48 protein-coding genes and 3 pseudogenes (1 of these 51 running past the window's edge) are annotated in these 57,671 nt (G+C 64.2%); 31 read left to right on the top strand and 20 right to left on the bottom strand.

Translation table 11 applies throughout. From position 1 onward, the window contains the following. Positions 1 to 1,246, bottom strand: the 5' portion of a protein-coding gene (gene resB / locus ABLE92_RS16140; RefSeq protein ID WP_496560818.1) for a cytochrome c biogenesis protein ResB. It extends 401 nt beyond the left edge of the window; the window shows 1,246 of its 1,647 coding nt (coding positions 1–1,246); the start codon lies at positions 1,244 to 1,246; its stop codon lies off the left edge, out of view. 377 nt (positions 1,247 to 1,623) lie between these two features. Between resB and ABLE92_RS16135 the strand changes: the two genes are divergently transcribed. The 3 genes from ABLE92_RS16135 (at position 1,624) to ABLE92_RS16125 (ending at position 5,700) form a co-directional block, all read left to right on the top strand. Continuing rightward, positions 1,624 to 2,901, top strand: coding sequence for a L,D-transpeptidase (locus tag ABLE92_RS16135; protein WP_139104530.1), 1,278 nt, complete (start codon positions 1,624 to 1,626; stop codon positions 2,899 to 2,901). 197 nt (positions 2,902 to 3,098) lie between these two features. After that, positions 3,099 to 3,515 (top strand): ArsR/SmtB family transcription factor, encoded by a 417-nt coding sequence (locus ABLE92_RS16130; RefSeq protein ID WP_055476457.1) that lies wholly within the window; start codon positions 3,099 to 3,101, stop codon positions 3,513 to 3,515. Continuing rightward, positions 3,508 to 5,700: a heavy metal translocating P-type ATPase gene (locus tag ABLE92_RS16125; RefSeq protein ID WP_348805794.1), complete on the top strand. Its 2,193-nt coding sequence runs from the start codon at positions 3,508 to 3,510 to the stop codon at positions 5,698 to 5,700. The genes ABLE92_RS16130 and ABLE92_RS16125 overlap by 8 nt, the downstream gene beginning before the upstream one ends. Before the next feature lie 16 nt (positions 5,701 to 5,716). Here the strand turns inward: ABLE92_RS16125 and lnt are convergent, their stop codons facing one another. Beyond that, positions 5,717 to 7,219, bottom strand: a complete 1,503-nt coding sequence (gene lnt, locus ABLE92_RS16120) for an apolipoprotein N-acyltransferase (RefSeq protein WP_348805793.1) — start codon at positions 7,217 to 7,219, stop codon at positions 5,717 to 5,719. Between the two features lie 216 nt (positions 7,220 to 7,435). Between lnt and ABLE92_RS16115 the strand changes: the two genes are divergently transcribed. Together ABLE92_RS16115 and ABLE92_RS16110 are read left to right on the top strand one after the other, a co-directional pair. Next, positions 7,436 to 8,080, top strand: coding sequence for a DsbA family protein (locus ABLE92_RS16115; RefSeq protein ID WP_348805792.1), 645 nt, complete (start codon positions 7,436 to 7,438; stop codon positions 8,078 to 8,080). 65 nt (positions 8,081 to 8,145) lie between these two features. Then, a complete protein-coding gene (locus tag ABLE92_RS16110) occupies positions 8,146 to 8,718 on the top strand; it encodes a vitamin K epoxide reductase family protein (protein WP_348805838.1) in 573 nt (190 codons plus the stop codon). Between the two features lie 103 nt (positions 8,719 to 8,821). Here ABLE92_RS16110 and ABLE92_RS16105 read toward each other — a convergent pair whose 3' ends face one another. From ABLE92_RS16105 to ABLE92_RS16095, 3 genes are all read right to left on the bottom strand, one after another. Continuing rightward, complete coding sequence (locus ABLE92_RS16105) at positions 8,822 to 9,763, bottom strand: cation diffusion facilitator family transporter (protein WP_348805791.1); 942 nt, start codon at positions 9,761 to 9,763, stop codon at positions 8,822 to 8,824. Positions 9,764 to 10,010: 247 nt separating this feature from the next. Further along, positions 10,011 to 10,823, bottom strand: a complete 813-nt coding sequence (locus tag ABLE92_RS16100; protein WP_348805790.1) for a cytochrome c biogenesis CcdA family protein — start codon at positions 10,821 to 10,823, stop codon at positions 10,011 to 10,013. Beyond that, entirely contained in the window at positions 10,820 to 11,389 is a 570-nt protein-coding gene (locus ABLE92_RS16095) for a TlpA family protein disulfide reductase (protein WP_348805837.1), read from the bottom strand. Before ABLE92_RS16095 ends, ABLE92_RS16100 begins: the two co-directional genes overlap by 4 nt. A 443-nt stretch (positions 11,390 to 11,832) precedes the next feature. Here ABLE92_RS16095 and ABLE92_RS16090 point away from each other — a divergent pair, with 443 nt between their 5' ends. From ABLE92_RS16090 to ABLE92_RS16080, 3 genes are all read left to right on the top strand, one after another. After that, on the top strand, positions 11,833 to 12,765 hold the full coding sequence (locus ABLE92_RS16090; protein ID WP_348805789.1) for a M23 family metallopeptidase: 933 nt from the start codon (positions 11,833 to 11,835) through the stop codon (positions 12,763 to 12,765). Positions 12,766 to 12,994: 229 nt separating this feature from the next. Then, on the top strand, positions 12,995 to 14,785 hold the full coding sequence (gene ctaD, locus ABLE92_RS16085) for an aa3-type cytochrome oxidase subunit I (RefSeq protein ID WP_348805788.1): 1,791 nt from the start codon (positions 12,995 to 12,997) through the stop codon (positions 14,783 to 14,785). Further along, entirely contained in the window at positions 14,782 to 15,057 is a 276-nt protein-coding gene (locus ABLE92_RS16080) for a hypothetical protein (protein ID WP_055476898.1), read from the top strand. Before ctaD ends, ABLE92_RS16080 begins: the two co-directional genes overlap by 4 nt. A 368-nt stretch (positions 15,058 to 15,425) precedes the next feature. Here ABLE92_RS16080 and ABLE92_RS16075 read toward each other — a convergent pair whose 3' ends face one another. Next, positions 15,426 to 16,358, bottom strand: a complete 933-nt coding sequence (locus tag ABLE92_RS16075; RefSeq protein WP_348805787.1) for a M56 family metallopeptidase — start codon at positions 16,356 to 16,358, stop codon at positions 15,426 to 15,428. 4 nt (positions 16,359 to 16,362) lie between these two features. Next, complete coding sequence (locus tag ABLE92_RS16070; protein ID WP_055476900.1) at positions 16,363 to 16,734, bottom strand: BlaI/MecI/CopY family transcriptional regulator; 372 nt, start codon at positions 16,732 to 16,734, stop codon at positions 16,363 to 16,365. 162 nt (positions 16,735 to 16,896) lie between these two features. Here ABLE92_RS16070 and ABLE92_RS16065 point away from each other — a divergent pair, with 162 nt between their 5' ends. Next, a complete protein-coding gene (locus ABLE92_RS16065; protein WP_348805785.1) occupies positions 16,897 to 19,143 on the top strand; it encodes a heavy metal translocating P-type ATPase in 2,247 nt (748 codons plus the stop codon). On the opposite strand, the gene ABLE92_RS16060 is transcribed toward ABLE92_RS16065, so the two are convergent. Further along, positions 19,081 to 21,144, bottom strand: coding sequence for a cytochrome c oxidase assembly protein (locus tag ABLE92_RS16060; protein WP_348805784.1), 2,064 nt, complete (start codon positions 21,142 to 21,144; stop codon positions 19,081 to 19,083). The two genes, ABLE92_RS16065 and ABLE92_RS16060, sit on opposite strands and share 63 nt — an antisense overlap. 55 nt (positions 21,145 to 21,199) lie before the next feature. On the opposite strand from ABLE92_RS16060, the gene ABLE92_RS16055 reads away from it, so the two are divergent. Continuing rightward, entirely contained in the window at positions 21,200 to 21,859 is a 660-nt protein-coding gene (locus ABLE92_RS16055) for a DUF5134 domain-containing protein (RefSeq protein ID WP_055476902.1), read from the top strand. A 92-nt stretch (positions 21,860 to 21,951) separates the two neighbouring features. Here ABLE92_RS16055 and ABLE92_RS16050 read toward each other — a convergent pair whose 3' ends face one another. Further along, positions 21,952 to 22,293, bottom strand: a complete 342-nt coding sequence (locus ABLE92_RS16050) for a DUF3703 domain-containing protein (RefSeq protein ID WP_078111947.1) — start codon at positions 22,291 to 22,293, stop codon at positions 21,952 to 21,954. Continuing rightward, positions 22,280 to 22,630 (bottom strand): ArsR/SmtB family transcription factor, encoded by a 351-nt coding sequence (locus tag ABLE92_RS16045; protein WP_078111946.1) that lies wholly within the window; start codon positions 22,628 to 22,630, stop codon positions 22,280 to 22,282. Before ABLE92_RS16045 ends, ABLE92_RS16050 begins: the two co-directional genes overlap by 14 nt. 232 nt (positions 22,631 to 22,862) lie before the next feature. Between ABLE92_RS16045 and ABLE92_RS16040 the strand changes: the two genes are divergently transcribed. From ABLE92_RS16040 to ABLE92_RS16005, 8 genes are all read left to right on the top strand, one after another. Then, positions 22,863 to 23,939, top strand: coding sequence for a hypothetical protein (locus ABLE92_RS16040; RefSeq protein WP_348805783.1), 1,077 nt, complete (start codon positions 22,863 to 22,865; stop codon positions 23,937 to 23,939). A 950-nt stretch (positions 23,940 to 24,889) separates the two neighbouring features. Further along, positions 24,890 to 26,110, top strand: coding sequence for an SAVED domain-containing protein (locus ABLE92_RS16035; RefSeq protein WP_348805782.1), 1,221 nt, complete (start codon positions 24,890 to 24,892; stop codon positions 26,108 to 26,110). A gap of 52 nt (positions 26,111 to 26,162) precedes the next feature. After that, a complete protein-coding gene (locus ABLE92_RS16030) occupies positions 26,163 to 27,314 on the top strand; it encodes an SMODS domain-containing nucleotidyltransferase (RefSeq protein ID WP_348805781.1) in 1,152 nt (383 codons plus the stop codon). Further along, positions 27,202 to 27,717 (top strand): type II CBASS E2 protein, encoded by a 516-nt coding sequence (locus ABLE92_RS26185; RefSeq protein ID WP_496560817.1) that lies wholly within the window; start codon positions 27,202 to 27,204, stop codon positions 27,715 to 27,717. The genes ABLE92_RS16030 and ABLE92_RS26185 overlap by 113 nt, the downstream gene beginning before the upstream one ends. A gap of 301 nt (positions 27,718 to 28,018) precedes the next feature. Continuing rightward, on the top strand, positions 28,019 to 29,332 hold the full coding sequence (locus tag ABLE92_RS16020; protein WP_348805779.1) for an ISL3 family transposase: 1,314 nt from the start codon (positions 28,019 to 28,021) through the stop codon (positions 29,330 to 29,332). A 1,499-nt stretch (positions 29,333 to 30,831) separates the two neighbouring features. Next, positions 30,832 to 31,983 (top strand): tyrosine-type recombinase/integrase, encoded by a 1,152-nt coding sequence (locus ABLE92_RS16015; RefSeq protein ID WP_006368699.1) that lies wholly within the window; start codon positions 30,832 to 30,834, stop codon positions 31,981 to 31,983. Then, the gene (locus ABLE92_RS16010; protein ID WP_006368700.1) at positions 31,980 to 32,345 is read left to right on the top strand and encodes a helix-turn-helix domain-containing protein; all 366 of its coding nucleotides are present in this window, start codon (positions 31,980 to 31,982) and stop codon (positions 32,343 to 32,345) included. Before ABLE92_RS16015 ends, ABLE92_RS16010 begins: the two co-directional genes overlap by 4 nt. Before the next feature lie 406 nt (positions 32,346 to 32,751). Next, a complete protein-coding gene (locus ABLE92_RS16005) occupies positions 32,752 to 33,822 on the top strand; it encodes a hypothetical protein (RefSeq protein WP_348805778.1) in 1,071 nt (356 codons plus the stop codon). A gap of 114 nt (positions 33,823 to 33,936) precedes the next feature. On the opposite strand, the pseudogene ABLE92_RS16000 reads toward ABLE92_RS16005, so the two are convergent. The 3 genes and pseudogenes from ABLE92_RS16000 to ABLE92_RS15990 all read right to left on the bottom strand — a co-directional run. Beyond that, positions 33,937 to 34,260: pseudogene (locus ABLE92_RS16000) on the bottom strand (integrase core domain-containing protein); the annotation flags it as partial. A 28-nt stretch (positions 34,261 to 34,288) separates the two neighbouring features. Continuing rightward, positions 34,289 to 35,614, bottom strand: a complete 1,326-nt coding sequence (locus ABLE92_RS15995; protein WP_425476265.1) for an IS30 family transposase — start codon at positions 35,612 to 35,614, stop codon at positions 34,289 to 34,291. Between the two features lie 83 nt (positions 35,615 to 35,697). Then, a pseudogene (locus tag ABLE92_RS15990) lies at positions 35,698 to 36,698 on the bottom strand (IS3 family transposase); the annotation flags it as partial. A 624-nt stretch (positions 36,699 to 37,322) separates the two neighbouring features. Here ABLE92_RS15990 and ABLE92_RS15985 point away from each other — a divergent pair. The 3 genes from ABLE92_RS15985 to ABLE92_RS15975 are packed head-to-tail and all read left to right on the top strand — an operon-like array spanning position 37,323 to position 39,685. Continuing rightward, positions 37,323 to 37,835: a Chromate resistance protein ChrB gene (locus ABLE92_RS15985; protein ID WP_006372941.1), complete on the top strand. Its 513-nt coding sequence runs from the start codon at positions 37,323 to 37,325 to the stop codon at positions 37,833 to 37,835. Positions 37,836 to 37,865: 30 nt separating this feature from the next. Then, positions 37,866 to 38,477, top strand: coding sequence for a phosphatase PAP2 family protein (locus ABLE92_RS15980; RefSeq protein ID WP_006372942.1), 612 nt, complete (start codon positions 37,866 to 37,868; stop codon positions 38,475 to 38,477). Next, positions 38,477 to 39,685 carry an MFS transporter gene (locus ABLE92_RS15975; RefSeq protein WP_006372943.1) on the top strand — a complete coding sequence of 403 codons (1,209 nt, stop codon included), beginning with the start codon at positions 38,477 to 38,479 and terminating at the stop codon, positions 39,683 to 39,685. Before ABLE92_RS15980 ends, ABLE92_RS15975 begins: the two co-directional genes overlap by 1 nt. A gap of 305 nt (positions 39,686 to 39,990) precedes the next feature. On the opposite strand, the gene ABLE92_RS15970 is transcribed toward ABLE92_RS15975, so the two are convergent. Together ABLE92_RS15970 and ABLE92_RS15965 are read right to left on the bottom strand one after the other, a co-directional pair. Beyond that, on the bottom strand, positions 39,991 to 41,151 hold the full coding sequence (locus ABLE92_RS15970) for a sensor histidine kinase (RefSeq protein WP_006372944.1): 1,161 nt from the start codon (positions 41,149 to 41,151) through the stop codon (positions 39,991 to 39,993). Then, positions 41,148 to 41,837: a response regulator gene (locus ABLE92_RS15965; protein WP_006372945.1), complete on the bottom strand. Its 690-nt coding sequence runs from the start codon at positions 41,835 to 41,837 to the stop codon at positions 41,148 to 41,150. The genes ABLE92_RS15970 and ABLE92_RS15965 overlap by 4 nt, the downstream gene beginning before the upstream one ends. 202 nt (positions 41,838 to 42,039) lie before the next feature. Here ABLE92_RS15965 and ABLE92_RS15960 point away from each other — a divergent pair, with 202 nt between their 5' ends. The 3 genes from ABLE92_RS15960 (at position 42,040) to ABLE92_RS15950 (ending at position 46,541) form a co-directional block, all read left to right on the top strand. After that, complete coding sequence (locus ABLE92_RS15960) at positions 42,040 to 42,282, top strand: SHOCT domain-containing protein (protein ID WP_006372946.1); 243 nt, start codon at positions 42,040 to 42,042, stop codon at positions 42,280 to 42,282. A gap of 52 nt (positions 42,283 to 42,334) precedes the next feature. Then, positions 42,335 to 44,752, top strand: coding sequence for a heavy metal translocating P-type ATPase (locus ABLE92_RS15955; protein WP_006372947.1), 2,418 nt, complete (start codon positions 42,335 to 42,337; stop codon positions 44,750 to 44,752). 340 nt (positions 44,753 to 45,092) lie between these two features. After that, positions 45,093 to 46,541, top strand: a complete 1,449-nt coding sequence (locus tag ABLE92_RS15950) for a multicopper oxidase family protein (RefSeq protein WP_247609003.1) — start codon at positions 45,093 to 45,095, stop codon at positions 46,539 to 46,541. A 37-nt stretch (positions 46,542 to 46,578) separates the two neighbouring features. On the opposite strand, the gene ABLE92_RS15945 is transcribed toward ABLE92_RS15950, so the two are convergent. After that, a complete protein-coding gene (locus ABLE92_RS15945; protein ID WP_006372949.1) occupies positions 46,579 to 47,304 on the bottom strand; it encodes a sulfocyanin-like copper-binding protein in 726 nt (241 codons plus the stop codon). Between the two features lie 5 nt (positions 47,305 to 47,309). Continuing rightward, a complete protein-coding gene (locus ABLE92_RS15940; protein ID WP_006372950.1) occupies positions 47,310 to 47,594 on the bottom strand; it encodes an SHOCT domain-containing protein in 285 nt (94 codons plus the stop codon). A gap of 1,132 nt (positions 47,595 to 48,726) precedes the next feature. On the opposite strand from ABLE92_RS15940, the gene ABLE92_RS15935 reads away from it, so the two are divergent. Both ABLE92_RS15935 and ABLE92_RS15930 read left to right on the top strand, forming a co-directional pair. Then, positions 48,727 to 49,170 carry a hypothetical protein gene (locus ABLE92_RS15935; protein ID WP_311278338.1) on the top strand — a complete coding sequence of 148 codons (444 nt, stop codon included), beginning with the start codon at positions 48,727 to 48,729 and terminating at the stop codon, positions 49,168 to 49,170. Positions 49,171 to 49,197: 27 nt separating this feature from the next. Then, complete coding sequence (locus ABLE92_RS15930) at positions 49,198 to 49,527, top strand: hypothetical protein (RefSeq protein WP_006438351.1); 330 nt, start codon at positions 49,198 to 49,200, stop codon at positions 49,525 to 49,527. 38 nt (positions 49,528 to 49,565) lie between these two features. On the opposite strand, the gene ABLE92_RS15925 is transcribed toward ABLE92_RS15930, so the two are convergent. The 3 genes and pseudogenes from ABLE92_RS15925 to ABLE92_RS15915 all read right to left on the bottom strand — a co-directional run bounded on the left by ABLE92_RS15925 (position 49,566) and on the right by ABLE92_RS15915 (position 51,917). Continuing rightward, complete coding sequence (locus tag ABLE92_RS15925) at positions 49,566 to 49,946, bottom strand: BlaI/MecI/CopY family transcriptional regulator (RefSeq protein WP_006438350.1); 381 nt, start codon at positions 49,944 to 49,946, stop codon at positions 49,566 to 49,568. Between the two features lie 47 nt (positions 49,947 to 49,993). Further along, positions 49,994 to 51,226 (bottom strand): sensor histidine kinase, encoded by a 1,233-nt coding sequence (locus tag ABLE92_RS15920; RefSeq protein WP_006438349.1) that lies wholly within the window; start codon positions 51,224 to 51,226, stop codon positions 49,994 to 49,996. Further along, positions 51,216 to 51,917, bottom strand: a pseudogene (locus ABLE92_RS15915) (response regulator transcription factor). The gene ABLE92_RS15920 and the pseudogene ABLE92_RS15915 overlap by 11 nt, the downstream one beginning before the upstream one ends. A gap of 282 nt (positions 51,918 to 52,199) precedes the next feature. Between ABLE92_RS15915 and ABLE92_RS15910 the strand changes: the two are divergent. The 5 genes from ABLE92_RS15910 to ABLE92_RS15890 form a co-directional block, all read left to right on the top strand. Continuing rightward, complete coding sequence (locus ABLE92_RS15910; protein WP_035718250.1) at positions 52,200 to 53,333, top strand: PLP-dependent cysteine synthase family protein; 1,134 nt, start codon at positions 52,200 to 52,202, stop codon at positions 53,331 to 53,333. Between the two features lie 3 nt (positions 53,334 to 53,336). Beyond that, on the top strand, positions 53,337 to 54,605 hold the full coding sequence (locus ABLE92_RS15905; RefSeq protein WP_006357626.1) for an MFS transporter: 1,269 nt from the start codon (positions 53,337 to 53,339) through the stop codon (positions 54,603 to 54,605). A 103-nt stretch (positions 54,606 to 54,708) separates the two neighbouring features. Further along, positions 54,709 to 54,915, top strand: coding sequence for a heavy-metal-associated domain-containing protein (locus ABLE92_RS15900; RefSeq protein ID WP_006438347.1), 207 nt, complete (start codon positions 54,709 to 54,711; stop codon positions 54,913 to 54,915). A 92-nt stretch (positions 54,916 to 55,007) separates the two neighbouring features. After that, entirely contained in the window at positions 55,008 to 55,958 is a 951-nt protein-coding gene (locus ABLE92_RS15895) for a DUF8832 domain-containing protein (protein ID WP_006357624.1), read from the top strand. A gap of 77 nt (positions 55,959 to 56,035) precedes the next feature. Beyond that, the coding region (locus ABLE92_RS15890) for a heavy metal translocating P-type ATPase (RefSeq protein WP_348805776.1) at positions 56,036 to 57,671 on the top strand (1,636 nt) is incomplete at its 3' end.

Here is a 57,671-nt window from a genome sequence, read left to right as displayed (position 1 = left end):
GGTTCAAGGAGTATGCGTTCTGCGGACGACCGGTATCCAGTCCGGTGTCGCCCTGGTAGATCCTGATCGCTACATACGGATCATTCGGCACGGGAAACGACGAGGTGAGAAGCGTTCCTTGGAATGCCGCGGTCGGCGCGAACAGACCCTCAATCGCGATCTGTCGGCGGCGCCGTTCATCCGCGTCGGGGTAAAGCCCCGCGGGAGTATCAAAACGGGCCGCGCCTGAGGACAACATCGTCTGCAAGTTGTCGGGAATGAAAAGTACTGTCTGAGTGCGCTGCTCACCGTTCGGGAAGGTCACTGTGAATGTAGGTGCGAAGCCATTGCCTAGGACGTAGACGCGGGCACCGGCTACTCGCAGAGGCTCGTTCACTCGAATACGCGCAGCGTTCCAGGTAGTGGGGTCGGACTGTCGTACGTCGTCGGTGTAACTGACGTCGGCTTCGTACATGTCGGGCTGGCCGCTCGGCAGGAACCTCGCATCGAAGCCCTCGACACGAACACAGAATGGTGAGAGATCGGTGCCGTCGACAAGGCTGCCTGCTCGAAACGAGTCATAGACGGCCGTCGAGGTGTTACAGAGGCCTTGCGTGCCATCGGCGATGAGACTGCGGGTGCCCTCGTACCCGTAAAGTTTGTCGGCCGCGATCGCTATCAACAGGGCGAGCAGTGAGAAGTGGAACAGGAGGTTGCCCCACTCGCGGAGGTAGCCCTTCTCCGCGGAGATCTCCACGGCTTCGGTGGGTTGGGCACCCGTCGCCGGGCGCGTGGTGGTGACTCGGCGCCAGCCACGCAGATTGGTATTTATCAGGGCAGCAACCTCGTCAGGATCTCCGTGCACCGTGTCCTCGACGTGCCGCGGCAGACGAATGAGGTTGCGTGGCGCGGGGACCGGCTGAGCGCGCACTGCGCGCGCATGCTCGAGAATTCGGGGGGTGAGGCAGCCCACAAGCGATACGAACAGCAGGACGTAGATCGCGGTGAACCACGTGCTGGCGAAGACGTCGAACAGCTGCAGTCTGTCCATCCACACCCCGAGCGCGCCGCGGTCGGCAATGTACTGGGTTGTTTTCTGCTCGTTGAGCGGTCGTTGTGGCAGCATGGCGCCCGGGATCGCGGCTGCGGCCAACAGGAACAGCAGCATGAGTGCGGTTTTCATCGACGTGAGCGATCGCCACAGTCTGCGCAGGGAGCCAAGCGCCGGGTGCGCTCGGCGCGGCGTCGGCGCTTCGGTTCCCATCATCGTGGTGGGGGTAACGTCGTCGCACTCCGACAGTCCATGACTGCAGGAGCGACGTCGAAGTCGCCGGCCGAGTGCCGATCGACACCCGCCACCACGAGCGCGGTGGGTCGCCGGGACATACTCCCCCGCACCGCCACTATGGGTCTCACCTGCTCTCCCTCACCTACCCGGATTACTACGCACCGTAGTATTTATAGAACCCGGATGGCAACCACGTTGGGTCTTGCTTGCTCGATCGGAGCGGTGAGGCCTGGTGAGCCGTAAACTACTATCATTGTTAGTAAGACCTGTGGCGGCGCCTACATTCTGTGGTCGTCGGTGTGTGCTCCGGATGAAGGGCTTTGTAACTGATGGGCCGCTTTGGCACTCCGAGGACGATGCGTCGCGACCGCCGATCGACTGGCCATAGTCAGCTGCGGCAACGTCTGGGAACCCTTCGACGCCACCGTTCGGCGCAGGTCAAGGCTCGGCATGTACTGGTATTGGCGGCGCTGACGGCCGTCGTGGTGGTACTGACCTCGTGCAGCTCGGCTGGCGGTAGCTCTACCTACAGTGACCAGATTTCGGCCGTCGACAGTTTTGCGGCCATCGCACAACCCTCCATCGCTGTGGCCACCGAAGGAGGCGATCGGCTCGCTCCCGACGCGGTTGTCGAACCTGGGCTTCCTATCGTTGTGACGGCCAGTCGCGGCGCGTTGACCGACGTCGATATCCCAACATCTAGCGGGCGTGCGTTGGCGGGCTCGCTGAGCGAGGATGGCAGTACCTGGACAAGCACCCAGCCGTTGGGGTACTCGAAGCAGTACTCCGTTCGAGCTGAAGCCGTGGGTGTGGGTGGTCGAACGAGCGTCTCGCAAGGCTTCACCACAGCCTCGCCGGAGTCGCTGACCAGCGCGGCCATTCTGGGCGAGAAGACCGTCGGAATTGCGCACACGATTGGTGTTCGATTCTCGGATCCCATCCCTGACCGCCGGAAGGCGCAGGCTGCAATCACCGTGGCCTCTGATCCACAGATGCAAGGCGCGTTCTATTGGATCAGCGACTCCGAGGTCCGATGGAGGCCCGAGCGCTTCTGGATGCCGGGGACCAAGGTCAGTGTCGCCGTGAACATTTACGGAGTCGACCTCGGCGACGGGCTCTATGGCAACAGAAATCTGTCCTACGACTTCACCATTGGCCGAGCTCAGACAATCGAAGCCGACGACAACACCAAGACCATCGTCGTAAAGAGGGATGGCAAGGTCATCCGAACGATGCCGACGTCGTTCGGCAAAGACAGCACACCGACTCCACGCGGCATCTACATGATCGGTGATCGCGTCGAGCACATCGTCATGGACTCCTCCACCTACGGAGTTCCTGTCGAGTCATCGGCGGGATACCGCACACCCGTCGACTGGGCGGTGCAGATGTCTTACAGCGGCATCTACATGCACGGTGCCCCGTGGTCTCTGTCGGCGCAGGGCAACAGCAATGTCAGCAACGGCTGCCCGAATCTGAGTCCCGCGGACGCGGAATGGCTCGTGAAGAACACGATGCGCGGCGACCCCGTCACGGTGAAGAACACCAACGCCGAAACACTATCGGGAGTCGATGGACTCGGCGACTGGAACATCCCGTGGGCACAGTGGAAGAAGGGCAACGCAGACACCTAGGCATCGGGCTGGCTCGATCCAGACACTCCATCACGGTCCAGTCGACTGAGCTCGTCCGGCCTTGACCCTGGACGCCTACGGGCCGGCCCCGACCGGTCCGTGCCCGCGGGTATGCCATCCGCCATATCAACGGATATTGAGGTATTTGCCCGAAGGTGGTTACATGGCGACATATCAACGAACGTAAGGATGTCGATATGACCCGGGAGCCGGTGGATACATGCGACTTGCTGTGCCTCGATTTGCCTCACGCAGAAGGTATCCGGTCTGCGTTGCCGGATGCGACGGCGGTCGACCGTGCCGCCACCGGGGCCCGTGCGCTCGGCGATCCCACTCGTCTGCGCGTAGCGACAGCGTTGCTGTCGGGGGACGAACTGTGTGTCTGCGACCTCGCGTGGGTGGTCGGCATGGCGCAGAACCTTGTCTCACACCATCTGCGCCTGCTCAAGAGTGCCGGCCTCGTGACCGGGCGTCGCCACGGACGGTTGGTGATGTATGCGTTGACTCCGTCCGGTCATGCTCTCGTGACAGCGGTTCTGGCGGTCGCCGGGGTCTCCACGACAGCCGCGACGAAACCGGCGGCGGCCATAGTGCAGGGGCATACACATGAGTGACGCATGCTGCGGACCCTCAGATTCCGCCGCCCTCGAGGCTGAGGCCGATCAGGGACCGGTCCGGTTGTGGCAAGTACGCGAGTTGCGTTTCGCCGGCGCAGCAGCAGTTTTCCTCGCGTTCGGCTGGATCATCGGAAGCTCGCTATCGGACACCGCAGGCGTCGTCCTGGAACTGCTCGCGGCAGTTGTTGCCGCCTCCACGTTCGTGCCGTCGACACTGCGATCGCTGCGCCACGGGCGCATCGGTGTCGGAACGCTGATGACGATCGCCGCAATCGGCGCCGTGGCGCTAGGCCAAATACCCGAGGCCGCGCTGCTGGGAATCTTGTTCTCGGTCGCTGAAGGACTCGAGCATTACGCGGTCACCAAGACCCGGCGAGGCCTGCGGGCGCTGCTCGCGCTGGTTCCACCGACCGCATCGGTGATTCGTGGGGGTCTCGAGGTCACCGTGTCACCGGATGAGTTGATCTTCGGCGATGTGATGGTGGTGCGTCCCGGTGAGCGCGCGGCGACCGACGGGACTATCACCGCTGGCACTACCAGCGTAGATCTGTCGGCGATCACCGGCGAATCTGTGCCCGTGGAGGCGGGTCCGGGTGACTTGCTCTACGCCGGCGCGATCAACGGTGGCGGTGCGATCGAAGTCCGCGTAACCGCCCGCGCCGCCGACAGTTCCCTAGCCCGCATCGTGCACATCGTCGAGCAAGCGCAGGAACGCAAGGGCGCCGGCCAACGTCTCGCCGACCGCATCGCCCGCCCCCTGGTCCCGGCCATCATGGTGCTAGCCGCACTCGTGGCCGGTATCGGTGCGCTACTCGGTGATCCGCTGCTGTGGCTCGAACGCGGCCTGGTGGTGCTCGTTGCCGCGTCCCCGTGTGCGTTGGCGATCGCGGTGCCGCTGACGGTGGTCGCCGCGATCGGCGCCGCCAGCCGCCATGGCGCACTCGTCAAAGGCGGTGCTGCACTCGAAGAGCTGGGACAGGTCCGCGTCGTCGCGCTGGACAAGACCGGCACCTTGACCCGCGGCACTCCGGAGGTCATCGACGTGGTGAGCACACCCGAGGTCACCCGCGAGGACGCGTTGTCTTATGCCGCCGCGCTCGAGGCTCGCAGCGAGCACCCGTTGGCGAGCGCGATTCTCGCGGCCGCACCTGCTCTGGGCTCACCTGCCGATGACGTCACCGCGATCGCCGGTCACGGCCTCACCGGCCGGATACGCGGACAGCAACTGCGCCTGGGCAAACCCGGGTGGCTCGATCCCGGCGCGCTCGCCGGAGACGTCACCCGATTGCAGAGCGACGGCGCCACCGTCGTGCTGATCGAACGCGATGGCACCGTCGTCGCCGCGATCGCGGTCCGCGATGAGCTTCGCCCCGAGGCCGCTGAAACGATCGGGCACCTGACGGCGCTGGGTGTCGACTCGGTCATGCTGACCGGGGACAACGACCGCACCGCCCACGCCTTGGCCACGGCCGCCGGAATCGACACCGTGCATGCCGAACTCCTTCCCGAAGACAAAGCCGACTTGCTGGCCACGCTAGCGCGCGGGCGGGCGATCGCCATGGTCGGCGACGGCGTCAACGACGCCCCGGCGTTGGCCACCGCCGATGTCGGTATTGCGATGGGAGCGATGGGTACCGACGTCGCTATCGAAACCGCCGATGTGGCGTTGCTGGGCGAAGATCTTCGCCGTCTCCCGCAACTACTGTCCCATGCTCGGCGCGCACGCCGAATGATGGTGCAGAACATAGGATTCTCTCTGGCGATCATCGGTGTGCTGATTCCGCTGGCCGCCACGGGCGTCCTCGGCCTGGCCACAGTGGTCTTCGTCCACGAACTCGCAGAAGTGCTGGTGATCGCCAACGCGATTCGTGCCGCCCGGACGAAAGCGCTGCCGGGCACCGGTGCCGTGCCCCGGGTATCCCCCGGCACGCTCAACATCTCGGTGGCGGCCTACCACGACACAGGTGACGCCTGCTGCGCCCCGGTATCAGCCACCACCCCCGTTCAGCCACGGTCGGTGCCCGCGGTACCCCTGCTGCCGGCTCCACGATTCCGCGGCGCGGCGACCAGCACGAGTTGTGCTGCCACGGCCGAACCAGGGTGCAGTTGCTGTTCGAGCCCGTCGGATGATGCCGATGACGTACCGAGTAGCTCGCCAACGTTTCATCGCGAGCGTCACTGAGGGCACCACGGCCGCGTCAGGTGCGTTGGCGTGATCTCCACGTGCGTACAATCAGTGCCGCCAGGACGGCGGCAGCACAGATCCCTTCTCCTGCTGCTCCGATCCGCGTCGCCAGGGTCGTCGTTGTCCTCAGCGGCATCCGCGCGATGAGAACATCGGGGGTGAACAGCGCTGTGCGTTGTGCAACGGTCCCATCAGATTCGATGACCGCGCTCACCCCACTGGTTGCTGCGATGACCACCGCCTTATCGTGCTCGACTGCCCGCACCCGCGACATCGCGAGTTGCTGGTAGGTCATCTCGGTGCGCCCGAACGTCGCGTTGTTGGTCGGCACGGTGATCAGTTGCGCACCGGCGCGCACCGATTCGGTCACCAGATCGTCGAACGCGACTTCGTAGCAGGTCGCCACCGCCACCGGTACACCGGCAAGATCGACAACGCCATCGCCTGTGCCAGGAACGAAGTTGCCGGCCCGGCTGGCGTAGGACGACAGCTGTGTCATCAGTCCCCGCAGCGGCAAGTACTCCCCGAACGGCACCAGCTGACGTTTGTCATGCTCCTGACCAGGACCGGTGACGGGATCCCACACCACCAACGTATTGCGGGACGTGCCGTTGCTCCCGGCGATCACCGCTCCCACCAGGATCGGCACCCCGATCGCCCGCGCGGCACGATCAATCTGCGCCGCAGCATCACGGTTACCGAACGGGTCGATGTCGGATGAGTTCTCTGGCCACACCACCACATCGGGACGCACGACCCGCCCAGAGCGGATCTCCTCGGCTAGGTCGAGGGTGCGTTGGACATGGTTGTCGAGCACTGCGCGTCGCTGAGCATTGAAATCCAACCCCAGCCGCGGCACATTGCCCTGCACCACTGCCACCGTCACCGACCGCTCCCCCGCGTCATCGCCTCCCCCCGCGGGCGTCATCGTCCACACCAGCAGTCCAATCACGGCAACCGTGGCCGCAGGCCCGACCCACGTCTGAGGCTGCCGGCGGATCACGGCCCCCGCCGCCGCGGCCAGGGCCGCGCCGAGCAGCACTACAACGAACGACAACCCCGGCGCGCCGACCAGCGCCGCCAACGGCAGGAGCAACCCGTCCGGTTGACCGAATGCGATTCGGCCCCAGGGGAAACCGCCAAACGGTATCCTGGAACGAACAGCTTCGACTGCCACCCAGGCGCCTGCCAACCACACAGGCGCGCCGCGCCATCTGCCCAGTGCCGCTGCCAACGTCCCGAAGATCCCGAACGCCACCGCCTGGACTGCTGCCAAGACCAGCCACGGCACCGCACCCACATAGATGCCGACCCACGGCAGCAAAGGCACGAAAAACCCCAGCCCAGCCAGATAGCCATAGCCGGATGCCGCCCACAACGACCGCCCCCGCAGCGTCACCACGAGAACCGCGATAGCCAACGGGGCGAGGAACCACAGCTGACGCGGAGGGAAACTCACGTACAGCATGCCGCCGGCGCCGACGGCAGCAGCGCTGCGCAACACCGGATGAAGCATCGGTGGAAACGACGCACCGGCCCGCCGAGCACCCGAAGAACTCACCACCGCGCACCGCACCCCTCACCAAAGTTGTCGAGCGCACCGATCCGCCCGCGGTCGCCCGGCCGGGGCCGCGCTTCTGTAAACTACTAGCTAACGTAGTAGTAGTTTGACGGGAGTGAACATCGTGGCAGGTCAAGCGCTGAAGGTTCGACTCGAGTCGAGGGTGCCCCGGTGAGCCGCAACGTCAAGATCTCACTGGCCGTGGTGTTCGTGTTCTGTCTGGCGCTCACAGTGGTGTTCGTGGTGTCCCGGGCCGGGGAGAGCGAACAGGCTGCCGCCCAGGCGAGCATGACGGTACGGGATGATTCCCCGCGACTATCGACTCCGACCGAGTCCAAGGCGACATTTGTCGAGTTCCTGGACTTCGAGTGTGAAGGGTGTGGGGCGGCGTACCCGGCGGTGGAGCAGCTTCGCCAAACATACGGCGATCAGGTCACTTTCGTGGTCCGCTACTTCCCGCTCCCCGGGCATTTCAACGCTGACCGCGCGGCACGGGCCGTTGCCGCCGCGGCCGAGCAAGGCCAGTTCGAACCGATGTACCGCAAGATGTTCGACACCCAACGCAGCTGGGGTGAGCAGCGGGTACCGCTGGATGATCTGTTCTTCTCCTATGCCCAGGAGCTCGGTCTGGACATGGATCGATTCGCCGCCGACTACAACTCGCAGGCCACCCGCGAACTCATCGACCGCGATGTCGCTGATGGCAAAGCGCTGGGTGTCACCGGTACACCCACCTTCTTCATCAACGACGAACTGATCAAACCCGAGAGCTATGACGATCTGAGCTCGGCGCTCGAATCCGCAATACGCCAGTGACCGTCCCACCACCACCCCGGCAGGCCTCGCTATCCTCACCCTCGGCGGCAGCTACACGATTTTCAGTGTCTCCGCGATTGCTCGCGTGGATCCTTGCGGTCTGCGGAGGTATCGGGCTCATCGCTGCGTTCACGCTGACGGTTGAAAAGTTCGAACTGGCAACCGATCCGGCGTACACACCGACCTGCAGTATCAACCCGATCGTCAATTGCGGATCGGTCATGGACACCCCCCAAGCAGCCGTCTTCGGGTTCCCCAACTCACTGCTCGGAATCGCCGGCTTCTCCGCGCTGATCGCTGTCGCGGTCCTGATGGGGAGCCGGCCGCCCACCTGGGTCATGATCGGGCTGCAGAGTGGGTTGACGGGTGCGGTGGTGTTCGTCCATTGGCTGATCTTCCAGAGCCTGTACCGAATCAACGCGCTCTGCCCGTACTGCATGGCCGTGTGGGTCGTTGTCGTAGTTGCCTTTTGGTATGTGAGCCTGCGCAATGCCGACCATGTCTGCCCACCCGGGAGAGCACGCCGAGCCCTCGATGCGATCCTCACGGTGCACACCGTAATACCGCTGGTGTGGGCGATGGCGGTGATCGCCCTCATCATCGAACGCTTCTGGTGGTACTGGTCCACGCTGGTGTGACCGTGGCCCGATTGACAGGGGTGAAGCATCGTCTCTCCCCTGGCAACGATCGTGCACTTCGTGCGCAGACCGGCGGCCGTGGGTGTCGTCGATGCGCCACCCCTCACGGGTGATGGGCTGCCAACGCTTCCTCCTGGTGACGCTGGGCACTGGTCTCGAGCTGGAAGGTGGAGTGCTCGAACGAGATGGCGAAGTGGGTCGCCACGCACGTTCGGATGTCATTTAAGATCGTGGGGGCGTGGCCGTCCTGGAAGCAGTCGTCATCGACCACCACGTGAGCGCTGATGACCGGGAGACCAGTGGCCACCGTCGATGCGTGGAGGTCGTGCACGTCCTGCACGCGGTCCATCTCGAGAATGTGGGCCCTGACGTCGTCCAAATCGATCTCCTTGGGCGTGAACTCCATCAGCACTCGCGTCGTCTCTGCCATGAGCTTGAGGGCGCGGGGTGCGATCAGTAGCGCAATGAACAGGCCGGCCAGTGCGTCGGCTTGTTGGAAGCCGGTGGTAGCGATGACGATCGCGGCGACAATCACACCCAGCGATCCCAGTGCGTCGTTGAGGACCTCCAGGAACGCCGCTCGCATGTTGAAGTTGGCCCCGCGTCCTGAGGCAAGCACCAGCATGGCGACGATGTTCGCCACGAGCCCGATGATTCCGAAGATCAGCAATTCGGTCGAGGGAACCTCTGGCGGAGCGAACAGTCTCCGCACGCCCTCAACAGCGGCGTAGAGCCCGACAGCAAGCAGCAGCGAGGCCTGCCCCAGAGCGGCGATGACCTCGATGCGCCGCAGTCCCCATGTGCGAGTCTTGCTGACCGGACGGTGCATCACGGTTGCTGCGACCAGCGCGACCGCCAACCCGATCGCATCTGTCGCAGCGTGCGCGGTGTCGGTCAGCAGCGCCAGACTTCCCGTGATCACCGACCCGACCAACTGGGCCACGACAATGATCCCCGTCAGAACAAACGCTATCGCCAGACGGACACGCAGCGACGAGTCGCTGGACGCAGGATCGGTTGGTCCGTGGTTGTGTCCGGCTCCCATACTTCGTACTCCCTCTCATCCACACCCAGATAGCCACGCTACCCGTATATATCAATACCTGCGCATATGACTATATGACAGACCGGAGCGGAACGCTACCAGCGGATCACGTCACGACTGACTCGGGATGTGCTGAGATGGCCCGACGTTGGCGGCGTGGAGGCGGTGTTTGTTCGGTCTCGTGAGGGTGCGGTGACCGGAAACAGGGGGAAGCGGTGACGTCGGATCGGGACCGCCACCACAGGGCTCAGATGGGTAGTTGAGTATCGGTGATGAACGCGTCGCGGACCCACACGATGAATTGATCCCACAGGCCGGTGATCAAGGCGATGCCCACCGCGATCATCATGGCCCCGCCGGCGATCTGGATCATGCGGGCGTGGGTCCGCAACCAGCCGAGGCTTCGCAACGCCCACGCCGAGGAAAACGCAAGCACAACAAAAGGAATGCCAAGGCCGGCGCAGTACGCCACGATCAGCGCGACGCCCTTGGCTGCGGTGGCGCCTTCGGTGCCGCTGGCCGTAGCAATGACTGCCGCGAGTGTGGGCCCCAGGCACGGGGTCCACCCGAGTGCAAAGACCCCGCCGAGCAACGGGGCGCCGGCGATGTTGGAGACGCGGCGGGGGGCGAACCGTCGTTCCTGTTGCAGTGCCGGCACCAGCCCGATAAACACCAAGCCCATGACGATGGTGACCACACCGCCGATACGTTGCAGGACTTCACGATTCACCACGAAAGTCGTGGTGACCCCAAGTACTGTGGCGGTCGCTGCCACGAAAACCACGGTGAAACCGATGACGAACAGGCCTGCGGCGAGCGCCACACGCGAGCGACCCCGTTTATTCGACTCCCCCACCGACACCGCTGGCGCCTCGGCGCCGACCACGCCAGCCAGATAAGACAGATACCCCGGGACGAGCGGGACCACACACGGTGAGGCGAACGACACCAGCCCGGCGATCACGCATGCGAGCAGCGCCAGCAGTAGCGGACCGCTGGCGACGACGTCAGCAAACGTCTCGCCGACCGAGGCTTGCAGTTCGACTGACTGCGCCGTCATGGGCGTTGTGTCACAGGCTCAGCGACGACGCGCTGAACTGTTGCCCCGAGTTCGTCGGCGGTGATGGCCTTGAGGAACACCGCGGCCGGACGGTGGTCGCGGTCGAGCACGATGGTCGTCGGCACCACCGACGTTGGAGTGGTCAGCGCAGCCAGAGTGATGCCGGCAAAGTCGTAGATCGAGGGAAAGGCGACTTTCCTGTCGACAATGAAGTCCTTCGCCGCTTGCCGGTTGTCGCGCAGATTGATACCGAGGAACTCGACCCCCGAGGTCTTGTTCTGGGCGTAGACATGCTCGAGGTCGTCGGCTTCTCCCCGGCAGGGTCCGCACCACGAACCCCATACGTTGATGACGACGACTTTGCCTGCGAAGTCGTCGAGTCCGATGGTCTGGTCGGTCACCACATCAGGGCCTGAGACGTCAGCGATCCTCTGACGGCTTGCAGGCGGGTCGTAGGTGATGACCGTCTGCCCGCCGGGTGAGACGAACTGAAAGGTTCCCCCCTGCGCAACGGCGTCGTCGCCAGCGCTACCACAACCCGACGCTACCCACGGCACCACGCACATCAGCGCCAGGATTGCCGCCCGCACCGCGGTTATCCTTCTCTCCTGCTGCACCAGCACTCCTTGACCTTGATCTACTACGCAGCGTGGTAGATCAACGTTCGCGTTGTCAACATAGCCGTAGTTTTTGCGATCTGCACCGGCCCGTAGACCCACGTCCCGCGGCGAGGGTTCTGCCGCGTTCATCTGACGTATCGGTGCGCTCAGCTGCGGTTCCGCTTGATTCGGTCGAGGTCCCGAGGCTGGGCATCATTGCTTATCTGCAACTACGTTTCCTAGTAGTAACGGCCGCCAGTTGCGACTGACGCTCAACCGGATCGTGTTACTGCTGTGACCTGTGGGGCCTATGGTTCGAACGGAGGGCTGCCAATCGGGGCCTCATGTGCACCTGGCGTGCGGTGCTGAACGTCAGTGCGTCGCGCCCGTCTCCGGAAGGTCTCGCTGGCATGCCTATGTCGTCCCTCATTCGCCGCTGCGGCGTTCCACGGCCCTGTCTGAGGCTGGGGGCCGTGGGAATTGTTGCTGCGGTTCTGCTGAGCCTCTCGCTTGACGCTCGAGCGCGCGCCGACGCAGATGACACCCATGTGGCCCAGCAGTTCGCCCAACTGGTCGCCGAGACGATCTCGGCATCCTTGGGGGGGCCGGCGATGGGGGAACTAGCCGACGAGATCCGGACCGTCAGCACATGTCTGGCCGATCGTGCGCGCCCGGTCGAGCCGTCGGAGCCAACGGATGACCCCATCACTGCGGTGGGTTGCTTTGCCGCCGTTCTCAGTGCGGGACGAGCAGCTGCCGAACTGGTTGTCGACGCGCTACCGATCGGGCGGTTGCTGGCGCTGCTGGCATTTGAGATGCGTCCCCACGATCCTGCGACCCCGCATCCCGCACCGAACGGTCCACCCGTCTATTCGTCGCCGTCGCCGGGGTCCGTAGTCGCTCCGACGAATGGTCGAATCACCTCCACCTTCGGTGACGGTCGAGGTCATCAGGGCATGGACATCGGCAACGACCTCGGCGCGCCGATTTTCGCGGTCACCGACGGCGAAGTGATCAACTCCGGCCCTGCCCAAGGCTTCGGATTGTGGGTACGTATCCGACATGCCGATGGAACAGTCACCACCTACGGCCATAACGACGACAACCTCATCGAGGTAGCGGCTCCGGTCACGGTCGGCCAACCCATTGCCACGGTTGGCAACCGAGGTAACTCAACCGGCCCCCACTTGCATTTCGAGGTGGCCGATGCATCCGGTGCTGCCCTCGACCCGGTGAGCTGGCTCGCCGAACGCGGCGTCCGTCTGCCCGCCGACGGCGACGCCGAACCTACTATCCCTCCCAACGAACCGCCGAGCAGCGGAAGTGCAGAACTCTGGCGGTAGGGAGCAGCGACGCGTAACCGCGATGACCCTCCGCGCCTGACATTGGTGAGGGAGCCGACTTTTCGTTGCCGCCATGTCGGTACTCGCCCGAGATTCGGGATTCCAGTACCAACTATGCTACCTAGTAGTTAATCGACTACAGTCCGTAGTTACGGCCCGGGAAGTCGCACGCAGGATGCGCGTGTTGCTCGATCAGGGCCACCGTTTGTCCGACTTAGATGGAGGCCTGATGACCGCGGTGTCCCCGCGCCCACCCGAGGTGGTCGCTACGCGGCCCTACCCCGAGCGGCGCAAGTCCAGAGGGTCATTCATCTACAAGCTGCTGACCACGACCGATCACAAGTTGATCGGCATGATGTACATCGTCGTGTGCTTCGCGTTCTTCCTCATCGGCGGCCTGATGGCGCTGCTGATGCGCGGCGAGCTCACGACGCCGGGCATGCAGTTCCTCTCGACCGAGCAGTACAACCAGCTGTTCACCATGCACGGCACGATCATGCTGCTGATGTATGCCACCCCCATCGTGATCGGCTTCGCCAACTTCGTACTGCCCCTGCAGATCGGCGCTCCCGACGTCGCCTTCCCGCGGCTCAACGCCCTCGGCTTCTGGCTGTTCGTCTTCGGCTCGACCGTCGCGATCGCCGGCTTCATCACCCCCGGTGGTGCCGCCGACTTCGGCTGGACCGCCTACACCCCGCTCAGCGACGCCATTCACTCACCCGGCGTCGGCTCCGACATGTGGTTTCTCGGACTGACAGTGTCCGGTCTGGGCACCATCCTGGGCGCGGTCAATATGGTCACCACGGTCATCTGTCTGCGCGCACCGGGAATGACGATGTTTCGCATGCCGATCTTCACGTGGAACATCCTGGTCACCAGTGTCCTGATCTTGCTGGTGTTCCCGCTGCTCACCGCGGCACTGCTCGGCGCCGAAGTCGACCGTCAATTCGGCGCGAATCTGTTCGATCCATCCAACGGCGGCGCCATTCTCTGGCAGCACATGTTCTGGTTCTTCGGTCACCCCGAGGTCTACATCATCGCGCTGCCGTTCTTCGGCATCGTCTCCGAGATTTTCCCGGTCTTCAGCCGTAAACCGTTGTTCGGGTACTCAGGACTGGTCTACGCCACCCTCGCCATCGCCGCCCTATCGGTCGCGGTGTGGGCGCACCATATGTATGTCACCGGCGCCGTGCTGTTGCCGTTCTTCTCCTTCATGACGTTTCTGATCGCGGTGCCGACGGGCGTGAAGTTCTTCAACTGGATCGGCACAATGTGGCGGGGCCACATGACGTTCGAGACACCGATGTTGTTCTCGGTCGGCTTCATGGTCACCTTCCTCTTCGGCGGACTCACCGGTGTGCTCCTGGCCAGCCCACCCATCGACTTTCAACTCTCCGACAGCTACTTTGTGGTGGCCCACTTCCACTACGTCCTCTTCGGCACCATCGTGTTCGCCACCTACGCCGGCATCTACTTCTGGTTCCCGAAGATGACCGGACGTCTGCTCGACGAACGCCTGGGCAAGATCCATTTCTGGCTGACGTTCATCGGCTTCCACCTCACCTTCTTGGTGCAACACTGGCTCGGAGCAGAAGGCATGCCCCGCCGGTACGCCGACTACCTGCCCTCAGACGGCTTCACCACGCTCAACATCATCTCCACCGCCGGCGCGTTCGTCCTCGGCATCTCGACCTTGCCGTTCCTGTGGAACGTCTTCCGCAGCTACCGCTACGGCGAGGTCGTCACCGTCGACGATCCATGGGGCTTCGGCAACTCCCTGGAATGGGCCACCAGTTGCCCACCGCCGCGCCACAACTTCACCGAACTCCCCCGCATCCGGTCGGAGCGTCCAGCGTTTGAACTGCACTACCCGCACATGGTGGAGCGGATGCGCGCCGAAGCTCACGTCGGCACACGGCACGGTGAACCCAGCGAGACCGCAGAAGAAGTCCGCCGTGCGCCGCTGACCACCGGAGACCATGAAGCATCTACAGATCCCGACCCGGAGAGCCGACCGTGAACAACTCCCCCTTCCCTGCCCTCGACCAGGCCGCCGTCCCGCGATCGCGCCGCCCGCTGACCGTTCCTCGATGGTTCGCCATCCTCGCAGTCGGCTACACCGCGTTGATGACCTTTGCGTTGACCCTGCTCGCAGGTTCTGTCCTCGCTCAGGGCACTCCCCTGCTGCTGTGGCTGATCGCGGCGACCGCGGCAGCCTGCGCGGCCCGCGGAGCAGCCGCGATCGCGGCCCGCACAGCACAACCAGCGCGCGGCCGTGCGCTGCGGCGGTAGCCGGTCGCGTCATCCATCGGCCCAACTCTGCGTGATCAGAGCCTTGCCTGCGGGGCGTGGTGCTGCACAGCGCCACGTGGGCCATGTCGAGACTGCACGCCCCGATGCATAGCTGACGCGATCCCGGTATGACCCTGGTGACGTGGATTATGCATCCTGTTGCGACAGTCTCTCGGCTGGCGGGTCCGATGGCGAAGATGCACTCTGGGCCTCGCGGGCGCGGCGCGCGCGGGGCGTGCGCGGGGCGTGCGCGCAACACCATGAGACACGCGCCGGTGAAGGTCGTCGTTACCGGTGGCGCAGATGAACGAAACGTCGCCGGGTTTGCGACACTAACTGCTGAAGAGTGAACGTGGCGGTGCGGGGACTCACGCGGTGAGCCCATGCGCAACAACTGAGAGCACCGGAAGTGCTGCAAAGGTACACAATGCGGCACCCAGAAGTGGCAGTACACTCGCCGCTGCGTACTTCGATTTGGTCGGCTCGATCACGCCATTGTCGAGCATGCGCAGCCGGTAGCGCGTGGAGTGCTGCATGGGGGTCCCGGGGCCTACGCCCTGACCGGTGACATGGGCCAGTGCGCTGCGTACCGCAGCCGTGCTGGTGACCCGGGCTGCCGACATGTCGGCATCCACTTCGATCAGGGCCGCGACCGCCGCTGGCGCCCGCCGAAACAGCGGTACGAAGGGCAGAGCACGTGCCATGACGTCGCAGACCGCCAGGACCCGGTCGTGACGAGACCTTAGATGGGCGAACTCGTGTGCCAGTACTGCTGCCCGCGCCTCGGCCGGCACGCGTGTGCGCAGCGCGCTGGTGGCTACCACGAAACCGCTGCGTCCGCCGACGCAGTAGGCCATGGGGTGGGGATGATCGATCCAGAGTACGTCGGGGGTATCGGGTTCGGTGCTGCCTACCACCGCAACGACGTCGCGATGAAGGCGTTGCACACGTTGCACATCGCGCGTGTGACGAGCGCACGACATCGCGGTGCGAGCGACCACGGCGAACAGCACGACGGCGACGGTGATGCCATACACCTGGCTGAAATCGTCGCGCACCGCATGCAGGACAGCGCCAGCGCACCGAGCCAACGTGTCGACGAAACGCTCCGCAGGCGGCGCATCGGGCCATAAGGCCGACAGCGCCGACAGGAGAAGCAGTCCCACCGCAGTGGCAATGCTGCTGACCCATGCGGTGATCACTACCCGCGGTGACCATCGCTGTGGCAATCGGTCGAGAACGTAAGGACCCAACACACCCAGCACGGCCGCGCCCACCAGGTGGGCCAAAGCAACGCTCACACTCTCAGCGCCTTCTCGGACGATCCGTCCGCGTCCGGGACAAGTGTTCACTGAGGACCTCGCGCTCCTCGGGGGTAACCATCCGCGCGAAATGCATCAGGACCGCCGTGGAATCGCCGCTGGCATCGAGCACCCGTCGCAGTGTCTGCGACGTCGCCTCCTCCCGCGACTGCAACGGGAAGTACCTGTAGGCGCGGCTGATCTTCTCGCGTCCGGCGAAGCCCTTCTTGTGCAGATTGGTCACCACGGTCAACACCGTCGTGTACGCCAAATCGCGATCGGCCAACGCATCGACAATGTCGTGCACACTCATCGCCGCAGAAGCGCCCCACAGCACGTCCATCACTGCGCGTTCCAACGAACCCAATTGAGTCACCGTCGCCTGCCTGATCGCCTTGTCTTTGCTGCCAGTCTAGAACAAACTACCCTGCTTAGTAGCCGAAGGTGGCTTCGCCAGGTTGGCCGCCACCATCTGACACACTTTTCGCATTTCCTGCGGTGCCATGACTCACCTCACCGCCTACTGAAAGCGCCACTCGTGACCGACCTCGTTGACGACACGTACTCGACCCGCCGCATCCAACTCGATGTAGGTGGCATGACCTGCGGTGCGTGCGCAGCCCGAGTGGAACGCAAACTCAACAAGATTGACGGCGTACGCGCCTCGGTGAACTACGCTACTCGGCGGGCCACCGTGGAACTCGATAGCCACGCAGGCGTGGCCGATGCGATCGACGCTGTTCACACGGCAGGCTATTCGGCTACGGAACTGACCGAGCAGGCTCCTCCTGTCAACGAGGATGCGTCGACGGCGAAGGCGCTGTTCACCCGACTGATCGTCGCGCTGGCCCTGTTCGTGCCGCTGGCCAACCTCTCCGTAGTGCTCGCCGTCATCCCGGACCTGCGTTTTCCCGGGTGGCAAGCGGTGTTGGTGGCGCTTGCCACACCAGTCGTGACCTATTGTGCGTGGCCGTTCTACCGCACCGCGGTGCGTACGTTGCGGACCGGTGTGGCCACGATGGACACCCTCGTCTCGCTGGGAGTGCTGGCCGCGACCGCCCTGTCGATGTATTCGATGTTCTCGGCCGATGCGATGTCTGCCGCGGGTCAGGGGGTGTGGTCAGCGATCTTCTCCAGTGACTCGATCTACCTCGAAGTTGCCGCCGGCGTGACGGTCTTCGTGCTGGCGGGACGCTACTACGAAGCGCGTGCCCGCACACAAGCTGTCCAGGCATTGAGCGCGCTGGCCGCGCTACGCGCAACCGAGGCCCGCGTCGAGTGTGCAGGGGGTACGAGCATGCTCATACCCCTGGCGGAACTCAAAGTCGGTCAACGACTCATCGTGCTGCCGGGTGAGACCATTCCCTCGGACGGGCATGTGATCGAGGGCACAGCCAGTGTGGACCTCAGTGCGATGACCGGAGAGACGACGCCGGTGCAAGTATCAGCCAACCACCGCTCCACCGCAGTCGGGGGCACTACCTGCCTCGACGGGCGATTACGGGTGGAAGTCACTGCAGTCGGTGACGACACACGCCTTGCGGAGATGATCGCGCTGGTCGATAGCGCACAGATGGCCAAGGCCCGCGCTCAACGGGTCGCTGACCGTATCGCCGCGATCTTCGTACCATGCGTCATCGCCCTGGCTGTGAGCACTGTCGTGGGCTGGTCACTAACCGGAGCGTCCTGGGAGCACGCCGTGAGCGCCGCGGTGGCCGTGCTGGTCATCGCCTGCCCGTGCGCGCTGGGCCTGGCCATGCCGATGGCCCTGGTGATCGCCACCGGGCGCGGCGCCCAACTGGGAATCTTCCTCAAAGGGCATACCGCATTGGAACTGTCCGGGACGATCGATGTGGTGGTCTTCGACAAGACCGGCACTCTCACCAATGGGCGACCTCAGGTCAGCGGCGTGTACACCGTCGACAACAACAGCACGGAGTTGATCCTTGGCTGGGCCGCGACACTCGAGCAGCACACCAGCCACCCCATCGCTACCGCTATCGCCGCAGCGGCCGGTCCGCAGTCCCTTCCTGCACCGGTCGAGGTGGTCACCGACGTCGGCAGTGGCGTGCGTGGAGTGATCGACGGCCTGAGGGTGCAGGTGGGCTCGCCGACGTGGATTGCCCGTACCGCTGCGGTGCCTGCCGCGCTCGACGCGCAGCGCGCTGACGTCGAACGCTCTGGTGGCACCGCGGTGTACGTCGCAGTCGATGATGCAGTTCGGGGCCTCATCGACATTCGCGATAGCGCCAAACCCTCTGCTCGCCAGGCAGTCGATGAGTTGCACCGCATGGGACTTCGCACGTTGTTGGTCACCGGCGACAACGCCGGCGCAGCGCAGCGCGTAGCAGCGCAGGTCGGCATCGATGACGTGACCGCCGGGGTGCTCCCGGCCGAGAAAGTGGCCATCATCGACGACGCGCGCAGGAGCGGTGCCTGTGTGGCGATGGTCGGTGACGGCATCAATGACGGGCCCGCTCTGGCTTCGGCGGATCTGGGCATTGCTATCGGTGGCGGTACCGATGTCGCTATCGGCGCCGCCGACATCGTGTTGGTGCGCGACGATCTCACCACCGTCGCGTTGGCCCTGCACCTCGCCTCGGCCACCCGACGGACGATGCGCACCAATCTGGCATGGGCGTTCGGTTACAACATCGCCGCACTGCCGCTTGCTGCCGCTGGACTGCTCAACCCCCTGATCGCCGGGGCGGCAATGGCCTTGTCATCGTTTTTCGTCGTCTCCAACAGCCTGCGTCTGCAGAACTTCGCGCGTGTAGACCACTGAGGGTGACAGTTGCTGGGTCGGTGCCAGCTGAGACACCATCGCTGCGACGGTTCGAGAGTCGCTGCCATCAATGGCGACGGACTCGGGCAGATCGGGCCGGCGTTCGGCACGCACCCACTGCACCAACAGCACCAGGCAGACCACCACCATCGGAATCTCGCTGATCACTGCGGCCACCACACCGCCCGCCCACTGCGTGCGCGCGAGGTCGGGACCCCACGGCAGTTGCAACTGGCTGTAGAAGGATTCACCGATCACCGTCGTGGAGGTCATCAGTGCGATACCAAAAAAGGCGTGAAAAGGCATGACGGCGAACAGCAGACCTAGGCGCGCCAGAATCGGCAACTGCTTGGGGCCCGGGTCGATCCCCACAGAGACCCAAAAGAACAGGTACCCAAGGGCGATAAACAGCACGCTCATCAAGACGTGCCCCCAGTGGTAGCGGACGAGTACGTCGAACACCGGTGTGAAGTACACCAGAAACGACGAGCCCACAAACAACGCGAACGCGACAACTGGATTGAGCAGTAGATGTACGCCTCGGGAGCCGAGCAGAGTCAGCAGTCCCCGCCGGCACGCCGCTCCACCAGTGTTACCTGCCGTTGGCAGCACCCTCAACAGCAACGTGATCGGTGCGCCACCCACCAGCAGAATAGGTGCGATCATGGTCAAAGCCGTGTGTTCGGCCATGTGCACGCTGAACAGAGCATTGCCGTAGGCCTTCAATCCGGAGCTGGTGGATACCACCACCACAGCGCAGCCCGTGACCCATGACGCGGTCCGCCGTATCGGCCAGCGATGTCCACCGCCCCGCTCCCGCCTGGCGGCTACGACATATCCCACGGCGCTCACCACCGCTGCCACACCCACCACAAGATCAACACGCCACAACGACACCAGCGACCCGACACCGGGCGGGCCAGGAAGCGAATAACCCAGGTACACGTCCCACGCAGTGAATGGGTGGGCAATCAACCCGGGTGCGACCCGGGTGTCCATCACCGCCCAACACGCCACCGCTGCCAGCGCAGCCCCCGCGGCAAGGGAAGAAGCAGTTGCCGACATCGGCACACCCCGGCGCAGGCGCACAACATCGGCGATCACAAGCACCGCCAGTACACCCACCAACAGCCCCGCAGCGCGACCGAAAGCCGACGACCACACGCCCGGAGTCCGCAGCAGCACCACCACACACACCGCGCCCACCAGAGCTGTCACATCGGCGCCCAAGACGACATAGCTGACACGTCGGTCGGCCGCCCTGTCGATGGTCGCCGACCCCAAACCACGAGCCCTAAACCGGTCGGCCCACCGCAGCCCCACCGACACCGCCAAGCTCGCCGCGAACACAATCACCGCGCCGGTCGTGTAATCGTGGTCAGGCCCCTGCGCGGCATTACCGACCACAGGCAGCGCGAGCACCCCGACCGTCGCGGGAACCACCAGCGCCACCTGGACCGACCACCGCAGCGACACCGAACCGACCAGCACCACGACACCCGCTGCCGCCACAACCAGCCACGCCAGCGCCGGCAAACTCACACTGAACGCGTAACCAACCTTGCCGCTGGACACCATCGCGCCCACGGACACACCAGTGGTGTCCGCGGCCGACGTAACCGCCATCAGCACCGCAACAACCACACCAAACCCTGCAGCGCGGCGGACGCGGCGAAACACCGGATACACCGCAGCGTCAATGAACCCCTGCGAGTCGGGAGACGCGGTGAGCACCACCGAAACTAACCCTCCGAGGACCGCCGCAGCCAACGCAAAGCCAGCAAAATTGCCGACCACATCGGCCACAGCCGTACCCATCCCCGGGTAAGGATCCGCACTCTCGACATAGCGAGTGGCCCCGGACGCCCAGGCGTACACCGCCAACACCAGCATCAGCCCACCGACCAGCAACGGCGCCACCACCCGAAGAGGAACTGCGCGCAGCAGTCGCGACTGGATTGACGAGGTGTCAGCCTCCGGCAACGCCTTTGATTCGCCCACCAACCGTATGCTACTACTGCGCATAGTAGTTAACTCACATGGATCGAGGGCCGCGGTGATCGACGACCTACTCCTGCGGTGGATCGTCACCGCCATGTTCGCGATCGGAGCGATCGACAGCATTCGCACCCTAGCCGCCCACCGCAGCGACCTGCGGCTCTCAGTCGTGCACTGCCTCATGCTCCTGATGTCGCTGGCGATGATCGTCATGGCGTGGCCACAAGGCAATCAGCTCCCACTGCTGCCTCTGATGCTGCTCTTCGCTCTCGCCACAGCAATCGCGGTCGTCTTCGCGGTGCCGAAGACGACCGCGCGGCGGCTTTACGTCTCTACCGCAGTGATGATGGCCTCGATGGTGTGGATGTATGCGGTGATGAGCCGGCACAATTCCACATCCGCCGTTCCCGCTGCCACCGCCCCCGCACACCACGGAGGCCCGTCGGGGGCCGACGCCATCAACGAGATGACACCGCTGCACGGCCCGTCATCAGATCCCATGTGGATGGGGTCGGTCACCTTGCTACTCGTGCTCGGCTTCCTCGCGCTCACCCTCTACTGCGCAGCCCGGTCAATTCAGCTGCCACGCACCGCGGCCCCAGCGCCACCACTGTCAAACGCTGTAGCGACGCTTCGCCGCCCGCATCTAGAGTTCTCGTGGATATGCCACACGTTAACCGCCGGTGGGACAGGAATCATGTTCGCCGCTCTACTCTGACAGGCCACCCGAGCCTCAGAGTGAGCGGTCATTCCCGATATCGCTACGGCCGCCGCGCAGCGCATGCTCATCACTGTCGCGTCTGCGGCTGTTCATGACCGTAACGCAGAAGCGATATCGCCGGGAACCGGCATCGGGCGCATCAGACCGGCGGCAACACGTCCGGTGTTGCCCTCGGGGTAGCGTCCGCTCAGCGATCCGGGAGCGGCAACGATGATGCGCACCACCTGGCCGAGCGCTTCGCGCCGATCATGTTGGTGCACAGCGAATCTGAACATCGAAATGTGGTTCTGAGTATGCAACCACGGGTCCGGCTGGGACACGATGTGGGCGCGTTCAAGATGGTGCCAGCGCTGCTCTGCCACCTCGGCGGCGGCGGCCGCTGCCATCTCTGCCCGGTAGAGGTCACGGGCTGCCTCACTAATGCGAGCCATCGCCAGCCTCCTCGGCGCAGCACGGATCATCCAACGCAAGTACCAGCCCGAGTAGATCGTCGAGTGCATGACCAATCCGGCTATTAGCCAGTTCATACCGACTCCGTCGACCCTCAGGTACCGCGACCACCAAACCGCATCCCCGTAGGCAGGCCAGGTGATTCGACAACGTTTGCCGCGACACCCCAATCGCCTCAGCCAAGTCCGCCGGATAGGCTCCACCATGGCGCAACCGAACCAACACCTGCGTTCGCGTCGAATCGGATAGTGCGTATCCAAACCTCGTCAACGCGTCATGCTGCGCTTCTACCACCGTGCTCACGCCAAAATGATACATGACTCGATGTATTCACGCACATCTGAACAGTAAAGGTCAGGACTTCCGTCCGGCTCGATTAAGGCATAATCCTTTGCCTGTGCCTGACATAGCATGAGATTATCGGTGTACTCCAGATTGGAGATCTGTCTGACTCCTGGCCGTGCTGGTGCGGCAACCATTCGGGTTCTCCGAACTGCCACCGGAAACGCGAAAGCGAGTTTCGAGGCTGCCGCAGGTCTATTCTATTTGCATGGTCGATGGTGGAGCATATGAAAAGAGTCTCCTTGACCTGGGAGCTCTTGGGGAGTTGGCGCGGCTCGCCGCGCGCGATACTCCATTGCCACCCACACCGGCCCTGAGTTTCACTAATCCGGAAACACGTGAAAGCATTCAGGTTCTGGGTCCTCATTGGGCACTTGATCATCAAGCAACAACCCGGCGCGCTCTTGCGCCTCTCTCTGAAGACAACGAGTACGTAGACGTTGTTATCGCCCTCTTGCCCGATGGCACACTCCAGCGAATAAGGGTGATCCAAAGCACCTTTGCCACTGGAAGTGGCTCGCCAACCTACACCGACGAGCCGGATGTCCGTCCTGTCACGGAGGCTGATGTCGAGCGCCTTGATTTCAGTATGGTTCGCAGTGTGGAACCTCCAGTTGAGAATTACGAAGATTGGGGCATGAACGAGAAGCTTGGATTCTGGGGCACTCGTCGTGGGCGTGATGTGGTTGGGTCGGCGCTGGTACATAGGTCACGAGGCGCGGGCCTAGCGCACGTGTTGAATTCCGTCCGAAGTGGGACCCTGGCCGCGCTCCCCAAGCCCGTTCGGCTGCACGACGTACCCGCATCGATGCGCCCACTTGGGGACCCCAAAGGGTCCGAGAGCGTAAAGATGCAACGAAAAGTCAGCCTCGGCAGGGCATTCAGTCTGTTAGGTAGTCGTGCACTTGTTGCGATCGGCGTTTGGATGGCGCTCGGTCTTCTGATTCTCGCCTCGAACAACGTCGGTGACGATCCAGCGTTCGCAGAGGGAAGTTACACGGACGTGGCGTGGAGTCTCGTCTGCACTCTTATTCTGGGCTTCCTCATCGACGTCTTCATCGGAATCGGAAAAGGCCAGACATTCGTTGTAGGCGCACTCGTAGGGATCGCACTGTTTCTCTACGTCGCGGTATATCGGGCAGGGCTCTGGGATGAGTTTGTGGGGCCTACCCCGGCGACTCCCACTCCGATGGATCTTTCGATGTTCTGGGTAGCGCCTATTGCCGGTTTGGTCGGGTACTTGCTGTCCTCGCTACTCGTGAATCGGCATCAGGTGCACGGCTGAGCGATCTGCGGCCTCGGACGGTGCAATGTCACCCGACGATTGCTAAGGTTCATCCATACTTGGAGACCTCGGGCGCGGGACTGAACAGTCGCCCTGCGCGTCAACGATCTGGAGCTGGCGGTGTTGCAGCTGACCTTTCCATCTGCCTGCGGCTCGCAAACTACCTGACTGGGAATCCGGAAGGCCAGCGACCACAGTGCCCGCGCGATTAACTGGATCGGTCCCGTCCCAGATCACAGGTCATGCGTCACTATCTCAGTCACGATCCACGCAAATGCGGAGTTCACAGTCGCTGGCGCTTGCAATAGAAATCGATGATGCAGTTACTTCCAGTGGCCGTCATGCTCTGGACAGACCAAACCAGTGCTGTTGCATTTGTTGCAGGTGAGTTTGCCTCCAAGACCGCTTGCGCGACCCCCGTTACACGCTCGACAGTCGTGAAGCTTCCTGTGGCACTTGCGACATTCCATTCTCCTGATTCCCTTCTTGGCGGGTAGTAGGCTAAGAACTCCTTCTGCCGACCTCAGGCGGCCCACGAAGTAGTTCAGCTCCAACGGGTACAGTCTGACTTGACCTCACGACGGTTCAAGATTGTTCTCTGAGTTCGCCTGGCTAAATCGTGGTCCCTCCCTCGCGGAAAATCACGGTTTTCGGAAGTATTGCGGCCGATCAATCGCCGAGTGAATCCGCTCTTGCCCGAGAGAGGGCCGCCACCAAGAAGGCCGGCCGTCACAGACTCCCCGAGACCACCCTGTCGGTGGTCTTGAGTGTTCGTTCCGAAACTGCTGCGAGCGCGGTCGGCGTCCGCCGTGGGTCGCGCGGCGACAGTTTGTCAGATGCGGTCGGTACAATAATCACAGCGGTGTAAGACCGAGTGGTCGGCGGATTTGTCGCTGGCCACCCAATGGATATTCGCCCTCCCAATATACGGCTGCCTAAGGAACCTCGCGATGCCACAGACCTCCGGCTCGACAAATGCCGACGCCGCGGAGAGCACCGAACTCGCCGCGGCCGTGGATCGGGCGGGGAAGCGCGTAGCCGTCCGGGACCTGGATGCCCGGAGGGTGTGGGTCGATGCCGGTGGGCGGTGCACTTTCTGCAAGGAGTTCCTCGCCGACAACGAGACCACGGGGCAGTCTGTCTTCACCGGTCAGTTGGCTCACATTGTTGGCGCCACCGCTGAGAAGGGCTCGCCCCGCGGTCAGAGCGCCAAGACGCCACAAGAGAGAGCGCTCCCTGAGAACTTGATGCTTCTGTGTCCTGGCGAGCATAAGGTTATCGACACCTTCGAGCACTGGGCCACCTACGACGAACAGCAGCTCCTCAGCTTCAAGCAGCAACACGAGCGCGACGTTCGCGAGCTGACGGGGTTGTTGCGGAAGCCGAAGACCACAGTGATTCGTGTGTCGGGGGACGTCAGAGGTCATGCAGTCGACTTCAGTAAGCAGGCCGTCATCCGAGCCCTCCTGGAAGAGCAGCGCTTCCCCGATTTCAGTCTTCACGACGATAACCAGAACTGTGAGGTTGACCTTCGGGCTTACGACGGTGAGGACAGCAGCGACGACATCTATTGGCAATCAACCCGCCTCACGCTCACAAGGCGCCTTCGGCCACTGAACAACCACCTCAAGACCAAGGAGATCGACCACGTTTCGGTGTTCGCGCTCGCGCGCATTCCGATCCTCGTTCAGCTTGGCATCTTGCTAGATGACGTCACAAACGTCACCGTTCACAACCGTCGCCGCGGAAGCGGGGATGGATGGGGCTGGTACGCGAAGGAGCGCACCGCGAACCTGTCATTTGATGTGATCGAGGTACCTGGTCAGGGCGATCCGGTTGTTACGTTCAGTATCAGCGGCCCCGTAGATCTCGATGCACTCCCAGCGCAGTTGCGCGGCAAGCCGCGCTTTGACATACGTGCCAGGGGTGTCGCCCTGAGCCCCACGACCCTACGGAGCGCCGAGGACCTCGGGGCGCTCATCGACATATGGCGCGAAGTCCTCGCAACCCTCGAGAATCACTATCGCAACCAACCGATCAGCCTCGTCCCAGCGGTATCTGCAGCCGCTGCCGTCGAGATCGGTCGCGCACACATGACAGGAGTCCACCCGACGTTCCGGGTGTTCGACCGCATCAACAACTCATACGCACTGGCTTTGGAGACAAATTGAAGTCCCAGCATGTACCCCGACTCCACAAGATCCAGCGAAAGCAGCCGCACAGATGACAATTCTCGCCGACACCAAGGAAGCTCAGATCTCGCAGCTCCTCGGCGCCACCATCGAACAACTCGATATCACCGACGAAGCGTTTGACGCTGCGGAAAGGTGCTACCTGCATCTTGGTGAACATCTCTCCCAGGCGAACGCCCAGGTCTACGTGCAAGGCAGTTTCATGCTCGGCACTGTCGTGCGCCCACACCACCGAGACGGCGAGTACGACCTCGATCTCGTGTCGAAACTCGACGTCGCGAAGACCTCGACCACGCAACAGGAGCTCAAGGACAGGGTCGGCGCGCTGCTCAACGACTACCACCAGGAGCACGTCGGCGAGGGCTGCGAAACCCCCATCGGACTCTCTGAGGGGCGCCGGTCCTGGTGCCTGCATTACAACAAATTTCACATGGATGTCCTCCCTGCTATTCCCGACGCAGCTTCAATATCGACGACCGCGATCGAGCTCACCGACCGCAACCTGAGATACTGGCAAAAATCCGACCCACTTACCTACGTCGAGTGGTTCCGCACCCAGTGCGCCAAACAGCTCGCGCAGGAACGTGCCAGGCTGGCCAAGTCCTACGGGTCGGTAAATGCGGTACCGACCAATCGGGTCCGTACGCCCCTCCACAGGGTCGTGCAGATCCTTAAGCGGCACAGAGACATCTACTTTGCCGACGACCTCGACGATCGCCCACCGTCCAGTCTCATCACCACCCTTGCCGGCAACGCGTACGAGGGAGAGACGGATCTCGTTCTCGCAACCTCGAGCGCAGTGCAACGAATGCCTATGTACATCGAGAAGCGCAGCGGGCAGTACTGGGTGGAGAACCCCGCATGTGAGGGGGAGAACTTCGCGGACAAGTGGAATGAGTACGAGTCTCGCCGGCTGAAGTTCGAGAATTGGCGATCCGCTGTCGAGCGCGATCTCGACGCGCTCCTACTTGAAACCGAAGGCACCGTCGCACTCAACCAGCGGATGGCGAAGTCCTTCGGCGACGTCCCTGTTCAAGAGGCCTTGAAGACACTGGGAGCTCGGGCAAACAGTGCGCGCGAGTCCGGGAAGCTCCACTTCGCACCGGGAGGGCGTCTCACAATCGCTGCGACGGCAACTGTCGTCCCGCCACACAGGTTCTTCGGTGACTCCACGACACGGTAGGCGGCTAACCGTCACCCAACAAGCAGTTCGTCTACAGCAACAGTTCCCCGACACACGCAAACCTGTGGTGAAGGCCGGCAACCTGGTCTGGTCAGTCACACTGCAACCAACACCGATGAGCGTCGACTACACAGTGCGAATCACCTACAAACATCGGCAACGCCCCCAAGTGAAAGTGCTTACCCCACAACTCAAGTCGCGTCCACGTGAACCGCTACCCCACGTCTACCGCGGCAACGAGCTGTGCCTGTACTACGGGGATGAGTTCGTCGGCTCCGAGCACTTCATCGCCGACACCATCGTCCCGTGGGCAACCGAGTGGCTCTATTTCTACGAACACTGGATGTCCACCGGCGCGTGGCTGGGTACCGAGGCGCCGCACTCGCCCGGGAACTCAAAGTAGGCGATCATATGGTCACATTCGATTGCACGGTCAACCTAATCCATCCCGGCATTTCCGGAGAGCTCAGGTAGTGAGTGCCTCCTCCGCACGCCTCCCCCTTCCGTGACAACTGTCACGGCCGAGTCAACGGACAAATGAAAGGACCACCGACGCGACGCGCCGGTGGTCCCATAACGGCTCTTCGAAGTTGAGCGGGCAATGCCTGGTCAGGGCCGCGGCGTGTCGTTGAGGTGAGACGCCCCTGGTCTCCGGAAATCTGGATGTTGCGAAGCATCAGAATTCTTGAAGGAGTACCAGGGGCATGGCCGAGCCTACGTCGTTGTTGTTGGGGTTGGAAGGACTGGAGGTCACCGCGGTGACCAGGGGCACCGATCGCAGTCGGGTTGTCGATGTGGTGACCGCGGATCGGCGGGCGGCACATTGCCCGCAATGCAAGGTTGCTTCGTCATCAGTGAAGGGCCACGCGGTGACACGGCCCCGCGATATCCGATACGGGGATGACCCAATCATGTTGCGGTGGACCAAAACCCGATACTACTGCGTGAATCCGGCGTGTGAGCGGCGTTCGTTCACTGAGTCGATACCGCAGATCCCGCCGCGGCGACGAACCACCACCCGGTTGCGCACTCAGATCGGCCGTGATGTCGGTGAGGCTGCCCGCTCGGTCAGCGAAGTCGCCGCCAGCGTGGGCGTGTCGTGGCCGACCGCGCATGCCGCGTTCATTGAGCACGCCAGCAAGGTCCTCTCCACGCCGAAACCGGTGCGTGTCCTCGGCATTGATGAAACCCGCCGTGGCAAGCCCCGATGGACTCGTGACGTCGACGGGCGGCGGTGGGTGCGTGTCGATCCGTGGGACACCGGGTTCGTCGATCTGAGCGGTGATCAGGGGCTGCTGGGCCAAGTCGAGGGCCGCACCAGCAAGGCGGTCACTGACTGGCTCACCACCCAAAGTAAGCAGTTCCGCACCGAGATCACCCATGTGGTGATCGACCCGTCCGCAGCGTATGCGGCCGCGGTCACCACCGAGCTGCTTGCGAATGCGACTCTGGTTGTCGATCATTTCCATCTGATCAAGCTCGCCAACGACGCCGTCACTGGGGTGCGGCGGCGGGTCACCTTCGATGCCCACGGTCGCCGTGGCCGGAAACAAGACCCGGAATGGGCCAACCGACGGCGCCTGCTCACTGCGCGAGAACGATTGTCGGACAGATCATTTGCGAAGATGTGGAATGCTCTTATCGACAACGACCCCACCAGTGAGATCCTCACCGCCTACATCGCGAAAGAGGAACTTCGCGCACTGCTGGCCTGCGCCCGCGAAGACGCCGACGACAGCGAGGTCCGCCGGCGTCTGTACCGCTTCTACACCTGGTGCGCCGAGGCGAACATCCCCGAACTCACCCGCCTGGCCGCCACCATCGAGACGTGGTGGCCGGCGATCCTGGCATTCGTGCACACCGGCCTGACCAACGCCCGCACCGAGGGCTACAACCGGCTGGTCAAACAGGTCAAACGCGTGGCCTGCGGCTTTCGTAACACCGAAAACTCACGCCGCCGGATACGATTCCACTGCACCCGCGCCCAGCGGGCCAACAACCAGCAATTCCACTGCTGAGCAGTGCCCGGCTAACTTCGAAGAGCCCCCATAACCGGCAATCCAGGTGGTCCCTTCACGGTGGCAAATGACAACCGACATTGGCGAGTTTCCATAGATTTGGCGAATCTGACTCCATAAACTGTGTCCATGACGGAGTACTGCGACTGCGGCCGGGCGGCGGGCATGCTCTGCCGCGTATGTCGGATCCCCACCTGCCAATACCATCGTTTCGCTCGCCGAAATTTGTGCCTCGGTACCGATGTGTATGCCGACGCGGAATGTGAAACATGGCTGGGCGATGGCCTGTGCAATTCATGCTTGCCAGCGCAATGTGATCAAGAACTGGAGTCAAATGTCTTGCCTCAGATTCGCGTTGGAGGTGCCAACTCTTTTGAGCGTGCCTGTGCGGTAGCGACCGCACAGGAGTATCGATTTCAGGATCGGCTGTCTGCGAGGCTTGGGGAGCTGTCACCTAGACCAGTTCTAGTATGGAGGCTGGTCAATTGGCGCGGACCTATGGATAAAGGCTTACCTGCGAAGGAATTTGCAAGGCAATTCGCTGATGCGGCGGCTAGGCGAAAGTTAAAGCCGCAAGAAATCCGAATCTCCGTGTTCAGGCGTCGGCAGGTCTATGCGGTGTTGGGCTCGTACGACGACCGTGGCCGACCTCGGAAGCCGTGGTATTTTGTCACTACGGATGGTGTGCAAATGTATGAGGTACTGACGGTGGACCAGTACCGGGCAGTGGACCCGGCGACCGTCGTTGATATCTATGAAGGAGTAGGCGTGACGCTCGACTTGAGCGTGCTTGCAGAACACCACTTCTCCCCCTACGAATAAGGGCCTGTGGGCCTGTGCGCTTTCACGGTTCAGGTCGATAGATGCGAGGGTCGTGTTGTTTCAGCGGTCGCCCCTCCCTGGTCAAGACTGCGAACCCGGCCGAAGGAGTGGAGGCCGACGGCTGCAACTACGAAGCTTGAGACCCAAGAACCGGCAGTCAGGCACTCTGTAGAACATTCGCCACGGATTTTGACAAGATTCTCGGCTCACGAATTTCACCCAGGATGGCGAGCCGCAGGTCAGTGCCTTGCCGTTCGCCACTCCCCTTGCCCGTTCACACTCGAGACGAGTGCTAAAACCCGCTGACCAGCAATCATTGTCCTCGCCGAACTGGCCGGAGGCGCCTTATGGCCGGGCTGCCGTAACGATGACGTGCAGACATGTTGAGATCATTCATCTAATGAATGGGATCTACGCGCCGATGCACCCGTACGCGGCGATTGGGTGTCCGTCCGGTTCCCGCACTTCAGCGCGTCTACTAGGTTCGATATTCGTCACAGTGACGTTTCTCACTGCGGTGTATTTACCTGTTGAACAGGTCATCTGGCGGTTCCTGCCGTTGGATCCGAGTGTGGTCGTCCGCCGGGACCGAGACGTGCCTTGGAAATGCCGTGGCCCGACGGGGGTATCCGCGCACGTCTATTCATTAGATGAATGCAAGCGTAGGATACGCGGTTATGAGCGGTGAGCATCCACTGCCAGGCAGTGCTCCGTTGCGTCTGATCTCGTCCGGCGCGGAGTTGCTCCGCCCTGACGAGCAAGTGTGGACGGAGATGCTCGAGGGGTGGAAATCCGCGTTGATGGCCCGAACGTTGAATGCCTCTACGATCCATGGGTACCTACGTGTGCTGAGCGATTTTCAGGATGTCGCCGGCGATTACCCCTGGCGGTGGATGCCGCAGGACGTCGACGACTACGTCACCACCCTGCACGCACGCAACGGCGGAACGGCCGCCAAGTCGACAGTCCGCGCCTACCTGATGGTGATCCGAGGATTCTGCAGCTTCCTCTGCGAGCCGGCGTATCGGTGGCCCGATCTGTGCGCGGAGGTCTTTGGCGAGTACCCGTCGCAGATCTGCTTTGCCTACAACTTGCCGGTTCATGTCTCTGACAACGAGGCAGAACCGCAGCGAAGAGCGTTCTCCCGCAGTGAAGTCCAGACTCTGTTCGATTTCTTCGACGACGAGGTCGAACGACTGTACGCGCAGAACAGCAAGGCATGGCTGACCACTCTGCGGGATTCCTGTATCGCCAAGGTCGCCTACGCCTACGGCCTGCGCCGTCAGGAGGTCTTGCGTCTACAGATCCACGACTTTGGCCCGAATCCACATGTGCCACAATATAAAGCGTATGGCGCCGTCTATGTTCGGTTTGGCAAAGGGTCACGAGGATCGGCACACAAGCGTCGCACCGTGTTGACGGTACCGCTGATGGACTGGGCCTCCGACGTCCTCGAGGCCTGGGCAGGTCCCCAGGGCTGTCGGCAACTGATGCGCCAGGCGGACGACTCGCCCTGGTTGTGGCCGTCAGAACGCGGTCAGCAACTGACCCTGAACTCTTACGCCACACGGTTCACCAACTATCGCCGACGTGCCGGACTATCAGATGGATTGTCGCTGCACGGATTTCGCCGCTCCTACGTCACTCACCTGATCGAAGATGGCTACGACCCGTTGTTCGTGCAACAGCAAGTGGGCCACGAGCATTCATCGACCACTGCGCTCTACACCCAAGTCAGTTCGGACTACCGGCAGAAAACCCTGCAGCGCATGATCCGGGAGCGCCTGGCTTCCGCAGACATCCCCTACGGCGAAAGCAGCCACGCATGAACGTTCAGAAGCGCGTCGATTTCCATTGGAACCTCCGAAAACTCATGGCCGAGCGTAACCTCTGGAAGTCAACAGAATTGGTCACCCTGCTGCGCAGCCGCGGGGTCACGTTGTCCCAACCCCAGGCCTACCGGTTGATGACGGGCAAACCGGAACGCATCAACAGCCGGGTGCTCGCCGCGCTCTGCGACATCCTCGACTGCTCCCCCGCCGAGTTGTTCGAGCCCGTGGTCGTCATGCAGGGACGAGCCACCGCATCGGCCCCCGACATCGTGCCCGCTGGGGACGCCAGGCCGAAGCGGGCTCCCGGGGTTCGTCGGGTCCGTGTGGTGGAGTCCGACGAGGGTCCAGACCATGCGTAGCGCACGGTGATGGTCGATGGCACGACCCAAGCCCGCACCTGAACCTGATCGCTACGAACCGTGCGAACGGTGCGGACAGGCCTACCTGACCGCGGCGTGGTGGCAAGACACCCCGATCTGCTGCTACTGCTACAACCAAGCCAAACGTGTTGTCGGACAATGTGTTGAGTGCGGTCATGTGGGTATCGTTCCGGGCCGTACACCGACCGGCCGATATCTGTGCCGTGGCTGTAGCGGGATCCGACTCAACGTCGACTGTGCCGAATGCGGTGCCGAGGCCGAACTCTACCGGCGCGGGCACTGCTGGCGATGCGAACTGGCCCACCAGGTAGACGAGCTGCTCACCCATCCGCAGACAGGCACCATCAACCCACACCTGATCGGCCTGGCCCAGGCGATCAAGCAGATGCCACGCCCGAACAGCGGTGTCACCTGGCTGCGCAGCCCAACAGTGCGCACCGTGCTCCGCCAGATAGCCGCCGCCGACGCTATCGATCAGCACCTGCTGGCCTCGCTGCCGGTAAACCGATCAGCCACACATATCCGCGCGCTGCTCGATGAGCACGGAATCGCCGGCGCCCGCCTCGACTACCGAACCCGATTCAGCGTCTGGGCCGACGACAAGCTCGCAACACTGACCAGTCCCGACAATCAGCTCGTGATGCGCAGCTACATACGGTGGCACCTGTCGCGGCGATTCGACGACACCTGCACCAACGGAACATTTCTCGCGGCCAAGCAAGGCGTCACCGTGGCAATCGATTTCCTCAACTTCCTCGATATTCTCGAGATCCCCATCGGCGACGTCGACCAATCCCAGGTCGACACATTCATCGCATCCGGTACCGAAACCAACCGACTCCTCACTCGATTTCTCCCCTGGGCAATCGCCACATACCAGTTGCCGCCGTTGAGGATAACGCCGCATCAGCGTGGTACCGCCCCGGCCAAGACCAACGCCGAGCAAGTCGAACAACTCACTCGCCTATTCTCCAACGAGGAGCTCACTCCGCGGGATCGACTTGCCGCTGCACTGGTCGTCGTGTTCGGGCAACCCACCCACAAAGTAGCGTCACTGCGATGGGATCAGATTTGGCGTGAGGAGCCGTGCACCATCACCCTCGGAACGCACCCGATCACCTTGGAGTCACCGCTCGAGCAGCTCGTCGCCGAAGTCGCCGCAGCAACCACCAACAGGCAAACCGCAGCACACACCGAATCGCCCTGGGTGTTCCCCGGCTATCAGCCCGGCAATCATCTCAACGAGAGCCACCTGCGACTGCGGCTCAAGGCTCTCGGATTTCCCTCCCTTGAAACGCGTTTGGGAACATGGCAGACCATCACACAGACATCGCCACCGCCCATACTCGCCGACGCGCTCGGCATACATCCGAATACCGCTCTCCAGCACGCACTCCGCGGCTCAAGTGAATTCGGCGCCTACGTTGCCGAGCGGGCACCAGAAGCGAACTCCTGATCGACAACCGTATTGACGGCCAAGTCCGCCGGAAATCGGGGGTCGTGATTGCGTTCCCTCCGACCGCAGTCGGAGGATACAAGGTGAATCGCCCCGGGTTTGGTGCACACCTGGTTACTGGTGTGCCTCCACGACTGTGGCGGCACGTTGAGTGTAGTAGTTCTGCTCGGCCTCGATCGGTGGGATGCGCCCGAGTCGGTGCATGAGCCGGCTGGTGTTGTACCAGCCGACCCACACCGCGGTCAGGTGCTCGACGTCCCCAACCCCGGACAGTGGACCAGTGCGAAACGGCGAATCATCGCGTACCGCTTCGGTTTTGAACAATCCAATCGTCGTCTCGGCGAGCGCATTGTCGTAGGCGTCACCAACCGTACCGATCGATGGGATCAGCCCCGAAAGCTCCAGCGTCTCTCCGCACCGCACCGACGTGTACTGGGCGAGTTCAACCGGTCGATGCAACACCGGGCTACTGCAGGGAGCGTAGCTGCTCGGCGAAGACCTCGGCCGGGGTTCGCCAGCCGAGGACCTTGCGTGGCCTGTTGTTGATCGCCAGAGCGACGGCCTCGAGGTCCTCGGCGGACCACCGGGACAGATCGGTTCCCTTCGGGAAATACTGGCGCAGCAGGCCGTTCGTGTTCTCGTTCGTCGGTCGTTGCCAGGGCGAGTGCGGGTCGGCGAAGAACACTCTCGTGCCGGTCTCGAGAGCGAACCGGGCATGACCGGACAGCTCCTTTCCGCGGTCCCAGGTCAAGGTCTTGCGGAGCTGCTCGGGAAGCGTGGTCATCGATGTCGTCAGCGCGGCGTTCATCGCGACGGCGCCGTAGCCACCGAGGGACGGACCGTTCTTCACAGGCGGCCTCTCGCCCCACCCCTCCAATCGAGGCAGGTGCACCAGGATCGTGGAGCGGCTGCTGCGCTCGACGAGCGTGCCGATCGCGGACCGGCCGGTCCCGATGATCAAGTCGCCTTCCCAATGCCCTGGGACAGCACGGTCTTCGGCTTCGGCGGGGCGTTCGCTGATCACCACGTCCGCGGTGACATGTCCCTGCGGCTTGTTCTGCGATCGGCTACGGGGCACCCGCAGTGCCCGGCCGGTGCGCAGGCATGTGACCAACTCCCGTTTCAGGGCGCCTCGACCTTCGATGTACAACGATTGGTAGATCGCCTCGTGACTGATGCGCATGGACTCATCCTCCGGGAAATCAACTTTCAGCCGGTGCGAGATCTGCTGCGGGCTCCATGCCGTCGCCCACCGTCGGTCCTGCCGATGCGGCTTGTTCAGTCCTTTCCACGCGGGCGTGTCGGGGCCTGCGACGGCGGTGCCGTCGGGCCGGCGGACGGCCCCGGAGAGCCGCTCCTGCACATACTCACGCAACCTGTCGTTGTCTACCAGCTTTGCCGTTTTCGGGCGTTTCGCGGCTTGCTGCGCTTTCCACTGCGCCACTCCGGCTCGGTAGACCTGCGTGCCGCTGCGGGTCGCCGCGTTGCGGCGCAGCTCGCGTGAGATCGTCCCCGGGTCGCGTCCGATCCGACGGGCGATCTCCCGCACGCCGACATCCTGGGCGCGCAACAGTGCGATCTCCTCACGCTCGGTGAACGACAGGTAGCGGCCCGTGGGCTCGTCCAGGCTGATCGGCGGCATGCCGCCAGCGTGACGGAACCACCGGGACCCGACCGGCCACGACACGCCGACGGCCTCCGCGGCGTCGGCAGTCGTCGCTCCTGAGGCGATCCGCCGCCAGAAATCGCGCTGCACCGCACGCGAGGGTTCCGGTCTCCCCGGTGACCGCATCGACGGGCGCAACGCCCGATCCGCCGCCCACTGCCGGCGGGCACCCACCGGCGCCTGGCGTGTCTGCTTGTTGCTGCGTCCCATCGCACACCTCCGTCATCGAGGTGTTGCGACGACCGATTGAATCCACCCTGTGAGCCGGCGTCGGAATGATGAATTGTGTTGCCCGACATGGCATTACCTTCACGCTCGCGGAGCTGGGCGGCATGGCGGATCGCGGTCCGAACGAACCGGTCGGTCTTGGTCGCAGCGCATTCCCAGCCGACGATCCGCCCGGCGAACGCGTCGATCACGAACGCCACGTACACGAACACCCCGCTGGCCAGTGCCACGTAGGTGAAATCGGCGACGACCAGTACGTTCGGTGCTGCCACCCGGAACTGGCGTTTGACCAGGTCCACTGCCCGCGGAGCCGACGGATCCGCGATGGTGGTGCGCACCTTCTTGCGGCGGGTGACCCCATGCCAGCCGTTGGCGCGCATCAAGCGTTCCACCGTGCACCGAGCCACCGGGATGCCGTCGCGCTGCAGGTGAGCCCACATCTTCACCGCCCCGTAGAGCGATTCTGGCCGACGTTTTCCGTCCTTGTCGGGTTCGTAGTAGCCAGCCAGCACTTCGGTGATCGTGGTGTCCCACAGCGCCCGTTTCGACACTGGACGTGCCTGCCATGCGTAGAAGGTTCTCGGGGAGATCGGCGCGCCGTGCTCGGTGAGCACGCGACAGATCTGAGCGACCCCGAACCGAGCCCGATGCTCGGTGATGAACGCACACACTACCGATGTCGCGGGTCGCTCTCCCGCGCGAAGAAAGTCGTTGCCGCCTTGAGGATTTCGACGGTTTCCTCCAGCTCGGCTACTTTGCGTTTCAGCGCGCGCATCTCAGCGGTCTCCTCGCGTGTCACACCCGGCTTCTTGCCTTCATCAACCTCGTGCTGGCGCACCCACTTGCGCAGAGTCTCGGTGTTGAGCTTGAGCCGCTGTGCCGTGGCCGTAATCGCCGCGTACTCGCTCGGATACTCCTCACGATGCTCGGTGACCAACCGCACAGCCTTGGCCCGGGTCGCCTCGTCGTACTTCTTCGGCATGATGCCAACTTTCCCTCACATAGAGGTGTGCACCAAACCCGGGGACGTTCAGCCTCAATGTCTGTTCGGTTGTGCACCCCAGCGCTCTGTCCCCCGTGGGTTCGATATTCGTCACTGTGACGTTTCGTGTTGTTGCACGTTGCTTGCTGGACAGGTCATTTGGCGTTTCCTGTCCGTGGCCCCAGGTGTGGTCGTCCGCTGGGATCGATGCGCGCCTCCCTCCGATCACAGCGAGAGACGCTCGGATACTCGACAAAATCAAAAGTAAAAAGAAATTCAACCCCGGACCACTAGGTACGTTCCGCGGACTTGGTATGTACCTGATGTACCCGAACTGAGGCATAGCCTTTTCAGTGAACGCGGTCCCGTTTGGCACGTTGAACTACCTAGCGCGAACCGGCGGAGTCGACATGCGCAATCAGTCTGGTTGGGAACCCCATCGTTTCGATCTCGCGCAGGTTCGCGCGTTCGGCCCCTCAAGAATTTCCTGTTCTGTTCAGTCCGCTGGCGACAGGGTCCACGATTTGCCGAGCCTGCCTGGCACTTGCTACAGGTACAGAAGTAACGTCTGTTACATTCACAGTCGTGACAGAAGTTCAGACGTCGGCTCGATGGCTGGTGCTGATGGTTCGGGTGCCGACCGAGCCGTCGCGGCATCGGGTGGCGGTGTGGCGTGAACTGCGTCGTGTGGGCGCGTTGCAGGTCGGCCAGGGCGTGTGGGTGGTGCCTGATGTTCCGGTGTTCGCCGACGGCGTCGCGCGGGTGATCGAGCTGGCGCGGCGAGGCGAGGGTGAGGTGCTGGTGCTCGATGCCACGGGCCATGCCGACACCGACACCGCACGGTTGCAGGCGCTGTTCACCGCCGAGCGTGATGAGGAGTGGGCGGAGTTCCTGGCCGATTGTGCCGGGTTCGATGCCGAGATCGACAAGGAGATCGCCAAAGCCAAGTTCACGATGGCCGAACTCGAGGAAGAGGAGCAGAGCCTGGAACGGCTGCGGCGCTGGCATCGCGACATCACGGCCCGCGACGTGTTTGGTGCACCCGTGGCCGCCGAGGCCGAGCAGCAGCTCAAACACTGCGCTGACCGGCTGGCCGACTACACCGAGCGGGTCTTTCAGGCCCTGCACCAGATGTAACCGACTGCCAACGAACCCGAGGGAGCCTCCATGAACTTGGATACACGAGTTTTCGACGACATCAACGACTTTGCCCGCGCTACCCCGTGGCTGCATCCGATCGTGTCCGGCTACGCCACATACGGTCTAGTGCTGTTCGCAATACTACTGCTGGCAGGATGGTGGACCGCGCGGCGCGACGGCGATCGTGTGCGGATGGTGGCGGCGGTGTGGGCGCCGCTGGGCGTGTTGATCGCGGTGGCGATCAACCAGCCGATCGCCGCCGCGGTCGACGAGACCCGTCCCTGTAACGCGTTGCACGACATCGTGGTTCTGCATTGCAATACCGATGCCGGGTTCCCCAGCGACCACGCGGTCATGGCCGGCGCGGTGACGGCGGGGCTGTGGCTGGTGCACCGGCGACTCGCGGTGATCGCCGCCGTGGCTGCGGTCGTGATGGCGTTCGCGCGGGTGTACATCGGCGCGCACTACCCCCAAGACGTGTTGGCGGGTCTCGTGCTCGGGGCCGCGGTCAGTCTGCTCGGGTTCTACCTCGCCCGGCCGCTTCTTTCGCGGCTGCTGGCCCTGCTCTGCGGTACTCCATTGAGCATTCTGTTCACCAGCACCGCCGCTGAGCCTGGCACCGCACGGCGAGAGTCGTGATGAGCGCTGTCCCCGATGCCCGCACCGGTGGCGGTCGGGCGCGGCTACTACCGCTGTATGCGGCGGGGTTCGTGACCGCGTTCGGCGCCCACAGCATCGCGGCCAGCCTCGCCGGATACACCGGGGAACAGCACGCGAGCCTGCTCACCCTGGGTGTGCTGTTGGCCGTTTACGACGGGGCGGAGGTGCTACTCAAACCCGTCTTCGGGACGCTGTCCGACCGCGTCGGCGCACGGCCGGTGCTGCTGGGCGGACTGGTGGCGTTCACGCTCGCGTCCACGGCATTCGTGGTGGTCGGCAATCCGGGCCTGGTCGGTGTCGCGCGGTTCGGCCAAGGTGCCGCCGCTGCCGCGTTCTCCCCGGCCGCCGGGGCGATGCTCGCCCGGCTGACCCCGGCGGGCGGACACGGGCGCGTGTTCGGCAGCTATGGCGCGTGGAAAGGGTTGGGATACACCCTCGGCCCGCTGCTGGGCGGTGTCCTCGTCGCCCTCGGCGGCTACCGACTGCTGTTCACCGCGCTCGCCGTGCTCGCCGCCTCGGTCGCACTGTGGGCGGCGTTGGTCGTGCCTGCTGTCGAGGTGCTGCCGAAGACCCGTCAGACCGTGGTGGATCTGGCACGCCGCCTGACCAGTGGTTGGTTCCTTCGCCCGACTGCGGCGTTGGCCGGAGCCACTGCCGCGCTCGCGGTTGGAGTCGGGTTCCTGCCTGCGATCGGTTCCCGCCACGGCCTGGGCCCGCTGGCCACTGGAGCTGTCGTGTCGCTGCTCGCCGCCACCGCAGCGGTCGTTCAACCACGCGTTGGCCGCGCCCGCGACGCCGGACGGCTGAAGGATCGATCCGGGATGGCAGCCGGGCTGCTGCTGGCCGCGATCGGGATCGAGGTCGCAGCAGCCGTGCCGGCAACAGTCGGCACGGTGTGCGCGGCCGTCATGATGGGGGCCGGTACGGGACTCATCACCCCCCTCGGATTCGCCCACTTGGCCGCGACGAGCCCACCCGAACGGCTCGGGCAGACCATGGGAGCCGCCGAACTCGGCCGCGAACTCGGCGACGCGGGCGGCCCGCTTCTCGTCGGCATCACCGCCACCGCCGCCACGCTCAACACCGGGCTGCTCACCCTCGGCGCGGTGCTCGCCGGCCTCGCGGCCGCGATAGCCCTGACCGCGCAGACAACCACCGTCGCGAACCCCGGCACCGGCGCTGCCTGACACCGCGAAAACCGCACCATCTGCCGCTGTGGGCTGCGGAGGCCTGCGCCACCACATCAGCATCGATGCAACGCCGACAGTTCATCTGGTCAACAGCGAGGCAAAATACATTGCGGTTCAAGCGATTACCGCGCGGTGTGCAGGGTCGAACACCGTGCTTGGTCGGTTTGAGCTTCCAGGTGCGCTACCTGATCGACGGTCCCTTCCCCACTGGCGTCGTTCTCGTCGACACCGGGTCACCCTCTACGGATTCGGCTGAGCAAAGCCGTTGTGTGGAAAGAGTTCCCGGTGCGTCTGCATGACCGTCACTCGGGTCGATCGCTGGCATCGTGTGTGGTGGTGGGCAGCTTCATGGTAAACCGCGCGCCTGTGCCGGGACCGTCGCTGTGTGCGGTGAGGGTGCCGCCGTGGGCTTCGACGAGGGTGCGGGCGATGGTCAGTCCGATTCCGCTGCCGCCTTCCTGACGGCCGCGGGCGGTGTCTGCGCGGTAGAAGCGGTCGAACAGGTGCGCGAGATGCTCTGGGGGAACGCCTTCGCCGGTATCGGTGACGGTGATCGCGGTCCATCCATCTGGAGTATTGGTGGAGGCGACGGTGACGGTGCCCCCGGCGGGAGTGTGGCGCAGAGCGTTGTCGAGCAGGTTTCCGAGGACCTGTCCGATCCGGTCCGGGTCGACGGTGACGGGGGCTGTATCGGCGTCGTCACAGATCAGTGCGACGTGCGCGGCAGCGTAGCGATCGGAGTGGCTGCGGACTGCGGCGTCGACGAGGGCGCGGGTGTCGGTGTGCACGGGGTTGTTTGCAAGTCTGCCTTCTTGTGCTCGTGAGACGGCGGTGATGTCCTCGGCGAGCCGAGCGAGTCGGGCCGTGCTCGACCGCAGGATTGCGAAGGTCTGAGTGTCGGGCAGGCGCAGACCGTCCTCGAGGGCTTCGAGGTGGGCATCGAGAGTTGCCAGGGGTGTTCGCATCTCGTGGGCCAGGTCGGAGAGCATACGTCGGCGGGTGGTCTCCACCGAGTCCAGTCGGTCAGCGAGTTGGTTGAACGTTTCGGCGAGCTGGTCGAACTCTCGGCCGAGGCCGACACCGGTCAGTCTCGCCGTGTATTGGCCGCTGGCGATCTCGGACGCCGACGCGGCGACCTCGGTGATCGACCGTTGGACACGGCGCGTGAAGTACCAGCTCACCGCCAGTGCGATCAACACCGAAACCATCAGCGCGATGGCCAGAGAGAGGATCATCGCTGAGGTGAACGCCCGCTCGACGTGGGCTGTCTCGGTCTGGGCGTGCGCGATGCCGGCCTGCTGCAGGTGCTTGTGGAACAATCTCGGTGCCACCGCGGCCGCGACCAGCCAGGCGCTCACCGCACCCCCCACGACAACGATTGCCTGCGACACCAGCAGGCGGGTACCGAACCCGGACCCACGGCGCACGCGTGTGGGTGCGGGTGCGGGAGGCGTCGTGGTCACTGCCCCGTCCCCATCCGATATCCGACACCGCGCACGGTGCGCACGAAGATTCCGCGAGTGGCGTCGTCGCCGAGTTTGCGCCGCAAATGCCCGATGTGCACGTCGACCAGGTGTTCGTCGCCGATCCAGCTCGGCCCCCACACCGCGGCTATCAACTGGGCCCTGCTGAACACCACATTCGGATGCTCGGACAACGTGGCAAGGACGTCGAATTCGGTGCGGGTCAACGCAATCAAGGTTTCGTCGATCCGCACCTCGCGGCCCGCCGGGTCGATCGTCAGGGGCCCGAACACGCGGCGCTTCGGCGCTACGGCCGACGCAGCGAGGTCACTCGAGGTTCGAGGCCGACGCAGCATGGCCTGGATGCGGGCGACGAGTTCTCGCGGACTGAACGGTTTGGTCATGTAATCGTCGGCGCCGACCGACAACCCGACCAGGGTGTCGACCTCCTCGGCGCGGGCGGTGAGCATGATGACATAGGCATCGGAGAAGGTGCGTAGCCGTCGACACACCTCGATCCCATCCAGCCGAGGCAGACCCAGATCCAGCACGACCACGTCGGGATCGACCTGCCGTGCGCGCTCGACGGCGTCGAGGCCGTCGTGCACGATCGTGACGTCGAACCCGCTGCGCTCGAGATAACTGCCCATCAACGCCGCGAGAGGCACCTCGTCTTCGACCACCATCGCCCGCAACCCCGTTGGCGCGGTCGCCGCGATGGGGGGCGGGGCTGGACGAGGCTGATCGGAGTCGGACGCCATGTCCCCATCGTGGCGAGAGTCGCGGCTGACGGCATGTTCTTCAGCGAACCTTCATCAAAACCCTGTCCTCGGCGTCGGGTCCGGCGACCAGACTCGGACACGATCGTCGAGGAGAGGAGCCGGCGCGATGGTGGGATCGGGCTTGATGGCGGGGGGTGGCTGGCTGGTGATGGTACTGGCCGTCGCCGCTTTCTGGGTGCTGGTGGTGGTCGGAATCAGGGCGTTGTTTCGACCGGGGCGCCGCCGCGACGATGTTCCCGCGGACAGCGCCGATGACCCGCTGTGGATTCTCGACGACCGCTTCGCCCGGGGAGAGATCGACGCCGACGAGTACTGGGCACGCTATCGGGTTCTTCGCCCGCCGCATTGACCGCGATCCCGAAGGCAGCGCCATTCGGCGCCGAGGAAGAAGGGAAACGGAGATGGCCAACACCACCGTGGTCGAGGTCGGTGGACTGCACTGGGCGACATCGACGGCCACCATCGAATCGGTGCTGGGCCGCCGTCCGGGGGTGGTCTCGGTGACGGCGAACGCGATGAATCAGACCGCCACGGTGACCTACGACCCCGACCGCACCTCGGTATCACAACTGTCGGAGTGGGTGCGTGAGTGCGGCTACCATTGCGCCGGCCGCTCGGTTCCTGAGCATGTGTGCGACCCGATGGGCGAACCGAGTCCGGGCACTGCTCTGTCGACGGCACACGGCGAAGGCCAGCGGACCGGACACCCCGAGCACTCCCTCGACGCCGGACCCGAGGTGCACGGCGAGCGCGCCCCGCAGGAGATGATGGGCCACGGTGGGCATGCCGGCATGTCGATGGATGCGATGGTCCGTGACATGCGCAACCGTTTCCTGGTCGCGCTGGTGCTGTCGATCCCGATCATGCTGTGGTCGCCGATGGGGCGGGACATGCTGGGGTTCACGGTGTCCGCACCGTTCGGGCTCCGTGATGACGTGTTCACCCTGGTGCTCAGTCTTCCAGTGATCTTCTACTCGTCGTGGATCTTTTTCGACGGCGCCTATCGGGCGCTGAAGGCCCGAACCCTGGACATGATGGTGCTCGTGGCCGTGGCGATCGGCACCGGTTGGCTCTACAGCGTCGGGGTGACCCTGACCGGCGGTGGCGACGTGTTCTACGAAGCCGCGTCGATGCTGGCGACGTTCGTGCTTCTCGGACACTGGTTCGAGATGCGTGCCCGCGGTGGGGCCAACGACGCCATCCGCACACTGCTCGAGCTCGCACCGCCCAAGGCGGTGGTGCTGCGCGACGGCGAACTCGTGGAGGTACCCACCGCCGAGGTCGTGGTCGGGGATCTGCTGATGATCCGGCCGGGCGCCAAGGTTCCGGTTGACGGGATCGTCGAGGACGGCAACTCCGAGGTCGACGAATCGATGGTCACCGGGGAGAGCCTGCCGGTGGCCAAGGCCGAGGGGTCGGAGGTGATCGGAGCATCGATCAACACCACCGGCACGCTGCGGGTGCGCGCAACCCGGGTGGGTTCCGACACCGCGTTGGCCCAGATCGTCGCGCTCGTACAGGAAGCCCAGAACTCCAAGGCTCCCGGCCAGCGTCTTGCCGACAGGGCGGCGTTCTGGCTGGTGCTCGTCGCGCTGATCGGCGGATTGGGCACCTTCGTCGTGTGGTGGGCGGTCGACGGCGACGTTCAGGTGGCGCTGCTGTTCGCGATCACCGTCGTCGTCATCACCTGCCCGGACGCGCTCGGCCTGGCCACCCCGACCGCGATCATGGTCGGCACCGGGTTGGGCGCGAAACGGGGGGTTCTGTTCAAGAACGCCGGCGCACTCGAGACCTCCGCCCACGTCGACACGGTGGTGATGGACAAGACCGGCACCCTGACCAAGGGTGAACCGGAAGTGACCGACGTGGTTGTCGACGGGATCGGAGAGGACGAGTTGCTGACCCTCGTAGCGGCGGTCGAACGTGAATCCGAACATCCCCTCGCCGCCGCGATCGTTCGCTACGCGGCCCTCCGCGACGTTGCCACGGTTCGGCTGGAGCACTTCCGCACCATCCCGGGGCAGGGTGCGATCGCGGAGGTAAGCGGGCGCCACATCGCCGTCGGCAATCGGACGCTGATGACCACCGAGGGAGTCGATGTCGGCGCGTTGATGACTCGGCGCGCCGAGTTGGCCTCGAGTGGGCGCACCGCGGTCCTGGTCGCCGTCGACGGCCGCGGCGTCGGGGTCATCGCCCTCGCCGACGCGGCGCGCGAGACCTCCGCCGAGGCGGTGCGCACGCTCCACGAACTCGGTGTGGAGGTGGTCATGCTCTCCGGAGACAACGAGGCGACCGCCCGACGTATCGCCGGGCAGTTGGGCATCGACACGGTCATCGCCGAGGTGCTGCCCGGTGACAAGGCGGACAAGATCGCCGGTCTGCAGCGTCTCGGGAAGAAGGTCGCGATGGTCGGTGACGGCGTCAACGACGCCCCGGCGCTCGCGCAAGCGGATCTGGGCATCGCCATCGGCGCCGGCACCGACGTCGCGATCGAAACCGCCGACCTGGTGCTGATGCGTTCGGATCCTCTCGACGTCCCGCTCGCGTTGCGCATCGGCCGGGGCACACTGCGCAAGATGCGGCAGAATCTCGGGTGGGCCGTCGGCTACAACACCATCGCGTTGCCGATCGCCGCCGGCGTGTTCGAACCTGTCGTCGGGCTGGTGCTGCGCCCCGAAATCGCCGCGTTGTCGATGTCCGGATCGAGTCTGATCGTCGCGGTGAACGCCCTGATGCTCAAGCGACTGCATCTGCCGTCCCCGCCTGAAGCGCAACCGGTGACTCGTCGGGCCCCGGAGCCGATTCCCACCCGATCCTGAGATCGTGCGCTCCCCCACCTGGCTCTCCCGACGAGATTCCGTCTTCTCGCCGCCGGACGACTTCTTCATCGGATCTTCATGGGACAACCCGGTCAACGCATATGAGCGCTGAGCACCATGTGGAGTGAACAGACGTGGCGCAGCGGAGGGTCGCCGCCGCAGTGGTGGTGAGCGACGGGAAATGTCGGTGACGTCATCGTCGCTGCCACTGAGAGTTTCACTCAGATCTGATATGTACCCTAGGGGGGTACCGTATCTACATGCCGATAGTCTCGGCGGAAAGGACGTGAAGGTGAACAAGACTTCCCGCAGGGATGTTCTGGTGGGTGGGCTCGGACTGATGGGGGCGGGAGTTCTCGCGTCGTGTGGCATCAGGTCGGGGGGCTCCGCGACGTCATCGGCCGTATCCGGGTCGTTTGGGGCGCCGCGCCCGATGAACGCGGCAGCCGGGCAGCGGGTGGTCGACGCGTCCTTGACCGCGACCGAGACGACCGTTGATCTCGGCTCGGGGGTGACCGCGCGGACCTGGGCCTACGGCGGTGTCGTGCCGGGTAAGGTCGTTCGCGCGAATGCGGGTGACTTCATCCGCGCGAAGGTGACCAACCGGTTGCCGGCCGACACCACGATCCATTGGCATGGGGTGCAGTTGCGCAATCCTGCCGACGGGGTTCCGGGTGTTACCCAGGACCCGATCGCCTCCGGTGACACGTTCGTCTATGAGTTCACCGCGCCCAATGCCGGCACCCATTTCTTCCACCCGCACGTCGGCGTGCAGATCGACCGAGGCCTGTATGCGCCTCTGATCATCGACGACCCGGGCGAACGCGGCGACTACGACGACGAGTGGATCGTCGTGCTCGATGACTGGACCGACGGCGTCGGGCAAAACCCCGACGACATCCTCGCCGGCTACCAAGCGCAGAACGGAACGCTCTCCGGCATGGGCGGGATGGGTGGTGGCTCCATGCCCGGGATGGGTGGTTCGTCGAGTTCGCCGCTTGGCGACGCGGGCGACGTCGACTACCCGTACTACCTGATCAACGGTCGCGTCCCCACCGCACCGACGTCGTTCTCGTCGAAACCGGGTCGCCGCATCCGGATTCGGTTGATCAACGCCGGCGCGGACACGATCTTCAAGGTCGCCTTGGGCGGTCATCAGATGACGGTGACCCACTCCGACGGCTACCCCGTGGTGCCGCGCACGACCCGCTCGCTCTACATCGCGATGGGCGAACGGTACGACGTCATCGTCACCGCCGGCGACGGCGTGTTCCCGCTCGTCGCCGACGCCGAGGGAAAAAGCGGCCAGGCCCTCGCTCTGCTACGCACCGCCGCCGGCACAGCGCCATCGGCCATGGTGCACCCCACCGAACTCGACTCGGCGGCACTGCTGGGGGCGAGTGATCTCACCGCGGCCGACTCGGCCCAGCTGCCCGCAAAGAATCCCGACGGCACACTCATCGTTCAGCTGGACGGACAGATGACGCCGTATGCCTGGGGTATCAACGGTAAGAAGTATGGCGCGGACACCCCGATGACCGTTCACGCCGACCAGCGGGTGCGGATGCGCATGACCAACATGACAGCGATGGTGCATCCGATGCACATCCACGGGCACAGCTGGGCGCTGCCGGCCAGTGGCGGGCTACGTAAGGACACCGTGCTGATCCGGCCGATGGAGACGATCGTGGCCGACTTCCAGGCCGACAACCCCGGCGACTGGGCCTTCCACTGCCACAACATCTATCACGCCGAGGTGGGGATGATGACCACCGTCAGATACACGTGAGCACCGACACGGTCATCACCCGCCGAGCGGACGCGGGTCACCCAGCAGGAGGAGTCGTCGACGGTGACGCGTTGGTGACGTCGAGTTCGGCGTACATTCCCGCGCCGTAGTGGCCGGCGATGTTGCAGACCAACTCATAACGTCCGGCGGGCAGGTTGATCGTGGTCCAGCCGGTCTCGCCGGCTGTGATGCCGTCCCCTTGCCCAGCGCCACACGACCGGGAGGCCTCCCCCAGACTGCCGGCCTCATCGACCTTGCCGTCCGACCCGATGGTGCGCTGACCGGGCTGCTGCCCGTCGGCGAGCGGGAGCACCACCAGCTCGTGGGTCAGCCAGCCGGAGTTGAGCACTCGGAACAACACCTCACCCGCAGGAACGGAAGTCGGATTGACCGCGACATGCATCATCCCCGGACGGCCCATGATGCCCATGTTCGGCCACTGGAACTGACCCTGCACCGGCCCGTACCCGCCGTTCCCGCCCCGGCCCATCATGCCGCCCATGTCGGCGAGGGTGACGTCGACCACAGTGCCGGGCAAGCCCGGCACGCTACACGACGACGATGACGTGCCCGGGTACCCGCCCATCATGCCCTGGCCCAAGCCGGCGCCATACGCTCCGCTCGGATATGGACCGGTGAAGGCCGGCGACGTGGTGGTGTTGTCCGGTCGGACAGCGTAGATGACTGCCGTGGTTCCGATTCCGAGCACCAGCGATGCGATCACGATGCCGAAGATGGTCCACAGCCGACGACGTGAGCCCATCGCGGTCAGCGGTGTTCTCGCAGCGCTGTCATGCGCTTGCGGTATTCGTCTTCATCGATCTCGCCGCGCGCGAACCGTTCGCCGAGCACGTCTTCGGCCCTCGACGGTCCAGGGCCGGGCTGGCCGGGTCCGGGCACTCCGCCGGAGTGGTGGCGCGGCCCCGAGAAATAGCGGATCGCCAGCACGACGGCCGTGATCACGGCCGCCCAGAAGAGCACCATCATGCTCGCCATCAGGATCCAGCCGCCCCAGCCCCAGCTATTGCCCCACATGTAGCCGTTGTCGTACATCGTCACCGCAACCCTTCTCGCGCTTGCCTGCACAACCTGATGCTCATGATTCCAGCTTGCTCTCGGCGGGGCAGCACTGTCGAGGGACGTTGGTCCGCACGTCACACCCAGAGTGACCGATACGCAACGCCTGTCCGATCTGCCAAGGGGGCTCTCACTCGCATGCCGCGACTTTGGTGGGTGCCACTTCCGTAAGATCTACCACATGCTGCTCGTGGGAACTCGAGACAAAGTGATACGAGTGCTTACCAGTCGTAAATCACTGGGGGAGAGTATCTTTCAAGCGCTCCTTACATAACATCGAGAGATCGCGGGGACCTGAAGTGTTGCTCGTGGCGGTGCTCGCGCATCGATGTCAAACCATCTGGGCCGGCGTCACCCTCGCTGGTCCAAAAGGTGGTGGAGAACGCCCCGGCCGGCGGCGACGGCGGAGTAGCGGCCACGCCGATCGGCCACGCCTGCTGTACTTCGTAGCGCAAACCTTCGAGCGGGTCATCCGCAGCATCTGACCAAACGAACTCGACTTCCGTCCCCGGACGCAAACCCATCGAAGCGAGTGGATCGTTCAGATCGGCTACCGCTAGGAGTCTGAGCGATTGAGCGTCGGCGTACACCCCGCCGGGAGTGTCCGGTGAGTCGAACACACCCCACCCTTTACTGAAATGCCATACCCGCACAACGCCCGTCGACGACATTGCTTAACCGTAGCCGTCACAGCTCCGCGGGGAGACGTCGCAAAAACGTTGATCGTGAGGTAGGACGGGCTAGGAACGAAGTCAGCGCGTAGCGGGTGGCAGCGGGTTGAACGCGTCGTGAGCCATGATTCGTGGTCGAGTTCGATGTCCCAGGCTTCCAAATCGGGGGCGAGGACCAACTCATCGATGCAGGCGGCGGTCCCACCGACGAAGAAGATAGAGCTACTCCCCCTCCGTCAGCGCCCTCCAGCCCACCTAAACTACTATCTAGCATAGTTTCAAGGTTGGCTGTTGGAGGCGTGGTGATCGCAAACATTGTGGCCCAAGGGACACTCCTGGGACTGTTCGGTGCGGTCGTAGCGTGTGGTGTCGCCGCTGCCCGCCAGCCGGATCGAGGTGGGGAGGCGTGGCGGGCGCTTGTTTCGTGTGCGGTGGCCGTGAGTGCGGCCGTCGGCGTGATGGTGGTTGCTCCCCAGGGCGATTTCTCGTCGGCGATCGTGTTGGTGATGCTCTGTGTTGGGGCGCTCATGCTGTTTTCTGTTCATCTGCACGGTACGTCGTTGGCTGTAATGGTTGACCCGCTCGTGTGGATGGCCTCGGCGATGTGGGTGTTCATCGTGTTCGCCGCCACGGGCGCGCCGATCGAGATTGGCGCGGTGCCTGCTGATCCGATCGCCGAGCTGGCGTTGAGGGCGGAGCTCAATCGAACCCCGAGGTGGTCCCGCACAGGCAGTGTGATCGCGATCTTCGGTCTGGTGGCCGCGATAGTCTTCCGCCTGGCCCGGCCGGCCTCCCGCGGTGATGGCTTCGACGCCCTCGTTCCCGGCGCCCACGCCCGATTCCCACAAAATACGAAGGTGGTTAGTAGAAGTGGGGCGTGATGCGAGTGTGCGGAGGAGGTGGTGGGCATGACTGACGGTGTCGAGGTGCCGCGTACGGATCGGTTCGGCCCGCGCGGTCCTGCCCGTACGATCTCTCGTGCGGTGGGCCTTGCCGTGGTGATGTTTGAGGCGGTTGCCGCGTTCTGGCTGGTGATGCTGCTCCGAACGTCGGATCTCGTGCCATCCGACCCGTCAGGAGTCGGGCGCGGTGATCAGGTCGAGCTGCGGATGCTGACCGCGGTGGATGTGCACGACTGGGTGTCGGCGCTGAGTGCTGCGGCCTTCGCTGCGGGTGTGGCCGGTGCGCTGGCGGCGCATCTACTTCCCGCAGTCAAGGGGCGCGCGCCGGTTGAGTAGTCGGGCCGGGATTTCGACTCTTGGAACGTTTCTGTGGCTTAGGCTTTGGTGCCGCCGCCGCGGGTGTGGCGAGGTTTGCGGCTGAGGTATTCGCTGAGCACTTCCCGCTCGGCGGGTGTCACGGTCTGGGCGAAGTGCATCAGTACTGCCGCGGAGTCTCCGCTGGCGTCGAGGACCTGACGCAAGGTGCGTGAGGTGGCCTCCTCGCGGGTCTGCATGGGGAAGTACCGGTAGGCGCGGCTGACTTTTTCTCGACCGACGAACCCTTTTTTGTGCAGGTTGGTGACGACGGTGAGCACTGTGGTGTAGGCCGGTTCGCGGTCGTGGAGTTCCTCGACTAGGTCGTGCACCGACATCGCCGCACCGGCCGACCACAGCACGTCCATCACTGCGCGTTCCAGCGAACCCAGCCCAGTCATTTTCACCCACCATCTCTAGATGCGGGTCAATCTTACGACGGACTACCTCAGTTAGTAGCTCGGTCCCGTTGGAGCGCATCGGCAGCGCCGCGAGGCGGGCGGTGTTCGATGGCTGCGGAGAATTCGGTTCCAGGGGTGCTGCGGTGGATGTGACGTCGTGTTGTGGTCGGCAACGTGATGGTGAAGGTGGCTCCGTGCCCGGTTCCCAGGCTTTCGGCGAGCAAGGTGCCCCCATGGTCTTCGACGATGGAGCGGGCGATGGTGAGTCCGATACCGCTGCCGCCGGCGTCTCGGGTCCGTGAGGAGTCGGTGCGGTAGAAGCGGTCAAAGATGTGTGGAAGGTGTTGAGCGGGAATCCCGTCCCCGCAGTCGACGACGCTGATGCGCACCGCGTGTGCCGGGGCGGTGTCGGCTTTCACTACGACCCGCTGGCCCGGGGAGCTGTGTCGCAGCGCGTTAGTGAGCAGATTGAGCAGTACTTGGCTCATTCGTTCGGCATCGACATCGATGTGTACGCGCGCGGCGGTGGTGACGATGCCCAGCGTGACGCCGGCGTCGGTGAACAGCTCGGCGGCTTCTTCGTAGGTCGCGATGAGCAGTTCGTTGACAGTGATCGTCGAGGGTTGCAATGGCATCTGGTGCTCGTCGGCGCTGGATACGGTCGCGATGTCCTCGGCGAGGCGCTGCAACCGGGTGGTGGCGGTGCGCACGACGTCGAAGGTGTGGGAGTCGGGCGCGCGGACACCGTCCTCGAGGGCGTCGGTGATCGCGCCGATGGTGGTCAACGGGGTGCGCAGTTCGTGGGCGAGGTCTGACAGCATCCGCTTGCGGATGTCTTCCTGGGAGTTCAAACGTTGTGCCAGCTGGTTGATGGCTCGGCTGAGCTGGGTGAACTCAGTGCCGAGCTGGCGATCGGGAACACGGGTGCGGTAGTTGCCTGCGCCGATCGCCACAGCCGAGCGCGCGACGCTGGCGACTGACTGTTGTACGCGGCGAGCCAGGAACCAGCTGACGGCCGTGGCCAGGATCGTCGAGGTGACCAGGGCTGCGGTCATCGAGACGACGATGGAGAAGGTGAATGCGGCCTCGACGTGTTCGGCCTGTGCTGATCCCGGTTCGAGGCTGGACTGGCCGAGGTGATCGTGGAAGGTGTGCGGCGCGACGAACAGTGCCACGATCGCGACGCTGATGCCGCCGCCGCCGATCACGATGGCCTGGGCCAGCATCAACCGGGAGCCGAAGCTGCCCGGGATACGTGCCCGTCGTCGATCACCGTTCATGGCTGTCTCCTCGAGGTTGGCCGTCACCCATCCGGTAGCCCACGCCGCGCACGGTACGGATGAATCGACCGGCCGCGGCGCTGTCGCCGAGTTTGCGGCGCAGGCTGGCGATATGAACTTCGACAACGTGGGCATCGCCGACCCAGTTGGGTCCCCAGATTTCGGTGAGCAGTTGTTCTCGACTGAACACCACACCGGGCCGTCGGCTCAGGGCTTCCAGAACGTCGAATTCGGTGCGGGTCAGTTCCACGAGTGTGTCTTCTACCCGCACTTCACGGCCTTGTGGGTCCAGGGTCAGCTCCCCCAGTGTCCGCGGGTGTGCTGTGTCTACCGCCGAGGTCGGGCGCGGACGGCGCAGCATGGCGTCGATGCGCGCCATCAGCTCACGAGGACGAAACGGTTTGGTGAGGTAGTCGTCGGCTCCAACCGCGAGACCGATGATGGTGTCGACCTCGTCGGCGCGGGCGGTGACCATCACGATTTAGGCGTCGGTGAAGGTGCGTAACTGCCGACACACCTCGACGCCGTCGATCGAGGGCAAACCCAGATCGAGGATGACTACCGCAGGACTCACCGTGCGTGCGGCGGCGATCCCCTCTTGGCCGTCGTGGGCGATGGTGACCACAAATCCGCTGCGCTGCAGGTAGTCGGCGACAACCTCGGCGATGTCAGGCTCATCTTCGATGACCAGCGCGTGTAGCCCGTGCGGTGGTCGGGCCGCCGGCCCACGAAGGTCGTCGTCGACGATGACGCGGTCATGAGGCACGTCCCTATGGTGGCGGTGGTTTACACGACCATCCAACCCCGCGGGCATTCTTGAGCAGATCTTGATCCCGACCGCCGATCAGCCTTGAGGTTGAGTGGGCAAGGTGGCGGTGTCGCCGCGCCGAACGATATGTCCCAGTTCCCTCTCACACTGTTGATCTGCTTTCGGCCCGGCGACATCCTGTCCATCGATGCAGAGGATGCCCGTGTGACTGTCTCCTACAGCCTCACCACCAGTGATCCATTCGCCACCACCTTCCCTGCCGAGGCCACATCGCGCCGTGCTGGGCTGAGTCGTCAGCTGGTCGGCGGCACCCCGGTACTGCGGATCGAAGAACCCTTTGCCGAGCACGGGCACGGTTTCTGGGCCAAGCTGGAGGGCTTCAACCCCGGTGGCATGAAAGACCGGCCGGCGCTGCACATGGTCGAACGCGCCCGCGCCCGCGGCGAGCTGGCCCCGGGGGCGCAGATCATCGAATCAACGAGCGGCACACTGGGATTGGGGTTAGCGCTAGCGGGCATTGTGTTCGGTCATCCGGTGACCTTGGTGACCGACCCCGGACTGGAACCGATCCTGCGGCAAATGCTCGCCGCCTACGGCGCCCGGGTCGATGTCGTCAGCGAGCCCCACCCGGTCGGGGGTTGGCAACAAGCCCGCCGCGACCGTGTGCGCGCCCTGCTCGCACTCGACGAGGCTGCGTGGTGTCCCGACCAGTATTCCAACCCCGACAACGTGACCGGTTACAGCTCACTGGGTGTGGAGCTGATCGCGCAGCTGCGCCATATCGATGTCCTGGTGTGTTCGGTGGGCACCGGTGGGCACTCAGCCGGTGTGGCTCATACTCTGCGGCAGTTCAACCCTGAGCTGGAAGTCGTGGGCGTAGACACCATCGGCTCGACGATCTTCGGCCAGCCCGCACAGTCACGGATCATGCGGGGACTCGGCTCGAGCATCTACCCCCGCAACGTCGCCTACGACCAGTTCAGTGAGGTGCACTGGGTGGCGCCGGCCGAAGCAGTCTGGGCATGCCGCACCCTGGCCGCCACGCAGTACGCCACCGGCGGCTGGAGCGTGGGCGCGGTGGCCCTGGTCTCGGGCTGGCTGGCTCGCACTCGTTCGGCCGATACGCGCATCGCGGCGGTCTTCCCCGATGGCCCCGCCCGCTACTACGGAACCATCTACAACGACGAGTACTGCCAAGCTCACGACCTGATGGACGCCCCAGCGCCCACTGCCCCCCACACCATCAACGATCCGCTGACCCAGGTCGCGAGTAGCTGGACCCGGTGCCCCACCATCATCGACCCCACTCACATGCCGCACACCGAGCCCACGAGCTGACCTATGCGACGCCTCTACCGCAGTTTCCGCAGCTTCGATCGCCCCAGCCAAGTGCTGATGGTCAACCAGTTCACCATCAACCTCGGCTTCTACATGCTCATGCCCTATCTCGCCGCCTATCTCGCCGGCCCGCTGGCCCTGGCGGCATGGGCAGTGGGCCTGGTCCTGGGGATACGCAACTTCTCCCAGCAGGGCATGTTCCTGATCGGGGGAACACTCGCTGACCGCTGGGGGTACAAACCGCTCATCATCGCCGGATGCCTGATGCGGGTCATCGGATTCATCCTACTGGCCCTGGCCAGTTCGCTGCCCGCGATCCTGATCGCCTCGGCGGCAACGGGATTCGCCGGGGCGCTGTTCAACCCCGCCGTCCGCGCCTACCTGGCCGCCGACGCCGGTGAACGTCGCATCGAAGCATTCGCCGTGTTCAACGTCTTCTACCAGGCCGGCATCCTGCTCGGGCCGCTGGTCGGACTGGCGTTGACCGCTTTGGATTTTCGGCTCACCTCCCTGTGTGCGGCAGCAGTTTTCGCGGTCCTGACCCTCGTGCAGATCAAAGCGCTACCCGCAACAACACCAGCCCCAAGCAACACCTCGATCATTCAGGACTGGCGCAGCGTCGTACGTAACCGGCGATTCCTGCTCTTCGCTGTGGCGATGGCCAGCTCGTATGTGCTGTCCTTTCAGGTCTACCTCGCGCTGCCCCTGCACGCCGACCGCATAGCGGACAACCCCACCCTCGCCACCAGCATTGTCACCGCAATGTTTGTGGTGACCGGTCTGGTGGCCATCGCCGGACAGCTACGCATCACCGCATGGTTCGGCAACCGCTGGGGCAGTACCGGCAGCCTGAGCGTGGGAATGACACTGATGGCTGCAGCTTTCCTGCCCCTAGTCGCCAGCGCCGCAACGCATCAGCGCAACATCGCCCTCAACATCGCCGCACTGCTACTCACCGCAGCCCTGCTCGCCGCCGCCACCGCAGCAGTGTTCCCATTCGAAATGGACACTGTGGTGGGACTGGCCCGCGGCACGCTTGTCGCCACCCACTACGGGCTCTACAACACCATCGTCGGGATCGGGATTCTGCTCGGCAATGCCGCGACCGGGTGGCTGTTCAGCGCGGCCACCACCCGCGACATGCCCGAACTGGTGTGGATCGCTTTGGTCCTCACCGGCATAGCGGCGGCGTCCGCCCTGTTGATGTTGCACCGCCGCGGATGGCTCAGCGTCTCCGCCCCCACCGAAGCTCAACCCACCTCCACCCATTGATTACCCTAGGGGGGTAGGGTATAAAGGTGGTGTGGCGAGACGCCACAGCGACAGGCCTCCTGAGGGTCGTCGGCACCACTGCTGTACCGAAAGGGCACATCTCATGAGCACATCGACAGTGATCGTCTCCGGAATGACGTGTGGGCACTGCGCGTCGTCGGTGCGTGAAGAAGTCGGAGCACTGGCCGGCGTGACCGACGTCGAGGTCGACGTGGCCAGCGGGCAAGTCACCATCTCCAGCTCGGCCCCGATCGAGCCCGACGCGATCCGCGTCGCGGTCGAAGAGGCCGGCTACCACCTGGCGCAGTAGCCGATGAGGGGCTGAAGTGTCTGCCCACTGGCGACTTCAGCCCTTCTCCGGGCGGCGTGTGTGTCGCCACCACCGATGACAGGAATCCAGCGATGAATGTTCCAACCAAGCTCGGCGTCTTCGCTGCGGCTCTGCTGATAGTTTTCGCCGCGGCCTATGCCATCGCCGCGGGTGTCGCACCCGATCGGCCACGACCGTCGTCGGCCGAGTCCACCCATGTCGGCCACACTGCCCAACCGTCATCATCTGCGTCCCCCGGTGCCGATCAGGTTCGCGGGGTTTCGCTGGCAGCAGGCGGCTTCATCCTGGGAAATGTGGTGGCACCCCATGCGCCCGGGATGCAAGCACCGCTGAGCTTTGAGATCCTCGACGCCGCCGGGGCCGCGGTCACCGACTTCGCCACCGAGCACGACAAGCAGCTGCACCTGATCGTCGTCCGCGCGGATGGCGCCTACTTTCGACACGTGCACCCCACTCTCTCGCCCGAAGGGCGCTGGTCGCTGCCCTGGCAGTGGGCGACGGGAGGCAGCTACCGGATCTATGCCGACTTCGTGCCCGCCGCCACCGGTCAACCCCTCACCCTGACCAGCACCGTCGAAGTCAGCGGTGACTACCAGCCGGCCCCAGCCGCCGCCGAATCACGACAGTCATCCGTCGACGGGTTCGACATCGAGCTGGCCGGGCACCTGCGCGCGGGAGCCGAGTCCGAATTGACCGTCACCGTGCGGCGAGCAGGACAACCGGTCACTACCTTGCAGCCGTATCTGGGCGCTTTCGGTCACTTGGTGGCTCTGCGTCAGGGCGACCTGGCCTACCTGCATGTTCACCCTGAGGGCGCGGCACCGACCGCCGGTCAACTCGCGGGACCACAGGTCCGCTTCGCCACCACCGCCCCCACCCCGGGCCGCTATCTGCTCTACCTCGACTTCCAGGTCGACGGCGCTGTGCACACCGCCACCTTCGTTCTCGACGCCCCCACCGGCGCCCCGGCCCCGACAACCAACTCCACGGCCCCCTCGGCCGATCCGCACGCCGGACACTAACTCGCTAACCAGCGCCACCCCGGGGCCACTGCACCGAGGCACTGCACCGAGGCGCTCACCCTTCGAGGAACTTCCCCATGACCACCTCAGCTCCGATCCACCCACCTGCGGCCACCGCCGAGCAGACAGGCACCGTCGATGTCGAACTCGCCGTGTCGGGCATGACGTGTGCCTCGTGCGCGGCACGCATCGAACGCACACTGAACAAACTCGACGGAGTGAGCGCCTCGGTGAACTACGCCACCGAAAAAGCTCACGTCAGCGCACGCGCCGGTGTCGACCCCCACCTGCTGATCGAGACCATCGAACAGGCCGGGTACCGCGCTGCGCTGCCCGCCATTCCCACAGGCGCCGACCCCGACGACGACCCTTCGGACGACGACGGGGAGCTCGTGGCCTTGCGTCACCGACTGATCGGTGCGGTGGTTCTCTCGGTACCGGTGATCGCGCTGGCAATGGTCCCGACGTTGCAGTTCACCTACTGGCAGTGGGCGTCGTTGACGTTGGCCGCGCCGGTGATCGTGTGGGCGGCCTGGCCGTTTCATCGCGCCGCGTTGCTCAACCTGCGCCACGGCGCGGCCACGATGGACACCCTGATCTCGGTCGGCACCACCGCGGCGCTGTTGTGGTCGTTGTATGCGTTGTTCTTCGGCACCGCCGGACAACCAGGCATGACCCACGGATTCACCTTGACGGTCGGCGCCTCTGACGGTGCAGGCAACATCTACCTCGAGGTCGCCGCGGGGGTCACGATGTTCGTCCTGGCCGGCCGATACTTCGAGAAGCGGTCCAAACGGCAAGCCGGTGCGGCGTTGCGGGCCTTGTTGGAGCTGGGCGCCAAAGACGTCACGGTGGTCAGGGACGGCCACCAGCATCGGATACCGATCGGCGAGCTCGCCGTCGACGACGAGTTCATTGTGCGGCCCGGCGAGAAGATCGCCAGCGACGGTGTGGTGGTGTCTGGCACCTCGGCAGTTGACGCCAGCATGGTCACCGGCGAGTCGATGCCAGTCCAGGTTGCCCCCGCCGACACCGTGACCGGCGGAACGGTCAACGCCGGCGGGCACCTGCGGGTGCGGGCGACCCGCGTGGGAGCGGACACCCAACTCGCGCAAATGGCCGCGATGGTCGAACGCGCCCAGACCGGCAAAGCCCACGCCCAGCGACTGGCCGACCGGATCTCAAGTGTCTTCGTGCCGGTGGTCATCGCCGTCGCCATCGCTGTCCTCGGCGCGTGGATCGGCGCCGGCTATCCCCTGCAAGCGGCGTTCACCGCCGCGGTCGCTGTGCTGATCATCGCCTGCCCCTGCGCTCTGGGACTGGCCACCCCGACCGCACTTCTGGTCGGTACCGGCCGCGGAGCCCAACTCGGCATCGTGATCAAAGGCCCCGAAGTCCTGGAATCCACCCGAACCGTCGACACCGTTGTCCTCGACAAAACCGGCACGGTCACCACGGGACAGATGACACTCGTCCAGGTCACCACTGCTCCCTCCACCACTCGCGAAGACGTGCTCGCCCTCGCGGGGGCGGTGGAGAATGCCTCCGAGCACCCCGTCGCGGCCGCCATCGCTGCTGGTGCAGCCGCCGAAGTCGGGCCGCTCGACGAGGTCGACGACTTCCGCAACTTCGAAGGTCGAGGCGTGCGCGGTCTGGTCCAGGGACGTGTGGTCACCGTCGGGCGTCCGACGCTGCTGGCCGAACACGGCATCG

The sequence above is a fragment of the Gordonia oleivorans genome, from assembly GCF_040044975.1.
Lineage (GTDB): Bacteria > Actinomycetota > Actinomycetes > Mycobacteriales > Mycobacteriaceae > Gordonia > Gordonia oleivorans.
This window is presented reverse-complemented; position numbering and strand designations above follow the sequence as displayed.

What these genes read in the sequence shown, in the direction of transcription:
- ABLE92_RS16135 (WP_139104530.1), top strand. Translation starts at nt 1,624, where the DNA reads ATGCGTCGCGACCGCCGATCGACTGGCCATAGTCAGCTGCGGCAACGT.
- ABLE92_RS16130 (WP_055476457.1), top strand. Translation starts at nt 3,099, where the DNA reads ATGACCCGGGAGCCGGTGGATACATGCGACTTGCTGTGCCTCGATTTG.
- ABLE92_RS16125 (WP_348805794.1), top strand. Translation starts at nt 3,508, where the DNA reads ATGAGTGACGCATGCTGCGGACCCTCAGATTCCGCCGCCCTCGAGGCT.
- lnt (WP_348805793.1), bottom strand. Translation starts at nt 7,219, where the DNA reads ATGCTTCATCCGGTGTTGCGCAGCGCTGCTGCCGTCGGCGCCGGCGGC.
- ABLE92_RS16105 (WP_348805791.1), bottom strand. Translation starts at nt 9,763, where the DNA reads ATGGGAGCCGGACACAACCACGGACCAACCGATCCTGCGTCCAGCGAC.
- ABLE92_RS16100 (WP_348805790.1), bottom strand. Translation starts at nt 10,823, where the DNA reads ATGACGGCGCAGTCAGTCGAACTGCAAGCCTCGGTCGGCGAGACGTTT.
- ABLE92_RS16095 (WP_348805837.1), bottom strand. Translation starts at nt 11,389, where the DNA reads ATGTGCGTGGTGCCGTGGGTAGCGTCGGGTTGTGGTAGCGCTGGCGAC.
- ABLE92_RS16090 (WP_348805789.1), top strand. Translation starts at nt 11,833, where the DNA reads ATGCCTATGTCGTCCCTCATTCGCCGCTGCGGCGTTCCACGGCCCTGT.
- ctaD (WP_348805788.1), top strand. Translation starts at nt 12,995, where the DNA reads ATGACCGCGGTGTCCCCGCGCCCACCCGAGGTGGTCGCTACGCGGCCC.
- ABLE92_RS16050 (WP_078111947.1), bottom strand. Translation starts at nt 22,293, where the DNA reads ATGGCTCGCATTAGTGAGGCAGCCCGTGACCTCTACCGGGCAGAGATG.
- ABLE92_RS16045 (WP_078111946.1), bottom strand. Translation starts at nt 22,630, where the DNA reads ATGTATCATTTTGGCGTGAGCACGGTGGTAGAAGCGCAGCATGACGCG.
- ABLE92_RS16040 (WP_348805783.1), top strand. Translation starts at nt 22,863, where the DNA reads ATGGTCGATGGTGGAGCATATGAAAAGAGTCTCCTTGACCTGGGAGCT.
- ABLE92_RS16035 (WP_348805782.1), top strand. Translation starts at nt 24,890, where the DNA reads ATGCCACAGACCTCCGGCTCGACAAATGCCGACGCCGCGGAGAGCACC.
- ABLE92_RS16030 (WP_348805781.1), top strand. Translation starts at nt 26,163, where the DNA reads ATGACAATTCTCGCCGACACCAAGGAAGCTCAGATCTCGCAGCTCCTC.
- ABLE92_RS16020 (WP_348805779.1), top strand. Translation starts at nt 28,019, where the DNA reads ATGGCCGAGCCTACGTCGTTGTTGTTGGGGTTGGAAGGACTGGAGGTC.
- ABLE92_RS16015 (WP_006368699.1), top strand. Translation starts at nt 30,832, where the DNA reads ATGAGCGGTGAGCATCCACTGCCAGGCAGTGCTCCGTTGCGTCTGATC.
- ABLE92_RS16010 (WP_006368700.1), top strand. Translation starts at nt 31,980, where the DNA reads ATGAACGTTCAGAAGCGCGTCGATTTCCATTGGAACCTCCGAAAACTC.
- ABLE92_RS16005 (WP_348805778.1), top strand. Translation starts at nt 32,752, where the DNA reads ATGCCACGCCCGAACAGCGGTGTCACCTGGCTGCGCAGCCCAACAGTG.
- ABLE92_RS15995 (WP_425476265.1), bottom strand. Translation starts at nt 35,614, where the DNA reads ATGCGGTCACCGGGGAGACCGGAACCCTCGCGTGCGGTGCAGCGCGAT.
- ABLE92_RS15985 (WP_006372941.1), top strand. Translation starts at nt 37,323, where the DNA reads ATGGTTCGGGTGCCGACCGAGCCGTCGCGGCATCGGGTGGCGGTGTGG.
- ABLE92_RS15980 (WP_006372942.1), top strand. Translation starts at nt 37,866, where the DNA reads ATGAACTTGGATACACGAGTTTTCGACGACATCAACGACTTTGCCCGC.
- ABLE92_RS15975 (WP_006372943.1), top strand. Translation starts at nt 38,477, where the DNA reads ATGAGCGCTGTCCCCGATGCCCGCACCGGTGGCGGTCGGGCGCGGCTA.
- ABLE92_RS15965 (WP_006372945.1), bottom strand. Translation starts at nt 41,837, where the DNA reads ATGGTGGTCGAAGACGAGGTGCCTCTCGCGGCGTTGATGGGCAGTTAT.
- ABLE92_RS15960 (WP_006372946.1), top strand. Translation starts at nt 42,040, where the DNA reads ATGGTGGGATCGGGCTTGATGGCGGGGGGTGGCTGGCTGGTGATGGTA.
- ABLE92_RS15955 (WP_006372947.1), top strand. Translation starts at nt 42,335, where the DNA reads ATGGCCAACACCACCGTGGTCGAGGTCGGTGGACTGCACTGGGCGACA.
- ABLE92_RS15950 (WP_247609003.1), top strand. Translation starts at nt 45,093, where the DNA reads ATGGGGGCGGGAGTTCTCGCGTCGTGTGGCATCAGGTCGGGGGGCTCC.
- ABLE92_RS15945 (WP_006372949.1), bottom strand. Translation starts at nt 47,304, where the DNA reads ATGGGCTCACGTCGTCGGCTGTGGACCATCTTCGGCATCGTGATCGCA.
- ABLE92_RS15940 (WP_006372950.1), bottom strand. Translation starts at nt 47,594, where the DNA reads ATGTACGACAACGGCTACATGTGGGGCAATAGCTGGGGCTGGGGCGGC.
- ABLE92_RS15930 (WP_006438351.1), top strand. Translation starts at nt 49,198, where the DNA reads ATGACTGACGGTGTCGAGGTGCCGCGTACGGATCGGTTCGGCCCGCGC.
- ABLE92_RS15925 (WP_006438350.1), bottom strand. Translation starts at nt 49,946, where the DNA reads ATGACTGGGCTGGGTTCGCTGGAACGCGCAGTGATGGACGTGCTGTGG.
- ABLE92_RS15920 (WP_006438349.1), bottom strand. Translation starts at nt 51,226, where the DNA reads ATGAACGGTGATCGACGACGGGCACGTATCCCGGGCAGCTTCGGCTCC.
- ABLE92_RS15905 (WP_006357626.1), top strand. Translation starts at nt 53,337, where the DNA reads ATGCGACGCCTCTACCGCAGTTTCCGCAGCTTCGATCGCCCCAGCCAA.
- ABLE92_RS15900 (WP_006438347.1), top strand. Translation starts at nt 54,709, where the DNA reads ATGAGCACATCGACAGTGATCGTCTCCGGAATGACGTGTGGGCACTGC.
- ABLE92_RS15895 (WP_006357624.1), top strand. Translation starts at nt 55,008, where the DNA reads ATGAATGTTCCAACCAAGCTCGGCGTCTTCGCTGCGGCTCTGCTGATA.